52 protein-coding genes and 1 riboswitch (1 of these 53 running past the window's edge) are annotated in these 57,671 nt (G+C 58.1%); of the genes, 28 read left to right on the plus strand and 24 right to left on the minus strand.

Annotated features, from left to right (window positions below; genetic code table 11):
* Positions 1-250: 250 nt before the first annotated feature.
* Positions 251-1,102, minus strand: a complete 852-nt coding sequence (murI, locus tag ACOI7Z_RS22955; RefSeq protein ID WP_044520945.1) for a glutamate racemase — start codon at positions 1,100-1,102, stop codon at positions 251-253.
* Positions 1,047-2,885, minus strand: a complete 1,839-nt coding sequence (gene btuB / locus ACOI7Z_RS22960) for a TonB-dependent vitamin B12 receptor BtuB (protein ID WP_032454489.1) — start codon at positions 2,883-2,885, stop codon at positions 1,047-1,049. The genes murI and btuB overlap by 56 nt, the downstream gene beginning before the upstream one ends.
* A 64-nt stretch (positions 2,886-2,949) precedes the next feature.
* A riboswitch (cobalamin riboswitch) is annotated at positions 2,950-3,137 on the minus strand.
* 114 nt (positions 3,138-3,251) lie between these two features.
* On the opposite strand from btuB, the gene trmA reads away from it, so the two are divergent.
* A complete protein-coding gene (gene trmA, locus ACOI7Z_RS22965) occupies positions 3,252-4,352 on the plus strand; it encodes a tRNA (uridine(54)-C5)-methyltransferase TrmA (protein WP_087849050.1) in 1,101 nt (366 codons plus the stop codon).
* Positions 4,353-4,402: 50 nt separating this feature from the next.
* On the opposite strand, the gene ACOI7Z_RS22970 is transcribed toward trmA, so the two are convergent.
* Both ACOI7Z_RS22970 and fabR read right to left on the minus strand, forming a co-directional pair.
* On the minus strand, positions 4,403-4,762 hold the full coding sequence (locus tag ACOI7Z_RS22970; protein WP_004203691.1) for a YijD family membrane protein: 360 nt from the start codon (positions 4,760-4,762) through the stop codon (positions 4,403-4,405).
* Between the two features lie 15 nt (positions 4,763-4,777).
* Positions 4,778-5,413 carry an HTH-type transcriptional repressor FabR gene (gene fabR, locus ACOI7Z_RS22975; RefSeq protein ID WP_004151856.1) on the minus strand — a complete coding sequence of 212 codons (636 nt, stop codon included), beginning with the start codon at positions 5,411-5,413 and terminating at the stop codon, positions 4,778-4,780.
* Between the two features lie 196 nt (positions 5,414-5,609).
* On the opposite strand from fabR, the gene sthA reads away from it, so the two are divergent.
* The gene (gene sthA, locus ACOI7Z_RS22980; RefSeq protein WP_002883016.1) at positions 5,610-7,010 is read left to right on the plus strand and encodes a Si-specific NAD(P)(+) transhydrogenase; all 1,401 of its coding nucleotides are present in this window, start codon (positions 5,610-5,612) and stop codon (positions 7,008-7,010) included.
* Here sthA and oxyR read toward each other — a convergent pair.
* The 4 genes from oxyR to argC all read right to left on the minus strand — a co-directional run bounded on the left by oxyR (position 6,993) and on the right by argC (position 11,431).
* Entirely contained in the window at positions 6,993-7,910 is a 918-nt protein-coding gene (gene oxyR / locus ACOI7Z_RS22985) for a DNA-binding transcriptional regulator OxyR (RefSeq protein ID WP_002883015.1), read from the minus strand. The genes sthA and oxyR overlap by 18 nt on opposite strands.
* A gap of 259 nt (positions 7,911-8,169) precedes the next feature.
* Entirely contained in the window at positions 8,170-9,543 is a 1,374-nt protein-coding gene (argH, locus tag ACOI7Z_RS22990) for an argininosuccinate lyase (protein WP_044520936.1), read from the minus strand.
* Positions 9,544-9,643: 100 nt separating this feature from the next.
* Positions 9,644-10,420, minus strand: coding sequence for an acetylglutamate kinase (gene argB, locus ACOI7Z_RS22995; RefSeq protein WP_085955164.1), 777 nt, complete (start codon positions 10,418-10,420; stop codon positions 9,644-9,646).
* A 6-nt stretch (positions 10,421-10,426) separates the two neighbouring features.
* Positions 10,427-11,431 (minus strand): N-acetyl-gamma-glutamyl-phosphate reductase, encoded by a 1,005-nt coding sequence (argC, locus tag ACOI7Z_RS23000; protein ID WP_025710967.1) that lies wholly within the window; start codon positions 11,429-11,431, stop codon positions 10,427-10,429.
* A gap of 113 nt (positions 11,432-11,544) precedes the next feature.
* Here argC and argE point away from each other — a divergent pair, with 113 nt between their 5' ends.
* Together argE and ppc are read left to right on the plus strand one after the other, a co-directional pair.
* Positions 11,545-12,696 carry an acetylornithine deacetylase gene (gene argE / locus ACOI7Z_RS23005; protein WP_023291537.1) on the plus strand — a complete coding sequence of 384 codons (1,152 nt, stop codon included), beginning with the start codon at positions 11,545-11,547 and terminating at the stop codon, positions 12,694-12,696.
* A 258-nt stretch (positions 12,697-12,954) separates the two neighbouring features.
* A complete protein-coding gene (gene ppc / locus ACOI7Z_RS23010; protein ID WP_023291536.1) occupies positions 12,955-15,606 on the plus strand; it encodes a phosphoenolpyruvate carboxylase in 2,652 nt (883 codons plus the stop codon).
* A 47-nt stretch (positions 15,607-15,653) separates the two neighbouring features.
* On the opposite strand, the gene zinT is transcribed toward ppc, so the two are convergent.
* Positions 15,654-16,304, minus strand: coding sequence for a metal-binding protein ZinT (zinT, locus tag ACOI7Z_RS23015; RefSeq protein ID WP_023291535.1), 651 nt, complete (start codon positions 16,302-16,304; stop codon positions 15,654-15,656).
* A 69-nt stretch (positions 16,305-16,373) separates the two neighbouring features.
* Between zinT and ACOI7Z_RS23020 the strand changes: the two genes are divergently transcribed.
* From ACOI7Z_RS23020 to gldA, 3 genes are all read left to right on the plus strand, one after another.
* On the plus strand, positions 16,374-17,315 hold the full coding sequence (locus ACOI7Z_RS23020; RefSeq protein WP_224256479.1) for an AraC family transcriptional regulator: 942 nt from the start codon (positions 16,374-16,376) through the stop codon (positions 17,313-17,315).
* A gap of 205 nt (positions 17,316-17,520) precedes the next feature.
* Positions 17,521-18,183 (plus strand): fructose-6-phosphate aldolase, encoded by a 663-nt coding sequence (fsa, locus tag ACOI7Z_RS23025; protein ID WP_044520931.1) that lies wholly within the window; start codon positions 17,521-17,523, stop codon positions 18,181-18,183.
* Between the two features lie 54 nt (positions 18,184-18,237).
* A complete protein-coding gene (gene gldA, locus ACOI7Z_RS23030; RefSeq protein WP_032454483.1) occupies positions 18,238-19,341 on the plus strand; it encodes a bifunctional L-1,2-propanediol dehydrogenase/glycerol dehydrogenase in 1,104 nt (367 codons plus the stop codon).
* 94 nt (positions 19,342-19,435) lie between these two features.
* On the opposite strand, the gene metF is transcribed toward gldA, so the two are convergent.
* Together metF and ACOI7Z_RS23040 are read right to left on the minus strand one after the other, a co-directional pair.
* A complete protein-coding gene (metF, locus tag ACOI7Z_RS23035) occupies positions 19,436-20,323 on the minus strand; it encodes a methylenetetrahydrofolate reductase (RefSeq protein ID WP_023291532.1) in 888 nt (295 codons plus the stop codon).
* A 194-nt stretch (positions 20,324-20,517) separates the two neighbouring features.
* Entirely contained in the window at positions 20,518-21,459 is a 942-nt protein-coding gene (locus ACOI7Z_RS23040) for a LysR family transcriptional regulator (RefSeq protein WP_087849051.1), read from the minus strand.
* Between the two features lie 91 nt (positions 21,460-21,550).
* On the opposite strand from ACOI7Z_RS23040, the gene ACOI7Z_RS23045 reads away from it, so the two are divergent.
* Positions 21,551-21,922, plus strand: a complete 372-nt coding sequence (locus ACOI7Z_RS23045; RefSeq protein WP_023291530.1) for a carboxymuconolactone decarboxylase family protein — start codon at positions 21,551-21,553, stop codon at positions 21,920-21,922.
* Between the two features lie 38 nt (positions 21,923-21,960).
* Here the strand turns inward: ACOI7Z_RS23045 and ACOI7Z_RS23050 are convergent, their stop codons facing one another.
* A complete protein-coding gene (locus tag ACOI7Z_RS23050) occupies positions 21,961-24,393 on the minus strand; it encodes a bifunctional aspartate kinase/homoserine dehydrogenase II (protein WP_087849052.1) in 2,433 nt (810 codons plus the stop codon).
* Between the two features lie 2 nt (positions 24,394-24,395).
* Positions 24,396-25,556: a cystathionine gamma-synthase gene (metB, locus tag ACOI7Z_RS23055; protein ID WP_004203678.1), complete on the minus strand. Its 1,161-nt coding sequence runs from the start codon at positions 25,554-25,556 to the stop codon at positions 24,396-24,398.
* Between the two features lie 267 nt (positions 25,557-25,823).
* Here metB and metJ point away from each other — a divergent pair, with 267 nt between their 5' ends.
* Positions 25,824-26,141, plus strand: a complete 318-nt coding sequence (metJ, locus tag ACOI7Z_RS23060) for a met regulon transcriptional regulator MetJ (protein WP_002882924.1) — start codon at positions 25,824-25,826, stop codon at positions 26,139-26,141.
* Positions 26,142-26,242: 101 nt separating this feature from the next.
* Here the strand turns inward: metJ and rpmE are convergent, their stop codons facing one another.
* Positions 26,243-26,455, minus strand: coding sequence for a 50S ribosomal protein L31 (gene rpmE, locus ACOI7Z_RS23065; RefSeq protein ID WP_002882922.1), 213 nt, complete (start codon positions 26,453-26,455; stop codon positions 26,243-26,245).
* A 252-nt stretch (positions 26,456-26,707) separates the two neighbouring features.
* Here rpmE and priA point away from each other — a divergent pair, with 252 nt between their 5' ends.
* The 7 genes from priA to rraA all read left to right on the plus strand — a co-directional run bounded on the left by priA (position 26,708) and on the right by rraA (position 34,675).
* Entirely contained in the window at positions 26,708-28,903 is a 2,196-nt protein-coding gene (gene priA / locus ACOI7Z_RS23070) for a primosomal protein N' (protein ID WP_044520924.1), read from the plus strand.
* A 150-nt stretch (positions 28,904-29,053) separates the two neighbouring features.
* Positions 29,054-30,082, plus strand: a complete 1,029-nt coding sequence (gene cytR, locus ACOI7Z_RS23075) for a DNA-binding transcriptional regulator CytR (protein ID WP_004203676.1) — start codon at positions 29,054-29,056, stop codon at positions 30,080-30,082.
* Positions 30,083-30,175: 93 nt separating this feature from the next.
* Positions 30,176-31,141: a cell division protein FtsN gene (ftsN, locus tag ACOI7Z_RS23080; protein ID WP_072072771.1), complete on the plus strand. Its 966-nt coding sequence runs from the start codon at positions 30,176-30,178 to the stop codon at positions 31,139-31,141.
* 91 nt (positions 31,142-31,232) lie between these two features.
* A complete protein-coding gene (hslV, locus tag ACOI7Z_RS23085) occupies positions 31,233-31,763 on the plus strand; it encodes an ATP-dependent protease subunit HslV (protein ID WP_002882918.1) in 531 nt (176 codons plus the stop codon).
* A gap of 9 nt (positions 31,764-31,772) precedes the next feature.
* On the plus strand, positions 31,773-33,107 hold the full coding sequence (hslU, locus tag ACOI7Z_RS23090; RefSeq protein ID WP_002882917.1) for an HslU--HslV peptidase ATPase subunit: 1,335 nt from the start codon (positions 31,773-31,775) through the stop codon (positions 33,105-33,107).
* 69 nt (positions 33,108-33,176) lie between these two features.
* Positions 33,177-34,097 (plus strand): 1,4-dihydroxy-2-naphthoate polyprenyltransferase, encoded by a 921-nt coding sequence (menA, locus tag ACOI7Z_RS23095; protein WP_004203673.1) that lies wholly within the window; start codon positions 33,177-33,179, stop codon positions 34,095-34,097.
* Positions 34,098-34,189: 92 nt separating this feature from the next.
* A complete protein-coding gene (gene rraA / locus ACOI7Z_RS23100; protein WP_002882913.1) occupies positions 34,190-34,675 on the plus strand; it encodes a ribonuclease E activity regulator RraA in 486 nt (161 codons plus the stop codon).
* Between the two features lie 61 nt (positions 34,676-34,736).
* On the opposite strand, the gene pfkA is transcribed toward rraA, so the two are convergent.
* The 3 genes from pfkA to cpxP form a co-directional block, all read right to left on the minus strand.
* Entirely contained in the window at positions 34,737-35,699 is a 963-nt protein-coding gene (pfkA, locus tag ACOI7Z_RS23105; RefSeq protein ID WP_002882911.1) for a 6-phosphofructokinase, read from the minus strand.
* 196 nt (positions 35,700-35,895) lie between these two features.
* Positions 35,896-36,798 (minus strand): CDF family cation-efflux transporter FieF, encoded by a 903-nt coding sequence (fieF, locus tag ACOI7Z_RS23110; RefSeq protein ID WP_008807873.1) that lies wholly within the window; start codon positions 36,796-36,798, stop codon positions 35,896-35,898.
* Positions 36,799-36,956: 158 nt separating this feature from the next.
* Entirely contained in the window at positions 36,957-37,460 is a 504-nt protein-coding gene (gene cpxP / locus ACOI7Z_RS23115) for a cell-envelope stress modulator CpxP (RefSeq protein WP_049013705.1), read from the minus strand.
* Positions 37,461-37,609: 149 nt separating this feature from the next.
* Here cpxP and cpxR point away from each other — a divergent pair, with 149 nt between their 5' ends.
* Positions 37,610-38,308, plus strand: a complete 699-nt coding sequence (gene cpxR / locus ACOI7Z_RS23120) for an envelope stress response regulator transcription factor CpxR (protein WP_004203671.1) — start codon at positions 37,610-37,612, stop codon at positions 38,306-38,308.
* On the plus strand, positions 38,305-39,678 hold the full coding sequence (cpxA, locus tag ACOI7Z_RS23125) for an envelope stress sensor histidine kinase CpxA (protein WP_008807874.1): 1,374 nt from the start codon (positions 38,305-38,307) through the stop codon (positions 39,676-39,678). The genes cpxR and cpxA overlap by 4 nt, the downstream gene beginning before the upstream one ends.
* Positions 39,679-39,791: 113 nt before the next feature.
* Here cpxA and yiiM read toward each other — a convergent pair whose 3' ends face one another.
* Positions 39,792-40,466 carry a 6-hydroxyaminopurine reductase gene (yiiM, locus tag ACOI7Z_RS23130; RefSeq protein WP_044520917.1) on the minus strand — a complete coding sequence of 225 codons (675 nt, stop codon included), beginning with the start codon at positions 40,464-40,466 and terminating at the stop codon, positions 39,792-39,794.
* Between the two features lie 72 nt (positions 40,467-40,538).
* Complete coding sequence (gene sodA, locus ACOI7Z_RS23135; RefSeq protein WP_004203668.1) at positions 40,539-41,159, minus strand: superoxide dismutase [Mn]; 621 nt, start codon at positions 41,157-41,159, stop codon at positions 40,539-40,541.
* Between the two features lie 289 nt (positions 41,160-41,448).
* Here sodA and rhaT point away from each other — a divergent pair, with 289 nt between their 5' ends.
* Positions 41,449-42,483 (plus strand): L-rhamnose/proton symporter RhaT, encoded by a 1,035-nt coding sequence (gene rhaT, locus ACOI7Z_RS23140; protein WP_023291524.1) that lies wholly within the window; start codon positions 41,449-41,451, stop codon positions 42,481-42,483.
* A 32-nt stretch (positions 42,484-42,515) separates the two neighbouring features.
* On the opposite strand, the gene rhaR is transcribed toward rhaT, so the two are convergent.
* Positions 42,516-43,361 (minus strand): HTH-type transcriptional activator RhaR, encoded by an 846-nt coding sequence (gene rhaR / locus ACOI7Z_RS23145; protein ID WP_087849053.1) that lies wholly within the window; start codon positions 43,359-43,361, stop codon positions 42,516-42,518.
* 73 nt (positions 43,362-43,434) lie between these two features.
* A complete protein-coding gene (gene rhaS, locus ACOI7Z_RS23150; protein ID WP_004203665.1) occupies positions 43,435-44,271 on the minus strand; it encodes an HTH-type transcriptional activator RhaS in 837 nt (278 codons plus the stop codon).
* Positions 44,272-44,581: 310 nt separating this feature from the next.
* On the opposite strand from rhaS (ACOI7Z_RS23150), the gene rhaB reads away from it, so the two are divergent.
* The 9 genes from rhaB (at position 44,582) to rhaM (ending at position 54,636) form a co-directional block, all read left to right on the plus strand.
* A complete protein-coding gene (gene rhaB, locus ACOI7Z_RS23155; protein ID WP_087849054.1) occupies positions 44,582-46,048 on the plus strand; it encodes a rhamnulokinase in 1,467 nt (488 codons plus the stop codon).
* On the plus strand, positions 46,045-47,304 hold the full coding sequence (locus tag ACOI7Z_RS23160) for an L-rhamnose isomerase (protein ID WP_087849055.1): 1,260 nt from the start codon (positions 46,045-46,047) through the stop codon (positions 47,302-47,304). Before rhaB ends, ACOI7Z_RS23160 begins: the two co-directional genes overlap by 4 nt.
* 149 nt (positions 47,305-47,453) lie before the next feature.
* On the plus strand, positions 47,454-48,284 hold the full coding sequence (rhaD, locus tag ACOI7Z_RS23165) for a rhamnulose-1-phosphate aldolase (RefSeq protein WP_023291521.1): 831 nt from the start codon (positions 47,454-47,456) through the stop codon (positions 48,282-48,284).
* An 81-nt stretch (positions 48,285-48,365) separates the two neighbouring features.
* Positions 48,366-49,352: a rhamnose ABC transporter substrate-binding protein gene (gene rhaS / locus ACOI7Z_RS23170; RefSeq protein ID WP_087849056.1), complete on the plus strand. Its 987-nt coding sequence runs from the start codon at positions 48,366-48,368 to the stop codon at positions 49,350-49,352.
* Positions 49,353-49,498: 146 nt separating this feature from the next.
* Entirely contained in the window at positions 49,499-51,010 is a 1,512-nt protein-coding gene (locus ACOI7Z_RS23175) for a sugar ABC transporter ATP-binding protein (protein WP_087849057.1), read from the plus strand.
* Entirely contained in the window at positions 51,007-52,014 is a 1,008-nt protein-coding gene (locus tag ACOI7Z_RS23180) for an ABC transporter permease (RefSeq protein ID WP_072096694.1), read from the plus strand. Before ACOI7Z_RS23175 ends, ACOI7Z_RS23180 begins: the two co-directional genes overlap by 4 nt.
* Positions 52,011-53,015, plus strand: a complete 1,005-nt coding sequence (locus tag ACOI7Z_RS23185) for an ABC transporter permease (RefSeq protein ID WP_087849058.1) — start codon at positions 52,011-52,013, stop codon at positions 53,013-53,015. The genes ACOI7Z_RS23180 and ACOI7Z_RS23185 overlap by 4 nt, the downstream gene beginning before the upstream one ends.
* A 161-nt stretch (positions 53,016-53,176) precedes the next feature.
* Positions 53,177-54,325, plus strand: a complete 1,149-nt coding sequence (fucO, locus tag ACOI7Z_RS23190; protein ID WP_023291516.1) for a lactaldehyde reductase — start codon at positions 53,177-53,179, stop codon at positions 54,323-54,325.
* Positions 54,322-54,636: an L-rhamnose mutarotase gene (gene rhaM, locus ACOI7Z_RS23195; protein WP_025710935.1), complete on the plus strand. Its 315-nt coding sequence runs from the start codon at positions 54,322-54,324 to the stop codon at positions 54,634-54,636. The genes fucO and rhaM overlap by 4 nt, the downstream gene beginning before the upstream one ends.
* A 90-nt stretch (positions 54,637-54,726) precedes the next feature.
* Here the strand turns inward: rhaM and ACOI7Z_RS23200 are convergent, their stop codons facing one another.
* The 3 genes from ACOI7Z_RS23200 to ACOI7Z_RS23210 all read right to left on the minus strand — a co-directional run.
* Positions 54,727-56,100, minus strand: coding sequence for a NosD domain-containing protein (locus ACOI7Z_RS23200; RefSeq protein WP_137916297.1), 1,374 nt, complete (start codon positions 56,098-56,100; stop codon positions 54,727-54,729).
* A gap of 104 nt (positions 56,101-56,204) precedes the next feature.
* The gene (locus ACOI7Z_RS23205; RefSeq protein WP_087849059.1) at positions 56,205-57,593 is read right to left on the minus strand and encodes a glycoside-pentoside-hexuronide (GPH):cation symporter; all 1,389 of its coding nucleotides are present in this window, start codon (positions 57,591-57,593) and stop codon (positions 56,205-56,207) included.
* A gap of 70 nt (positions 57,594-57,663) precedes the next feature.
* Positions 57,664-57,671, minus strand: the 3' end of a protein-coding gene (locus tag ACOI7Z_RS23210; RefSeq protein ID WP_087849060.1) for a LacI family DNA-binding transcriptional regulator. It continues 1,003 nt past the right edge of the window; 8 of the gene's 1,011 nt are visible here — the last part of the coding sequence; its start codon lies beyond the right edge, outside the window — the gene reads right to left on this strand; it ends in the stop codon at positions 57,664-57,666.

A 57,671-nucleotide genomic window follows, 5' to 3' on the forward strand; every position in this document is an offset into this window, starting at 1 on the left:
TGCAACGCGACTTTCAGCTCACCGTTGCGAGGTCCCGTATAATACGTTTTCCTCATTCAGAGTCAAGCCCTTATTTTGCTTTTCTCTGTCGGTTTTCAGCGCTGAACTTCATCGCCGAAACCCTGCTGACCCGGCGGCTTGCTTGCCGTTGTTCCGTGTCAGTGGAGGCGCATTATAGGGAGTTCTGAGGCGTTGACAAGCCCTGTTTTCAAAAAATTATTCAACCGTCTCTTTTTTGTGCAAAACGCCGTTAAAGCGGTAATTTTTCCAGCGTCGAGAAGCCATAGCGATGCAAAACGGGTAAAAGTTGTTCCGTTTCTGCCGTCAACGCCATGCAGAATGCTTTATTCTCGTCGCTGGACTTCGCGTCCGGCGCTTCATGCTCTAACAGCCAGGCGGTGCGACGGGCAATCGCCGCGCCGGAATCGATCAGCCGCGTGCCCTCGGGCAGGACGCGCTGCAGCTCCTCCTGTAAAAGAGGAAAGTGGGTGCAGCCCAGCACCACCGTATCCGGCGGCTCCTGCATCCGCAGCCACGGGCGCAGGATACGGCGCAGTTCTTCTAACGGCACAGGCTCGCCGTGCAGCTTCGCTTCCGCCAGCTCCACCAGCTCCGCCGACCCCAGCATTTCAATCCGACATTCATTGGCAAAGCGGTCGATCAGCTCACGGGTATAAGGACGCTTTACGGTGCCGCGCGTCGCCAGCAGGCCGACAATGCCGTTCGCCGTTAAGCGGGCGGCGGGCTTGATCGCCGGCACCACGCCGACAACGGGGAAGGCGAACTTTTCACGCAGAGCAGGCAGGGAGACGGTACTGGCGGTATTGCAGGCGATCACCGCCAGCGCCAGGGGATAACGCTGCTGGACAGCGGTGACGATTTCCACAACGCGCTCAACGATAAACGCCTCGCTCTTCTCGCCATAGGGGAAGGCAACGTTATCGAAAGCATAGATGTAATGCAGATTCGGCAGCAGCTGCCGAATCTCATTATAAACCGACAACCCACCGACGCCGGAATCAAACACCAGCACGGTGGGACGTGGATCAGAAGGTGTAGCTGCCAGACAAGGTGTATTCCCGTCCTGCAGATTGGTAGCCATAAACTGTCTCGTAATCTTTATCGAACAGGTTGGCTATTTTACCACGAACTGTCAGGTGTGAGGTGACGGGATACGATAAACCGACATCCCAGAGGCTCAACCCACCCATATTGACGGTACGCGAGTTGTCGTAATCATAATCGTAGCGCTTGCCGATGTAGTGATACGTCACATCCCACCCCAGATCGTAGACCTGGCCGTTCAGCTCGTATTTCACCTGCTGCTTCGCCCGGCGATAGAGGATCTTGTTAGTTTCATCATCGCGAGGGTCAACATACTGCAGCGTCAGATGGTGCTCCACCGGCCCTGTGGTGACATTCCCCGTCCACTCCAGCCCCTTGATTGTCGCAGACTTGACGTTGTAATAGGCGTTGTTGTCGTAATCAATGAGGTTTTGAATCTCATAGCGATACGCGGAGAGACGCCAGTCGACCGGCCCCGTCAACCCTTCGAGGCCCGCTTCCCACTGCTTCGACTCCTCTGGCTTCAGGTTCGGGTTAGAGGCGATGCCAAAACGTTCTGCGCCGTACTGCTGTCCGAGGGAGGGGGCGAGGAATCCTGTACCGTACGAGAGCGTTGTCCGATAACCCTCGATAAATTCCCAGCCTGCCGCCGTCTGCCAGGTACCGTGCCAGCCAAACTGCTCGTCATGATCCTCACGGCCGGAAGCTTCCAGCGTCACGCTGTCAATCTGCTGCTGGCCCGTCAGATAAAGACCGGTGGTATCGCGCTTATACACGTCGGTACTGGTCGTTCCGCTGGATTTCAGCTTCTCCTGTTTCCAGTCTACGCCACCGCTCACTGCGCCATGGCCCACCACAACATTATTTCCCCATTGGATATAGCGTTGTTCCATATCATCCAGGGTGGTGCCCGCGGCATAGCGGCCAGCGTCGCTGCTGTAGTTGTAATCTTTAATACGCTGATAGTTCGCAATCAGCTGGGAGGAGTAAATTCCGGAATGGTAGTGCAGACCGGTGTCCCAGGATTGGGTATAGGACTGATCTTCATCGTTTCCACCTGCGTAGCCCCAGTTACCCTGGTCATAGTCAGCATTGGCGGAATAACCATAGCCGCGGAAGAACCCCGAGAAGTTGTCATCGAACTGATGCTGTACCCCGCCCCATAGCATTTTATTGCGGTAGCCGTCGCGATCGCTGTCGCCGCTATAAGAGGAGTTCGGCTGGACGTTAAACCCTTTGGTGGTCTGATAGGCGCCGGCAGCGGTAACCAGCGTATCGCCAAACCGCTTGTTAAAGGCGCCATCGTAGGACTGATAGCCGTTCGTTCCCGCGCCGGCGTTGATCTGCGAACGCTCAGCATCGGTCATGGTGATGATGTTCACCACCCCGCCGATCGCCCCGGAGCCGTACACCGCGGAGCGCGGGCCGCGAATGTATTCCACCCGCTGGACCAGAGAGATAGGGATCTGACTGATATCCACGCCGTTGGAGATCCCCGGACGCGCCATCGGCACGCCGTCGATCAGCACCAGCACGTGGCGAGCCTCCGTCCCCCGAACATACAGCGAAGCGCTCTGCCCCATGCCGCCGTTGCGGGCAATATCGACCCCGGGAAGACGACGCATGACATCGTTTAAATCTTTGGACTGCCAGCGGTCGATGTCATCGCGCGTCACTATATCGGTCGGCGCCAGCACGGTATTGACCGGCTGTTGAAAACGGTTTGCTGTCACCACCAACGTGTCTGAATTGCTGTCCTGCGCCCAGCCGGAAAATGCCGTGACGGATAAGGCCGTCATCAGCGAAGCTTTTTTAATCATTGTAAAAGCATCCGAAACAGAAAAAGGATGCCGCAGGTTTTATCAGTTGCTCGCGACGATAAAACCCAGTGCGACGTATTCCGGCAGGTCTTCGGGCTTGGAGGCTGTTTCAAGAAATAATGACTTCCCACGGCTAACCGCAGTGTCTGCACCGAGTGCGCTCATTTCTCACCTTCCTTACCGCTGCGCGTCAGCCCCAGATTTCCACTGGGTTCCCTTTTAACTCACAGGACCGGTAGGCGAATGCTACAATCAGAAACATATAGATGTCCAGACTGCTAATTATATTTCCCGCGGCATTCGAGGCTGGACATCCCCGGCGCTTTCCCTACAATCCCCGCGTACTTATTTTATTCAGGATACATCATGACCCCCGAACACCTTCCTACCGAACAATACGAAGCGCAGCTGGCAGAAAAAGTCGTCCGTTTGCAAACCATGATGGCGCCTTTCGCCGCGCCGGTTCCGGAAGTGTTTCGTTCGCCGGTCAGCCACTACCGTATGCGCGCCGAGTTCCGTCTGTGGCACGATGGCGACGACCTGTACCATATTATTTTCGATCAGCAGACCCGGTCGCGGATTCGCGTTGACAGCTTCCCGGCCGCCAGCGCGCTCATCAATCAGCTGATGACCGCCATGCTGGAGGGCGTGCGCAACAATCCCGTGCTGCGCCATAAGCTGTTCCAGATTGACTATCTGACCACCCTCAGCAACCAGGCGGTCGTCTCGCTGCTGTATCATAAAAAGCTCGATGATGCCTGGCGTGAGCAAGCGGAGGCGCTGCGTGATGCCCTGCGAGCCCAGGGGCTCAATGTGCATCTGATTGGTCGGGCGACCAAAACTAAAATCGAGCTCGATCAGGATTATATAGATGAACGCCTGCCGGTTGGCGGTCGGGAGATGATCTACCGTCAGGTGGAAAACAGCTTTACCCAACCGAACGCGGCCATGAACATTCAGATGCTGGAGTGGGCGCTGGATGTCACCAAAGGGGCGACCGGCGACCTGCTGGAATTGTACTGCGGCAACGGTAACTTCTCGCTGGCGCTGGCGCGTAATTTCGATCGCGTACTGGCCACCGAAATCGCCAAACCGTCGGTGGCGGCGGCGCAGTACAACATCGCCGCCAACCATATCGACAACGTGCAGATTATCCGCATGGCGGCTGAAGAGTTTACTCAGGCGATGAACGGCGTGCGTGAGTTCAACCGGCTGCAGGGTATCGATCTGCAAAGCTATCAGTGCGAGACTATTTTCGTCGATCCGCCGCGTAGCGGGCTGGACAGTGAAACGGAGAAAATGGTGCAGGCCTATCCGCGCATAATGTACATTTCGTGCAACCCGGAAACGCTGTGCCGTAATCTGGAAACGCTAAGCCAGACGCACAACGTTACCCGGCTGGCGCTGTTCGACCAGTTCCCGTATACCCATCACATGGAGTGCGGCGTTCTGCTGACCCGGAAATAGGCCAAAAAAAACCGGCAACGTCATATTGCCGGTTTTTTATCACTGGCGGCTTATTCAGCGGCGGTATTTTTGCGGTTACGCATCTTGTAGCCGATCCAGAAGACCATCGCGACGGACAGAACGGCCGGGAAGAAGTTAGAGCCGATATCCGGGTACTCCGCACGCACGACGGTGCTGTACAACAGCACCCCGAGAATAAAAAAGGCGGCGGCCAGGCCCGGTAGCCCGACGGGCATACTGCGGTTCTGATAGCGCTGATGCAGACAGTAGACCGTCAGCAGCAGGGATAAGATGGGGAAGACGGAAAACGGAACTATCGAACTGAACAGCGCCGCAAAGGCGCCATTAATAGATAACCCGGCAATCAGCGCCAGCAGCAGCGTACCTTTATCTTGAACTGAGTGTTTCATTGCTCGTCCTTCACGTTATTCGGAATGATGTGACATTTTTTCTTGTTCACGGCGATACCAGTAATACGCGCCTTTAGAGATCATTCTAAGCTGCAGTACCAACCGTTCTTCCAGCTGTCGGCGCTGTTCAGGGCCGACATCCAGCGCTTCCGCGCCAGCGCTAAAAACGATGGTGACCATAGCTTCAGCCTGCGCTTCGGTAAAGGCGCGCGGCATATGGTTTTCGAGTTCTAAATAGTCGGCGAGTTCCGCAATAAAATGCTGGATTTCGCGTGCGACGGCGGCGCGAAACGCCGCAGACGTTCCCGAGCGCTCGCGCAGCAGCAGGCGGAAAGCGTTCGGGTTGTTACCGATAAACTCCATAAAGGTCGAGACCGAGGTGCGGATCACGCTGCCGCCTTTGGCAATCCGCTGGCGCGCCTGGCGCATCAGCTGGCGCAGCATCAGTCCGCTCTCATCGACCATCGTCAGGCCTAACTCATCGACATCGCGAAAATGACGATAAAAGGACGTCGGCGCGATCCCTGCTTCCCGCGCCACTTCACGCAAGCTCAGGCTGGCGAAACTCCGCTCAGCGCTAAGTTGGCTGAATGCCGCTTCCACCAGCGAACGGCGGGTTTTTTCTTTTTGTTGTGCTCTTACGCCCATCACGATGTATGAATCCTTCCAATAGCCCTGCTGGCACTATACCAGAGATTAAAACTAATCGGTTTGCCCTGGATTGTGAATGATTGTTTACGAGCCGTTTCTGCTTTTATGCCGCAAAAAAGCACAACGATAATTGGGTTAAAGCGCAGCGAATGTTATCATCGTGTTTATTTTATGTATAAAACAGGTGAGTAATGCCATGTCACACTCTTGGGATTATGATGCAATAGTGATTGGTTCCGGTCCTGGCGGCGAAGGCGCCGCCATGGGACTGGTGAAACAGGGAGCACGCGTTGCCGTCATCGAGCGCTACCATAATGTCGGCGGCGGTTGCACCCACTGGGGCACCATCCCGTCGAAAGCCCTCCGCCATGCCGTCAGCCGTATTATCGAGTTTAACCAAAACCCCCTCTACAGCGACCACTCCCGCCTTCTTCGCTCTTCTTTCGCCGACATCCTTAACCATGCCGACAGCGTCATCAACCAGCAGACTCATATGCGCCAGGGATTCTATGAGCGCAACCACTGTGAAATTCTGCAGGGCAATGCCCACTTCGTTGATGAGCATACTCTGGCGCTGGAGTGCCATGACGGCACGGTCGAGACGGTGACCGCGGAGAAATTCGTTATCGCCTGCGGATCTCGCCCCTATCATCCGGCGGATGTCGATTTCCACCACCCGCGCATCTATGACAGCGATTCGATTCTCAGCCTGCAGCATGAGCCGCGCCATGTGATCATTTACGGCGCCGGGGTAATCGGTTGTGAATATGCGTCGATCTTCCGCGGCATGGAGGTGAAGGTCGATCTGATCAACACCCGCGATCGTCTGCTGGCCTTCCTCGATCAGGAGATGTCAGATTCGCTCTCCTATCACTTCTGGAACAGCGGCGTGGTCATTCGCCACAACGAGGAGTACGAAAAGATTGAAGGCGTTGATGACGGCGTCATCATGCATCTGAAATCCGGCAAAAAGCTCAAAGCGGACTGCCTGCTGTACGCCAACGGCCGCACCGGCAATACCGACACTCTGGCGCTGGAAAACATCGGTCTGCAGACCGACAGTCGCGGCCAGCTGAAGGTCAACAGCATGTACCAGACCGCCCTTCCGCACATCTATGCGGTTGGGGATGTCATCGGCTATCCGAGCCTCGCCTCCGCGGCGTACGATCAAGGACGCATTGCCGCCCAGGCGCTGGTGAAAGGCGAAGCCTCAGCGCATCTGATTGAAGATATCCCGACCGGGATCTACACCATTCCGGAAATCAGCTCCGTCGGGAAAACCGAGCAGCAGCTGACGGCGATGAAAGTGCCGTATGAGGTGGGTCGCGCTCAGTTTAAACACCTGGCGCGGGCGCAAATCGTTGGCATGAGCGTGGGAACCCTGAAGATCCTGTTCCACCGGGAGACCAAGGAGATCCTCGGCATTCACTGCTTTGGCGAACGCGCAGCCGAAATCATTCACATCGGCCAGGCGATCATGGAGCAGAAAGGTGGTGGTAACACCATTGAGTACTTCGTCAACACCACCTTTAACTACCCGACCATGGCGGAAGCGTACCGGGTTGCCGCGCTGAACGGCTTAAACCGCCTGTTTTAACGCCTTGTCGAAATGGCCATCCATCGTGCCGCGGATGGCCTCCGCCAGATGTTCATAGCGGCTGCGCAGCGGTGAGCCCGGACGGTAAACCAGACCGATGGTGCGTCTTGGCTCTGGCTTAATGCACGGCAGGTAGACCACGCCATCGCGTTTTCTTTCCTGCGGCACTGCCAGCGCAGGCAGCAGGGTAATACCGCTGCCTGCCGCCACCATATTGCGCAGCGTTTCCAGGCTGGTCGCGCGGAAGTGGGTATCCTCATCCGCCCCCGCTTCAAAGCAGAAGCCCATCGCCTGATCGCGCAGGCAGTGGCCATCCTCCAGCATCAGCAGCTTTTCACCGGCCAGATCCGACATCGGCACCCGGTCGCGGTTTGCCCACGGATGATCTTCATAGATAGCCAGCATCATCGGCTCATCGAACAGCGGCACCTCGATAAAGGCCTCGCTCTCTTTGACCAGCGCCAGGATGGCGCAGTCGAGCTTACCGCTGTCGAGCTGAGCCAGCAGCTGATGGGTCTGCGCTTCGTGCAGATACATTTCCAGCTTCGGGAAGGTCTGATGCAGCATCGGAATGATGTGCGGTAGCAGGTACGGGCCGATTGTCGGGATCAAGCCGATATGCAGCGGCCCGGACATGGTTTCCCCTTGTTGGCTTGCCATCTCCTTGAGCACTTTTACTTCGCGTAACACGGTACGCGCCTGATCCACCAGCAACAGCCCCGCCTGGGTAAACAGAACCTTACGGCTGGTGCGCTCCAGCAGCATGACGCCAAGCTCATCCTCCAGCTTGCGGATCTGTCCGCTGAGCGTCGGTTGGCTCACATGGCATGAGTCAGCCGCCCGCCGGAAGTGGCGGTGTTCGGCGAGCGCTACCAGGTATTCAAGATCGCGAATATTCATTATTCATCCTCCATCGCCACGATAGTCCATGGCGATAGATAGCATAGCAACGAACGATTATCCCTATCAAGTTTTCTGTTCAATAATACGCCCATAAAGACGGTGAACCTGTGAAAACCACTGACCCGTCACACTGTTTCTCTACCCGAACAACTAAAGCCAACGTGAACTTTTGCGGACCTTGCGTCCGCTTTTTTTTTGCATAAAAAACCCGGCGTCGCTGGGCTCGGCCGGGTCAGGGAAGACAGATTTCTGTGGATTAACTCAGACGGGCCTTCGCCTCGTCGATAGCCTGCGCCACCTGCTGCGGCGAGACGCCGCCTTTTGCCGCGCGTTTATCAAGGCAGGACTGCAGCGACAGGATCGGATAAACATCGTCCGCAATCACCGGGCTGAATTTCTGCAGGTCGGCCAGGGCCAGCGCTTCCAGCGGTTTCCCTTGCGCAATGGCTTCCACCACCGCTTCACCGACAATATGGTGCGCCTCGCGGAACGGTACGCCTTTCGCCACCAGATAATCCGCCAGCTCAGTGGCGTTGGCATAGCCCTGCTGCGCCGCTTCCGCACAGCGCGGACGTTTCACCTGGATGCCATCCAGCACCAGGGTCGCCATATGCAGGCAGTCGAGCCAGGTATCCAGAGCGTCGAAAAGTCCCTCTTTATCTTCCTGCATATCTTTGTTGTAGGCCAGCGGCAGCCCTTTCAGGGTCATCATCATGCCGGTCAGCGCGCCCTGCACGCGGCCGCATTTGCCACGGATAAGCTCCAGGGCGTCCGGGTTTTTCTTCTGCGGCATCAGCGAGGAGCCTGAGGTTACGCGGTCGGAAAGCTCGACGAAATTCGCTTCGCCGGAGTTAAAGAAAATCAGATCTTCCGCAAAGCGCGACAGATGGACCATGCCGATAGAGGCATCGGAAAGCAGCTCCAGAACATGGTCGCGGTCGGACACGCTGTCGAGGCTGTTGCGGGTGGCGGAGGCAAAGCCCAGCCAGCCGGCCAGCTGCTCGCGGTCGATTTCATACGCCGTCCCCGCCAGCGCGCCGCAGCCCAGCGGGCTAACGTCGAGGCGCTTCAGCGCGTCCTGCAGGCGGCTTTCATCGCGCGCCAGCATTTCGACATAGGCCAGACACCAGTGCGCGAACGTCACCGGTTGGGCGCGCTGCAGGTGGGTGTACCCCGGCATCACCGCGTCCTGGTTCTGCTGGGCCGTCTCCACCAGCGCGCTCTGCAGCTGGCGGTTCGCCGACAGCAGTTCGACAACGGTATCTTTGCACCACAGTTTAAGATCGGTAGCGACCTGGTCGTTACGGCTGCGGCCGGTATGCAGTTTCTTGCCCAACTGACCCACTTTGTCGATCAGTTTGCCTTCCACCCAGCTGTGAATATCTTCAGCATCGCTGGCGAGGATTTGCTGCGGATTGGCGCGCACTTCTTCCAGTAGCACGTTCAGCGCTTCTTCCAGCTGCTGTTGTTCATCGGCACTCAGTACGCCGACCGTTACCAGCGCTTTCGACCAGGCGACAGAGCCAACGATATCCTGCTCCGCCAGACGATAGTCGAAGCGCAACGAGTCGTTGAACTGTTTGAACCGTTGATCTGCTGCCTGTGTAAAACGCCCGCCCCAAAGTGCCATAACATGCTTCCTTTATTCGTTAGTTCCGCCGGTGGCGTTGTGCCTCCCCGGCCTACGGTCTTGTAAGCCCGGCAGACAACGCGCCGCCGGGCATGAAATCTTAAGCCAGAATACGTGTGCCGATAGGCGTGCCGTTAAACAACGCCGGCAGCTGCTCGGCGTGACGCCAGGAGGCGATATCCACCGGACGGCCCAGAGCACGCGCCGCGTCGAGGGCCGCATTCACTTTGACAATCATGCCGTCAGTGATAATCCCCTGCTCGATCAGCTGCTCCGCTTTCTCGGCGGTCATCTCGGCAATACGCTGTCCTTTACCGTCGAGGATACCGCTGACGTCAGACAGCAGGATCAGATCCGCCCCCAGGGTAGCCGCCAGCGCCGTCGCCGCCTGGTCAGCATTGACGTTCATCAGCTGGCCCTCGTCGGTCACGCCGATAGAGCTCACCACCGGCAGGTAACCGCCCGCCAGCAGGGTGTTGATCAGCGTCGGAGAGCCCGGCTGCGCCAGCCCGACATGGCCCAGCTCAGCATCCAGCTGTGTCACCTTCACGCTATCGCCATCGCCGAGGAACAGGCCGACAGAGGCCAGACCGTGCTTTTTCGCCCACGCCAGCAGCGTCTTGTTGGCGGTTCCCGCCAGCGCGCCGGTGATGATGTCGATTTGCTCAGCCGGCGTCACCCGCAGACCATTTTTCTTCTGCACCGGCAGGTTGAGCTGCTTCATCAGCTCATCCACCACGCAGCCGCCGCCATGGACGATAATCAGCGGACGCTGGTGCGCTTCACGGTAATTGACCAGCGCGGTAAACAGACGCTCCAGCGCTTCTTCGCTATCGAGTAATACGCCGCCGAGTTTGATAATTAATGGGTTCATCATCACACCTTAAATAAGAGACTGCGTCTCAGCGAAGCCGAAACGAATATTCGCGCACTGCACCGCCTGCGCTGCGGCGCCTTTCAGCAGGTTATCTTCTGCCGCGACGACGATGAGATGGTCGTCCTGCACGGCAAAACCGATATCACAGAATGGCAGACCTTCGACGCTTTTCAATGCGGGCACGCCTTTATCATATAAACGTACCAGCGGTTTATCGGCGTAAGCCTGCTGGTAAACCGCCGCGATCTGCGCATGGCCAACGCCCGGCTTCAGGCGGCAGGTAATGGTTTCCAGAATGCCGCGCTTAAAATTACCCAGATGCGGGGTAAAAATCACCTTCGCTCCGAGGTGGCTGGCAATCTCCGGCTGATGACGATGGTTAAAGATGCCGTATGGCTGCAGGCTGACTTCACAGAAGCTGTTGCCGATCGCGGCTTTGCGTCCCGCGCCGCTCACCCCGCTGGTAGCGTTGATCACTGGCCACTGGTTGAGATCCAGCAGACTGGCATCAATCAGCGGCTTCAGCGACAGCTGCGCCGCCGTCGGGTAGCAGCCAGGCACCGCGATTAACTGCGCTTCTTTAAGCGCATCCGCGCTCCACTCCGCCAGACCATACACCGCCTGTTTGAGCAGGTCGGGATGCTGATGAGTGAAACCATAATATTTTTCGTAGAACGCCCCATCGTTAACGCGGAAGGCACCGGAGAGATCGAACACCACGCAGCCGGCGGCAAGGAACTGCGGCGCCAGATCGTGACTCACTTCGTGCGCGGTGGCGAGAAACACCACGTCCACGCCAGCGCTGAATTCGCTGATATCGGACATCGGCTGCAGCGGCATATCGACAATGCCTTTGAGCTGCGGATGCAGGTCGGAAATTAATTTTCCCGCATCATTGCTTTGCGCGGAGACCGTCAAAGCGGTTATGTTCATATGCGGATGACGATTGATATAGGTCACCAGCTCTGCGCCGGCATAACCACTGGCACCCACAATCAGCGTATTTAACATTGGAAGCGCATCTCCTTACATTCGATGGGTTTTCTTACGCTCAACGATATTGTATTTTTATTCACAATAAATGCATGAATATTGATACTATCACGACCCAAGGTGTGTCAACAATGAAAAACAATTTACCGCCCTTTATCGAGATTTACCGCGCGTTGATCGCCACACCGTCCATCAGCGCGACCGAAGAGGCTCTCGATCAGAGCAATGAGTCTTTAATCAATTTGCTGGCCGGCTGGTTCCGCGATCTCGGCTTTAATGTCGAGGTACAGCCGGTGCCGGATACGCGCCATAAATTCAACCTGCTGGCCAGCACCGGACACGGCGCCGGCGGCCTGCTTCTCGCCGGGCATACCGATACCGTGCCGTTCGATGACGGCCGCTGGACGCGCGATCCGTTCACCCTTACCGAACACGATAACAAGCTCTACGGCCTCGGCACGGCCGATATGAAAGGCTTCTTCGCCTTTATTCTCGACGCCCTGCGCGATGTCGACGTCACCACGCTGAAAAAACCGCTGTATATTCTGGCCACCGCCGACGAAGAGACCAGCATGGCCGGCGCGCGCTATTTTGCCGAAACCACCCGGCTGCGCCCCGACTGCGCCATCATCGGCGAGCCCACCTCCCTGCAGCCGATCCGCGCCCATAAAGGACATATGTCCAACGCGATCCGTATTCAGGGCCAGTCCGGCCACTCCAGCGATCCGGCGCGCGGGGTCAACGCGATCGAGCTGATGCACGACGCCATCGGTCGGATTATGCAGCTGCGCGATTTGCTAAAAGAGCGCTACCACTTCGAGGCGTTCACGGTCCCTTACCCGACCCTCAACCTCGGCGCCATCCATGGCGGCGATGCCTCAAACCGTATCTGCGCCTGCTGTGAACTGCATATGGACATCCGCCCGTTGCCGGGGATGACCCTCAACGACCTCAATGGTCTGCTGGACGAGGCGCTGGCCCCGGTCAGCGAACGCTGGCCGGGCCGCCTGACGGTCTCGGAGCTGCATCCGCCGATCCCCGGCTACGAGTGCCCGCCGGACCATAAGCTGGTGCAGGTGGTTGAGAAACTGCTTGGCGCCCAGACCGACGTGGTGAACTACTGTACCGAAGCGCCGTTTATCCAGACGCTGTGCCCAACGCTGGTTCTCGGCCCGGGCTCGATCAATCAGGCCCATCAGCCTGACGAGTTTCTGGAGACGCGCTTTATCAAGCCGACGCGGGAGCTGATTAGCCAGGTGGTTCACCACTTCTGCTGGCACTAAAATCGCCCTCTTTTTCCGCCCCGCTCTCCCGGGGCGGAACGGTGACGATCGTCACATTTCCATAAGCGATGCTTATCCAGCGCCCCCTGAGTTAAATTTCGCAAATTACGGGTATTTACTCGTTTGCTGAAGCGATTTCGCAGTAATTGACGTGGGGGTATTTACGTGGCTTTATAAAAGACGGGTTGCTTATCCGTTGCTCACGTTCCAGCGCAGCGGATATAACAAAATAAAATGAGATGGGGTGTCTGGGGTAACATGAACGAACAATATTCCGCATTGCGTAGTAATGTCAGTATGCTCGGCAAGGTGCTGGGCGATACCATCAAGGATGCATTGGGAGAAAATATTCTTGATCGTGTCGAAACTATCCGTAAGTTGTCCAAATCTTCACGCGCCGGCAACGAAGCTAACCGCCAGGAGCTGCTGACCACGCTGCAGAATTTGTCTAACGACGAACTGCTGCCGGTGGCCCGTGCCTTCAGCCAGTTCCTGAATCTGGCCAACACCGCTGAGCAGTACCACAGCATTTCGCCGAATGGCGAAGCGGCCAGCAATCCGGAAGTCATTGCGCGCACCCTGAGAAAGCTCAAAGACCAACCCAATCTCAACGAAGACACCATCAAAAAAGCGGTGGAATCTCTGTCCCTGGAGCTGGTGTTAACCGCCCACCCGACCGAGATCACCCGCCGGACGCTGATCCATAAAATGGTGGAAGTGAACAACTGCCTCAAGCAGCTGGATAACAAAGATATCGCGGACTACGAGCACCACCAGCTGATGCGCCGCCTGCGCCAGCTGATCGCCCAGTCCTGGCATACCGATGAAATTCGTAAGCACCGCCCTTCCCCGGTCGATGAAGCCAAATGGGGCTTCGCGGTGGTGGAAAATAGCCTGTGGGAAGGGGTGCCTAACTACCTGCGCGAGCTGAACGAACAGCTGGAAGCCAACCTCGGCTATCAGCTGCCGGTGGACTTTGTCCCGGTGCGTTTCACTTCGTGGATGGGCGGCGACCGCGACGGCAACCCGAACGTGACCGCCGATATCACCCGCCACGTGCTGCTGCTCAGCCGCTGGAAAGCGACCGATCTGTTCCTCAAAGATGTGCAGGTGCTGATCTCCGAGCTGTCGATGGTGGAGTGTACTGACGAATTGCGCGCCCTGGCCGGCGCCGAGGGCGCTCAGGAACCGTACCGTTACCTGATGAAAAAACTGCGCACTCAGCTGATGGAAACCCAGGCCTGGCTGGAAGCGCGTCTGAAAGGTCAGAAGCTGCCGAAACCGGCGGGACTGATCACTCAGAACGAGCAGCTGTGGGAGCCGCTATACGCCTGTTATAAATCGCTGCAGGCCTGCGGCATGGGCATTATCGCCAACGGCGAGCTGCTCGACACCCTGCGCCGCGTGAAGTCCTTCGGCGTACCGCTGGTGCGTATTGATATCCGTCAGGAAAGCACCCGCCACACCGAAGCGCTGGGCGAAATGACCCGTTACCTCGGGATCGGCGATTACGAAAGCTGGTCAGAAGCCGACAAACAGGCTTTCCTGATCCGCGAACTGAATTCCAAACGTCCGCTGCTGCCGCGCCAGTGGGAGCCAAGCGAAGAGACCCGCGAAGTTCTCGACACCTGTAGAGTGATCGCCGAGGCGCCGCGCGGATCGATCGCCGCCTACGTGATCTCGATGGCCAAAACGCCGTCCGACGTGCTGGCGGTTCATCTGCTGCTGAAGGAGGCCGGGATTGGCTTTGCCCTGCCGGTGGCCCCGCTGTTCGAAACGCTGGATGACCTGAACAACGCCAACGACGTCATGACCCAGCTGCTGAATATCGACTGGTACCGCGGCTTTATCCAGGGCAAACAGATGGTCATGATCGGCTACTCTGATTCCGCGAAAGACGCAGGCGTGATGGCCGCCTCCTGGGCGCAGTACCAGGCGCAGGACGCGTTGATCAAAACCTGTGAGAAAGCCGGGATCGAACTGACGCTGTTCCACGGTCGCGGCGGCTCCATTGGCCGCGGCGGCGCGCCGGCCCACGCCGCGCTCCTCTCACAGCCGCCGGGAAGCCTGAAGGGCGGCCTGCGCGTTACCGAGCAGGGTGAGATGATCCGCTTTAAGTACGGCCTGCCGGAAGTCACCATCAGCAGCCTGTCGCTCTATACCAGCGCGATCCTCGAAGCCAACCTGCTGCCGCCGCCGGAACCAAAACCGCAGTGGCGCGACATCATGGCCGAGCTGTCCGACGTGTCGTGCAAGATGTATCGCGGCTACGTGCGTGAAAACAAAGATTTCGTGCCTTATTTCCGCTCCGCCACTCCGGAGCAGGAGCTGGGCAAACTGCCGCTGGGTTCGCGTCCGGCAAAACGTCGTCCGACCGGCGGCGTCGAGTCGCTACGCGCCATTCCGTGGATCTTCGCCTGGACCCAGAACCGCCTGATGCTTCCAGCCTGGCTGGGCGCTGGCGCTGCGCTGCAGAAAGTGGTTGAAGGCGGAAAACAGAGTGAACTGGAAGCGATGTGTCGCGACTGGCCGTTCTTCTCCACCCGTCTCGGCATGCTGGAGATGGTTTACTCGAAGGCCGACCTGTGGCTGGCGGAGTACTACGATCAGCGCCTGGTGAAACCAGAGCTGTGGGCGTTGGGTACCGAGCTGCGCAAGCTGCTGGCTGCCGATATCAACGTCGTGCTGGCCATCGCCAACGACTCTCATCTGATGGCTGACCTGCCGTGGATCGCCGAGTCTATCCAGCTGCGTAATATCTATACCGACCCGCTGAACGTCCTGCAGGCGGAACTGCTGCACCGTTCGCGCCAGGCTGAAGAAGAGGGCAAAGACCCGGATCCGCGCGTTGAACAAGCGCTGATGGTCACCATCGCCGGCGTCGCCGCCGGTATGCGTAACACCGGCTAATCGCTGTCTTTCCCCCGGCCGCCCGGCCGGGGGATTTTTCACCCGTTCTAGTGGTGCAGCATCTCATCAACGATCTGCTCTTTATGCAGCGCATACGGATAATAGGTCGGCCAGTTATCCATCTCTTTCAGCAACGCTTCCTGTGATTCATTGCCCATGAAAATATGGAAATGCTGCGATTTACGCGGGCCAATGATGTGGTCGCTGAACTGGACATATTTTGGCGCGCTGGCATCGCCCTGCTGGCACTCGAACAGATAACGTACGCCCTTCTTACCGGAGGCGTAATGCAGGATTTTGTAGCCTGAATAGCGGTATTTGCAGCTGTTGACGGTCTCGCCAATGTGGAACTCAATCACGTCATCTTCAATGCCAATCTGTTCCACATCGGTGGCGTAGCCCTTCTTATAATAGGCCCGATACTCCTCCACGCTCTTGCCGCCGGGCTTTTTCGCCTTCTGCTCCAGCACCGGATCGAGATCGCCGTTGAGCAGATACGGGTTCACCGACTGCCAGACGCCCTCCCAGTCGCTCAGCGCGCGGTCCTGCACATCTTTATCCGCAAAAATGCCTTCGCTGGCCTGACGCTCCACTTCGGTTAGCGCCGGCCCATGGCTATGGTTGCCGTGGGCGAACGCCTGGGCGCTGGCTAGCGCCATGCCGAGTCCCAAGGCCAGCAGGGGGATCTTTCTGGTCATTACTCTCTCCTGAGTTTGCTATCAATGATGACAAATTGTTACGATATAACATCTCTTAAATGAGAAGCAATAGCGACAGGCTGGCGCTTTTACCGCTGGAATAATGTCCGGTATGATGAAAAGGGTGATGCGCGGGGCGGAACAATGATGGACAACGATATCAATCAACTTATTGATGCATTGCTAAAAAAGCAGACCAGCCTCGGACGGGTTTATTTCGCCGGCGAGACGCGCTCGCCTGCTGAACCGGTGGTGCAGGTTGATTTTCCCCGTCTGAATATCCTCCTCGATGGGCAGCTGCGCGACCAGGCGCTCGGCGATAACGCCCCGCTCCTGGAGGCCCATGACGTGCTCTATATTCCTGGCGATAGCTGGAACTGCCCACAGTGGCAGGCGCCCTGCCTGCTGTTAAGCATCCTGTTCGCTAAGCAGCAGCTGGAGTGCTCGCTGCAGCGTTGGAATGGCAAGACGATCGCCGTTGTTGAAAAGCTACAGGCGCTGCGTCGCGGGCCGCGCGTCGGTTCCTTCCTGCTGCAGGCCCTCAACGAGATCCGGATGCAGCCGCAGGAGCAGCAAACCGCCCGCAGCATCGTCATCAGCCTGCTCAGCCACTGCCATGATCTTCTCGGCAGCCAGGCGCAAACCTCCTCGCGCAGCCAGGCGTTGTTCGAGGCAATCCGTCAGTACATCGAGGTCCATTACGCGGAGCCGCTGAGCCGGGAATCGGTCGCCCAGGCGTTCTATCTCTCTCCCAACTATCTTTCCCATCTGTTCCAGAAATGTGGGCCAATGGGCTTCAATGAATATCTAAACCACATTCGTCTCGAACAGGCCCGTATGCTGCTGAAGGGCCACGATATGAAAGTGAAAGACATCGCCCACGCCTGCGGCTTCGCCGACAGCAACTACTTCTGCCGCCTGTTCCGCAAAACCACGGAACGCTCGCCGTCTGAATACCGCCGCCAGTACCATAGCCAGCTGACGGAAAAATCGTCGGCGGCAAAGAACTAGATTTTTGTGTGTTAAACCTGACTTTTGTGCGCGCTATAGTTTCCTGCCATCCCAGCCAGCATCGATAAATGTGATCTAAATCATCCTTAATCGCGATGCGTACATTTATCCAGTTTTTGGCAAATTTGTCATCTGGCGATCCTTCGAACGAAAGCCGTATGCTTACCTCAACGACAGCACCGAATTAAGCATTGAGGAAAACGCTATGGAACTCTATCTGGATACCGCCAACGTCGCCGAAGTGGAACGCCTGGCCCGCATCTACCCGCTGGCCGGGGTGACCACCAACCCGAGCATTATCGCCGCCGGTAAAACCCCGGTGTGGGATGTACTGCCGCGCCTGCAAAAAGCCGTTGGCCCGGAAGGAATTCTGTTCGCGCAGACCATGAGCCGCGATGCGCAGGGCATGGTGGCAGAAGCCAAACGCCTGAGCAACGCCGTGCCGGGCATCGTGGTCAAAATCCCGGTCACCGCCGAAGGCCTCGCCGCTATCAAGATGCTGAAGAAAGAAGGCATCCCGACCCTTGGCACCGCCGTCTACAGCGCTTCACAGGGTCTGCTGGCCGCACTGGCCGGCGCAAAGTACGTCGCGCCTTACGTTAACCGCGTCGACGCTCAGGGCGGAGACGGCATCCGCATGGTGCAGGAACTGCAATCCCTGCTGGAAATGCATGCGCCCGAAAGCAAAGTGCTGGCGGCAAGCTTCAAAACGCCCCGTCAGGCACTGGATTGCCTGCTGGCTGGCTGCGAAGCAATCACCCTTCCACTAGATGTAGCGCAACAAATGCTCGGCACCCCTGCGGTAGAGTCAGCCATAGAGAAGTTTGAACAGGACTGGAATAACGCCTTTGGCACGCTGAACCTGTAACCGGACCCGCGCGCCGCCTGCGGGCGGCATCACGGTCATCGAGGAGGAATCGAAATGGATCGCATTATTCAATCACCAGGCAAATACATCCAGGGCGCAGGCGCCATCAAGCGCCTTGGCGACTACCTGAAACCGCTGGCCGAACGCTGGCTGGTCGTTGGCGATAAATTCGTGCTGGGATTCGCGGAAGAGATGCTACGCAAAAGCCTGGCTGACGCCGGCCTGGCGGCGGAAATCGCGCCGTTTGGCGGTGAATGTTCGCATAATGAAATCAATCGCCTGCGCGATATCGCCGGCAGTGCGAAATGCACCGCCGTGCTGGGGATCGGCGGTGGTAAAACCCTGGATACCGCGAAAGCGCTGGCCCATTTTATGAAGGTGCCGGTGGCGATCGCCCCCACCATCGCCTCCACCGATGCGCCGTGCAGCGCACTGTCGGTGATTTACACCGACGAAGGCGAGTTCGACAGCTATCTGATGCTGCCGCACAACCCTAACATGGTCATTGTCGATACGCAGATCGTTGCTGGCGCGCCGGCTCGCCTGCTGGCCGCCGGGATTGGCGATGCGCTGGCCACCTGGTTCGAAGCCCGCGCCTGCTCACGCAGCGGCGCCACCACCATGGCGGGCGGGAAATGCACCCAGGCGGCGCTGGCGCTGGCCGAGCTGTGCTACAACACCTTACTCGAAGAGGGTGAAAAAGCGATGCTGGCCGCCGAACAGCACGTGGTCACTCCGGCGCTGGAGCGGGTGGTGGAAGCCAACACCTATCTGAGCGGCGTCGGTTTTGAAAGCGGTGGCCTGGCGGCAGCCCACGCGATTCATAACGGCATGACGGCCATCCCTGACGCTCACCACTATTATCACGGTGAAAAAGTGGCGTTCGGCACCCTGACGCAGTTGGTGCTGGAAAACGCGCCGGTGGAAGAGATCGAGACTGTCGCCGCGCTATGTCACAGCGTTGGGCTGCCGATCACGCTGGCGCAGCTGGATATCAAAGGCGACATCCCGACCAAAATGCGCCTGGTGGCGGAAGCCGCCTGCGCTGAAGGAGAAACCATCCACAATATGCCGGGCGGCGTCGACGCCGACCAGGTCTACGCCGCGCTGCTGGTCGCCGACCAATATGGCCAGCGCTTCCTGCAGGAATGGGAATAATCCAGAGCAAAACAAAACACCCGGCGTCAGCCGGGTGTTTTTTTATGTTTATCAGCCGGACGCGTCGCCCACTGACGGCGGAAACGGCAAACACTCAGGCCGGACGCACGCCCAGCGTATGACAGATGGCGTAGCTCATTTCGGCGCGGTTAAGGGTGTAGAAGTGGAAATCTTTTACCCCTTCCCGACTTAAGATCTTCACCATGTCCATGGCGATATTCGCCCCCACCAGCTGACGGGTTTCGGCGTCATTATCCAGCCCTTCGAACATTTTCGACATCCACACCGGGATACGAACGTTGGTCATATCCGCAAACTTTTTCGCCTGTTTAAAGTTGGAAACCGGCAGGATACCCGGAATAATTTCCACGTCGATGCCCGCCGAGACGCAGCGATCGCGAAAACGCAGGTAGCTTTCCACATCGAAGAAGAACTGGGTGATCGCGCGGTTGGCGCCTGCCTCGACTTTGCGTTTCAGGTTGAGCAAATCCGCCTGCGCGCTTTTCGCTTCCGGATGCACTTCCGGATATGCGGCGACGGAGATATCAAAATCTCCCACCTCTTTCAGCAGAGTGACCAGATCGGCGGCGTACATCTCCGGTTTACCGCTGCCCGGCGGCAGGTCGCCGCGCAGAGCGACGATATGGCGGATGCCGTTGTTCCAGTAATCCTGGGCGATAGTGCGCAGCTCATCGCGAGTAGCATCGATACAGGTCAGGTGCGGCGCCGCTTCCAGACCGGTTCGCTCTTTAATACCTTTGATGATGCTGTGGGTGCGATCGCGCTCGCCGGAGTTCGCGCCATAGGTCACCGAGACAAACTTCGGTTTCAGACTGCTCAGGCGATCGATGGATTTCCACAGGGTCTGCTCCATTTCACTGGTGCGCGGCGGAAAGAATTCAAAGGACACATTAATCTGGCCCTGGACTTCCGCCAGGCTCTGATTCAGGGCTTCCCGCTGATTGGCGTGAAAAAAGCTCATACCTTACCTCATCAATCGCATGTAATGGCTGTTGTGTTGCGAACTTCTATACGTTTAGACGTCCAGATGTAAAAATGACGGAAAAGCGCCCGGGCGTCAATAGAAAAATCTGCGTAAAGAGTGAGGAAAAGGCTGCCAACATGAAAAAACTTCATCTACCGGCGCTTTGCCAGCCTAAAGAGCCCGCTCTGCGGTCAACATGGGGTAGAACGATATTCAGCATGAGACGAGCGAGTCGTCAGGTGATCATCCAGCAGTGAGAGCCATTGCTGCACGGCTCCTGCCTGGTGAGGCGCATAGATCACCCCAAGGCTTAACGGCATGCTGTCGCCTTCAGCGACAGGACAGAACACTACCCCCTGACGCTGGATCGCGGAAAAGGACGCCGGCAGGAGGATCATGCCTTCCCCACGCGCGATTCGCGCCAGCAGCACATCATGTTCGGCAGGCTCTTCCACATAAGCGGGGGTATAGCCAGCCCGGTCGAAAATGCGCCGCGTGTAGTCAAAGAAATCGGGGTTACGCTCGCGTTTAAACCAGAACAGCGGCCGATGATTGAGCGCGCTTAGCGTTAACGCTGGTATGACGGCTTCCGGCCAGGAGGCTGGCACTGCCGCGATGAGCGGCTCCTGATACGGCAATGGATGCAGGTGCAGCCCTTCAGTATTGAGCGGCAGCGCGACCAGCGCTGCATCGAGTTTGCCTTTGCGCACCTGCTGCGCCAGCGCCGGTGAGGCGTGGCGGGTGATATGCAACCCGCGGGTATGTTCGCTCAGCGCAGATTCAACAGCAGCGAAAATGCCTTGTTCGAAGGCGGTGGTCACGCCCAGACGCAGAGACGGCGGCGAGTGAACGGAGAGCTCACTCAATGCCGCCAGCGTGCGTTCCTGGAGCGCCAGCATGGGCCGAATGATCGCCAGCACCTCTCTGCCCGCGTCGGTAAGGATCAGGCCTTTGCTATGGCGCTGAAACAGCGTCACCCCCAGCTGCGCTTCCAGATAGCGCATATGGCGACTCAGCGGCGGCTGCGAGATAAATAACCGCTGCGCCGCCCGGCTGATGTTATTTTCCTCAGCTACCACGGCAAAGGCACGCAGCAGGCGGATATCGAGAGAATGTAATCGCGAAGTTGTCATACTGAAAAGGTATCACGAAAAGGGTATTACTCAAGTCCGGTAAACTTCCCTACCCTTCCTCTCAACGCATCATCACAGAGAGGAAAAAACGATGTCCAGCGAACGTTATACCACCGGTCAGGAAATGCTTCAGCGCGTGGACGGTAGCGGCGGGGAGGCCGTCGTCAACAGCCTGCGGGATATCGCCCCCGACTTCGCCCGCTATCTGATTGAGTTCCCCTTCGGCGATATTTACGCCCGGCCAGGGCTTGATTTGCGTAGCCGGGAAATCGCCACCATCGCCGCGCTCACCGCGCTGGGTAACGCCGAGCCGCAGCTGAAAGTGCATATTGCCGCGGGATTAAATGTCGGTCTGACGCAAGAGGAAATTACGGAAGTGATCATGCAGATGGCGGTCTACGCCGGATTCCCGGCGGCGCTAAACGGCCTGTTTGCCGCTAAAGCAGTTTTTGCGGCGCACTAACAAAAAAGACCAGGCCGCGCCTGGTCTTTTTCCCGGGACTACAGCAGCTGCGCCAGACGGTTAATATCCGACTGGATCGCCCCGGCGGTCACATCGCGCCCGGCGCCGGGCCCGCGGATCACCAGCGGATTATCGCGATACCAGCGGCTTTCGATAGCGAACACGTTATCGCACGGCAGCAGCGCCGCCAGCGGGTGCTCTTCGCGTACCGCCTCCACGCCGACGCGTGCTTTGCCGTTGGCATCAAAACGCGCCACGTAGCGGAGCACCAGCCCCATCTCGCGGGCCGCCTCCAGGCGCTGCAGCATCTGCTCGTTCAGCTCTTCGCCATTCTCAAAGAAGTGATCGACCGAACCCTCTTCACAGTGCGCCGGGACCAGTGATTCCACGCGCACCTGATCCGGCTCGATGTCGTAACCCGCTTCCCGCGCGAGGATCACCAGCTTGCGCATCACATCTTTACCGGACAGATCGACGCGCGGATCCGGCTCGGTCAGACCCTGCTGCCACGCCTGATCCACCAGGTCGGTGAACGGCACGGTGCCATCGAACTGCAGGAACAGCCAGGAGAGCGTTCCCGAGAAGATACCGCTCAGGCCGAGGATGGTATCGCCGCTGTCGATCAGGTCGCGCACCGTATGGTTCACCGGCAAGCCGGCGCCCACGGTGGCGTTATACAGCCAGTGGCGCCCCGTCTTCTCAAACGCGTCGTGGATCTGGCGATACTTATCGCTGCTGCTGGCCCCCGCCAGCTTGTTGGCGCTGATCACGTGGAAGCCATGGCTGGCGAAATCAAGATACTGGTCTGCCAGCTGCTCGCTGGCGGTGACGTCCAGCACCACTAAATCATCATACGGGTGCGCGCGCATCCACAGGAACAGCGACTCTTCGTCCTGCTCCACCGCTTCATCGTTGAAGAAAGCCAGCGCCCGGCTGGCGTCCAGCCCGTCGTAGTTCAGCAGACTGCGTTTACTGTCGACCACACCGGCGAGAATAAACTCAAAGCCGGTGCGCGCCGAGAGCGTGGTTTGTTCACGGGCGAACAGCTCCAGCCAGCGGGAACCGATGTTCCCTTTGCCGAACAGCATCAGGCCGATACGCTTTTCGGCACGAAACAAGGACTGGTGCAGCCCCTGGATCAGGCTTTCCGTCGGCCCGGCGCGCAGGACGGCCACCAGGCTGATCCCCTCTTCCGACTGCCAGGTGAACTCCACCGGCTGCCCTTTCAGCTGCTGCCAGAAACGGTGGCAGTGCAGTGGGTTGCGGGTGACGCCCGCGCCCACCATCGCCACCAGCGCCAGCTTCTGACGCAGTCGCAGCTCGCCCGGCAGACCTGCCTCATCGAGCAGCTTCAGCGCGCTGTCGGCCACCTCGGAGGTATAGCAGAACTGCAGCAGTTTGCGGTCGGCATGGACGCCAACGGCTAACGGGCGCAGCTGGGCGCGTTTGAGCAGGGCGTCCAGCTCTTTATGCGCCAGTTTGAAATCGTGACCGGCCGGCACCTGGAACTCCACCAGGCAGACATCGTCATGGCTGGTGACAATCCGGGCGCCAGTACCGGAGGCCAGCACGCGCTCAATGCGCGTGGAACCCTGTTCCGGCGTATAGCTGCAGCGTAACTGCAGATCGATATCGCTGGCGGAAACCGGCTGTAGCGTGCGGGCATGGAGCACCGGCGCGGCCAGACGCGCCAGCTCGCTGGCTTCGTCCAGACGCAGCAGCGGCAGCAGACAGGCGTCTTTCACCTTGCGCGGATCCGCGCTGTACACCCCGGCGACGTCGCTCCAGATAGTGACGCGGGAAGCGCCCGCCAGCGCGCCGATCTGGGTGGCAGAGTAGTCAGACCCGTTACGGCCCAGCAGGACGGTTTCACCGTCCTGGTTGCGGGAGATAAAGCCGGTCACCACCAGACGCTTGTTAGGATGCTGCGCCATCAGCTGCTGCAGCAGTGGATAGGATAATCCTTCATCCACCTGCGGCTGCGCGGCGCGTTCCGCGCGCAGGAACGCGCGCGCGTCCAGCCAGGCGGCTTCCATTCCCAGCTGGTTGAGAACCGCCGCCATCAGGCGCGCGGACCACACTTCCCCATGGCCGACCACTTCCGCATAGACCGCTTCGGAAACCCCGCCGTCCAGCAGACCAGCCAGACGCTCAAGGTCGTGGATAAAGGCGGCGATCAACGTATCCGCCGCCGCAGGCTCCACCAGACCGCTAATCAGCTCGGTGTGATAGCGGCGAAGCGACTGCTGAACCTGATGCGCAGCAAGGCGATCGCTCTGGCTAAGCTTAAGCCAGCTGATCAGCTGGTTGGTGGTGCTGCCAGCGGCGGAGACGACCATCATGTCCCCCGCCTGCGAATACTCCTTCATGATCCCCGCGACGCGCAGGTAACATTTCGCATCCGCTAAACTACTCCCACCAAATTTGTGCAGCTGACGACCCTTCGCCCCTGCCTGCGCAATCACACTCATCTTTATTCCTCGTTTGCTGCCCGGAAGCCATTTTCCAGGTCGGCAATTAAATCTTCACCATCTTCAATACCGGTCGAAATACGCAGGAGCGTTTCTGAAATTCCGGCGGCGGCACGCGCTTCAGGCGCCATGCCGGCATGCGTCATCGTTGCCGCATGGGAAATCAGGCTTTCAACGCCCCCCAGCGATTCCGCCAGTGTAAACAGCGACAGCCCGCTCAGGAAACGGCGCAGCGTCTGCTCGTCACCGTCCAGCTCGAAGCTTAACATTGCGCCAAAACCTTTTTGCTGACGCGCCGCAATTTCATGCCCCTGGTTTTCCGGCAGCGACGGATGATACAGCTTTTTCACCAGTGGCTGGGTTTTCAGATACTCGACAATCGCCAGGGCATTACGCTGCGCCACTTCCATGCGTGGAGAAAGCGTCCGCAGCCCGCGCAACAGCAGATAGCTGTCGAAGGCGCTGCCGGTGACGCCAATATTATTCGCCCACCATGCCAGTTCGGTGACAGTCGCCGGATCGTTGGCAATCACCACCCCGGCCACCACATCAGAGTGACCATTAAGGTATTTAGTACAGGAGTGCAACACCAGATCGGCGCCCAGCGCCAGCGGGTTTTGCAGCGCCGGACTCAGGAAGGTGTTATCGACCACGCTGATCGCCCCGGCTTCGCGCGCCAGACCACAGATTTTCGCAATATCCACTACCCGCAGCAATGGATTACTTGGGCTTTCGACCAGCACCAGCTTCGGTTTTTCCGCCAACGCCGCCCGCAGCGCCTGCTCATCGTTTTGATCGACGAACTGAACGCGATAGCAGCCGCGCTTCGCCAGGCTATCGAACAGACGGTAGCTGCCGCCGTAGCAGTCATGCGGCGCCACCAGCAGATCGCCAGGCTTAAGGAACACCGTCGTCACCAGCAGGATCGCCGACATACCGGTATTGGTCAGCACCGCGCCAGCGCCGCCCTCCAGCTCCGCTAAGGCACGCTGCACCACATCACGCGTCGGGTTGCCGCGGCGGGAGTAGTCGTGAGCGCGAGGTTCATTAAAGTCGGTGAAGTTATAGGTACTGGAGAGGTGGATCGGCGGGACAACGCAACCGTACTGCTCGTCGTCATTTAAACCGCTACGCACTGCGATGGTGGCCTGTTTACGCGTCATGTTGGGAAGTTCCTGGGCTGAATCGGTGAAAAGTCAGGCTCCAGAGTAATCATTGTCACAATAGACGTCAATACATCTGGACATCTAAACTTCTTTGCGTATAGATTGAGCAAAGTGCAAATAGCCGTTAAAATTATATGCATTAGCGCACGTCGGCGGCGGCTTATCTCATGTCAGAAAGCCTGCGCTTACGGTAAACTACGCGCAATTATAGCCCGGGCGGAATATTCTGGCCCTTCACTAATAAACAGAGGATTAAGGTATCTCATGGCTGAATGGAGCGGCGAATATATCAGCCCATACGCTGAGCACGGTAAGAAGAGTGAGCAAGTAAAGAAAATTACGGTTTCCATTCCTCTGAAGGTGTTAAAAATCCTCACCGATGAACGTACGCGTCGTCAGGTGAATAACCTGCGTCACGCGACCAACAGCGAGCTGCTGTGCGAAGCGTTCCTGCATGCCTTTACCGGACAACCGCTGCCTAACGATGAAGACCTGCGTAAAGAGCGCAGCGATGAGATCCCGGAAGCGGCGAAAGCGATTATGCGTGAACTGGGTATCGACCCGGATACGTGGGAATACTGAGACGATAAAAAGGGCGGAAGCACGCTTCCGCCCTTTTTCTTTCTCGCCCAGGCAGGCGAGAGACACAAAAAAGCCGCCCTGAGGCGGCTTCTTCTGGCAACTTACTTGCTGCCCGGGATGCTGAAGCGCTTGTTGAAGCGGTCAACACGGCCACCGGTAGCAACATCACGCTGTTTGCCGGTGAAGAACGGGTGGCATTTGCCGCACACGTCGAGGTTCAGGTCATGACCTACAGTGGAGCGGATTTTCATGACATTACCGCAAGAACAGGTAGCAGTAATTTCGTCGTAATTTGGGTGAATACCTTTTTTCATGGGAGAACCTCAGTTAAGGCCGCGTCGCTCTTCCAGCCCTAACGCCAGACACCACGCGATATTAGTAATTTCCCGTCGCCCTCTACGCTGTTGACAGCGTTAAGCACGCGGTAATGGTCAATCTTCAATGCGATATAAAGCGCATCAAAGGCGGCGAATCATACAGAATTTGACCAGCATATGCAAACTGATCCGCGCCGCCTTATCGTAATGTGTATACTATCCCGCCAGATTTCAAGTCAGGAAGATGACATGCCCGTCGCCCACGTTGCCCTACCCGTTCCGCTACCGCGCACTTTTGACTATCTGCTGCCTGAAGGCATGGCGGTCAAAGCGGGCTGTCGGGTGCGGGTGCCGTTCGGCAAACAGGAGCGGATCGGTATTGTCGCGGCGGTCAGCGAACGCAGCGAGCTGCCGCTGGACGAGCTAAAACCGGTCGCGGAAGCGCTGGACGACGAACCGGTCTTCTCCGGTACCGTCTGGCGGCTGCTGATGTGGGCGGCTGAGTATTACCATCATCCGATTGGCGATGTGCTGTTCCATGCGCTGCCCATTCTGCTGCGCCAGGGCAAACCCGCCAGCGCGACGCCGCTGTGGTACTGGTTCGCCACCGAGCAGGGGCAGGCCGTCGACCTTAACGGTCTGAAACGCTCGCCGAAGCAGCAGCAGGCGCTGGCGGCGCTGCGCCAGGGAAAAATCTGGCGTCATCAGGTTGGCGAACTGGAATTTAATGAAGCGGCGCTGCAGGCGCTGCGCGGCAAAGGGCTGGCGGAGCTGGCCTGCGAAGCGCCCGCCCTCATCGACTGGCGCAGCGCGTATTCGGTTGCCGGCGAACGCCTGCGTCTTAATACCGAGCAAGCCACCGCCGTCGGGGCGATCCACAGCGCCGCCGATCGCTTCTCCGCCTGGCTGCTGGCGGGTATTACCGGCTCAGGGAAAACGGAAGTCTATTTGAGCGTGCTGGAGAATGTGCTGGCGCAGGGGCGCCAGGCGCTGGTGATGGTGCCGGAGATCGGTCTTACGCCGCAGACCATCGCCCGTTTCCGCCAGCGCTTTAACGCGCCGGTGGAAGTGCTGCACTCCGGACTCAATGACAGCGAACGTCTTTCGGCCTGGCTGAAGGCGAAAAACGGCGAAGCGGCCATTGTGATCGGCACCCGCTCCTCGCTGTTTACCCCGTTTAAAGACCTCGGCGTCATCGTTATCGACGAAGAGCATGACAGCTCCTACAAGCAGCAGGAGGGCTGGCGCTACCATGCCCGCGACCTGGCGGTATGGCGCGCCCACAGCGAACAGATCCCGATTATTCTCGGCTCGGCGACGCCGGCGCTGGAGACCCTGCATAACGTCCGCCAGGGCAAATACCGCCAGTTAACCTTAAGCAAACGCGCGGGCAATGCGCGCCCTGCCCAGCAGCACGTGCTCGATCTCAAAGGGCAACCGCTGCAGGCGGGTCTGTCTCCCGCGCTGATTAACCGTATGCGCCAGCATCTGCAGGCGGATAACCAGGTGATCCTGTTTCTTAACCGCCGCGGCTTTGCGCCAGCGCTGCTGTGCCACGACTGCGGCTGGATAGCGGAATGTCCGCGCTGCGACAGCTACTACACGTTGCACCAGGCGCAGCACCATCTGCGCTGCCACCATTGCGACAGTCAGCGCCCTATCCCGCGCCAATGTCCCTCCTGCGGCTCCACGCACCTGGTGCCGGTGGGTATCGGCACCGAACAGCTGGAGCAGGCCCTGGCGCCGCTGTTCCCTGACGTGCCTATCTCGCGTATCGACCGCGATACCACCAGCCGCAAAGGGGCGCTGGAGGAGCATCTCGCCGCCGTCCATCGCGGCGGGGCGCGTATTTTAATTGGCACCCAGATGCTGGCCAAAGGCCACCACTTCCCGGACGTCACCCTCGTCTCCCTGCTGGACGTCGACGGGGCGCTGTTTTCCGCGGATTTCCGCTCCGCCGAGCGTTTCGCTCAGCTCTATACCCAGGTCTCCGGGCGAGCGGGACGGGCAGGAAAACAGGGCGAAGTGATCCTGCAAACCCACCATCCTGAACACCCTCTGCTGCAGACCCTGCTGTATAAAGGCTACGACGCCTTCGCCGAACAGGCGCTGGCAGAGCGGCAGACAATGCAGCTACCGCCGTGGACCAGCCATGTGCTGATTCGTGCGGAAGACCATAACAACCAGCAGGCGCCGCTGTTTTTACAACAGCTGCGCAATCTGCTGCAGGCCAGTCCGCTGGCCGACGACAAGCTATGGGTGCTCGGTCCGGTTCCGGCGCTGGCGCCGAAGCGCGGCGGCCGCTGGCGGTGGCAGATATTGCTGCAGCATCCTTCGCGGGTACGCCTGCAGCATATCGTCAGCGGTACGCTGGCGCTGATCAATACGCTGCCGGAGGCGAAAAAAGTAAAGTGGGTGCTGGATGTCGATCCTATTGAAGGGTAAGCCTTCTCTTGCGAGCCGGATCGAAAAATTTAACAAGCATCACGTTTTTCATGAAAATTCTGTAACTCACTGCCGCGACTATCTGATAAAAATGATGCAGCAGTTAGCGCGCAAGGGAAATGCCAGCGCCATTCAGCGAGGAGAAACCAGGTGAAGCCCAAAAAACAAGTGGTTGCCGCCACCATGAAAGACGTCGCCTTAAAGGCAAACGTTTCCACGGCAACCGTGTCCCGAGCGTTGATGAACCCTGATAAGGTGTCGCAAGCCACCCGTAACCGGGTCGAGCAGGCGGCGCTGGAAGTCGGCTATTTACCGCAGTCGCTCGGACGCAATATGAAGCGCAACGAATCGCGGACGATCCTCGTGATCGTCCCGGATATCTGCGATCCCTTTTTTAGCGAAGTGATCCGCGGTATTGAAGTCACTGCCGCCGAGCACGGATATCTGGTGTTAATCGGCGATTGCGCCCACCAGAATCAGAAAGAAAAAACCTTTATCGACCTTATCATCACCAAGCAGATTGACGGCATGGTGCTGCTCAGCTCGCGCCTGCCGTTTGACGCCAGCGTGGAAGAGCAGCGCAATTTGCCGCCGATGGTCATGTCGAACGAGTTCGCGCCGGAGCTGGAGTTGCCCACCGTCCACATCGATAACCTGACGGCGGCTTTTAACGCGGTAAACTATCTTCACGAGCTGGGACACCAGCGTATCGGCTGCATCGCCGGCCCGGAAGATATGCCGCTGTGCCATTATCGCCTGCAGGGTTACGTGCAGGCGCTGCGCCGCAGCGGTATCACCGTTGATCCGCACTATATTGCTCGCGGCAACTTTACCTTCGAAGCTGGCGCCAATGCGCTGGAGCAGCTGCTGTCGCAGCCGGTACCGCCCACCGCGGTCTTTTGCCATAGCGATGTGATGGCGCTGGGCGCCTTATCGCTGGCGAAACGCCGCGGTCTGAAAGTGCCGGACGACCTGTCGATTGTCGGCTTCGATAACATCGCGTTGTCTGAATTTTGCGATCCGCCATTGACCACCGTGTCACAGCCGCGTTTTGATATCGGCCGTGAAGGAATGCTGCTATTACTTGAGCAAATGCAGGGTCATAACGTGAACAGCGGCTCGCGCCTGCTCGATTGCGAACTGATTGTTCGCGGCAGTACGCAAAAAATCAGACGATAACCATCAGGCTTTCGGGCCTGCTCTTCTGGTCAAAGGCCCGCCGCTTAAGTAACATGGCGGGCTGACGAACGAATATAAGACAGCGAAACGATAGTGGCACAACGAGATTATGTACGCCGCAGCCAACCGGCTTCTTCGCGGCGCAAAAAGAGCACTACCCGAAGCTCAAGGAATAAGCAAAGCAGCCTCCCGGCAATTTCACCGGCTATGGTGGCGATCGCGGCGGCTGTGCTGGTGGCCTTTATCGGTGGACTCTATTTCATTACGCACCATAAGAAAGAAGAAGCGGAAGCGATGCAAAATCGCCAGGCCGCCGGCAACGGCTTGCCGCCAAAACCGGAAGAGCGCTGGCGCTATATTAAAGAGCTGGAAAGCCGCCAGCCGGGCGTTCGCGCGCCGACCGAACCGACCGCCGGCGGCGAAGTGATGAAACCGGAGCAACTGACCGACGAACAGCGTCAGCTGCTGGCCCAGATGCAGGCCGATATGCGTCAACAGCCGACTCAGCTGACCGAAGTGCCGTGGAACGAACAAACGCCGGCCCAGCGCCAGCAGACGCTGCAGCGTCAGCGTTTAGCGCAGCAACAGCAGCAGGCGCAACAGCAACAGTGGGCGCAAACTCAGCCGCAGACCGTGCAGCAGCCGCCGCGCGTTCAGCAGCCGAAGCCGGTCCAGCAGCAACAGCCGAAGCAGACCGCGTCAAACCAGCAGCCGTACCAGGATCTGCTGCAGACGCCGGCGCACACTACGACTACGCAGCCGCGCGCGCAGGCCGCCGCGCCGGTGACTCGAGTGGAGGAAGCGCCGAAAACGACCGCCGAGAAAAAAGACGATCGTAGCTGGATGATCCAGTGCGGCTCCTTTAAAGGCGCCGAGCAGGCCGAAACCGTCCGCGCTCAGCTGGCTTTCGAAGGGTTTGCTTCGCACATCACCACCAATAACGGCTGGAACCGCGTGGTCATTGGCCCGCTGAAAGGCAAAGAAAGCGCCAACGAGATGATCACCCGCCTGAAGATGGCTGGACACGCGAACTGCATTCGTCTCGCCGCCAGGGGTTGAAACCCTCAAAATCCCCCCCATCTATAATTGCATTCGGCCCCGCGGACAGCGCGGGGCCCCTGTTCCGCTTTTGCAACCAAGGGGTCTGCTCGTGACTACAATTGTAAGTGTTCGCCGTAACGGCCATGTTGTTATTGCCGGTGATGGCCAGGCCACGCTGGGCAACACCGTAATGAAGGGCAACGTGAAAAAAGTGCGTCGTCTGTACAACGACAAAGTGATTGCCGGTTTCGCTGGCGGCACCGCCGACGCCTTCACGCTGTTCGAACTGTTTGAACGCAAACTGGAAATGCACCAGGGCCATCTGGTGAAGGCCGCCGTTGAGCTGGCTAAAGACTGGCGAACCGATCGGATGTTGCGCAAGCTGGAAGCACTGCTGGCCGTCGCGGACGAAAACGCGTCGCTTATCATCACCGGTAACGGTGACGTGGTACAGCCGGAAAACGATTTGATTGCTATCGGCTCCGGCGGTCCTTACGCCCAGGCCGCGGCCCGCGCGCTGCTGGAAAACACCGATATGGGCGCGCGCGATATCGCCGAGAAAGCGTTGGATATTGCAGGTGATATCTGCATCTATACCAACCATTTCCACACCATCGAAGAATTACCTTCTAAAGCGTAAGGATCTCCCATGTCTGAAATGACCCCACGCGAAATTGTCAGCGAACTGGACAAACACATTATCGGGCAGGACGCCGCCAAGCGTTCTGTTGCTATCGCCCTGCGTAACCGCTGGCGCCGGATGCAGCTTAACGAAGAGCTGCGTCATGAAGTCACGCCGAAAAACATTCTGATGATCGGCCCAACCGGCGTCGGTAAAACCGAAATCGCTCGTCGTCTGGCGAAACTGGCCAACGCGCCGTTTATTAAAGTTGAAGCGACGAAGTTCACCGAAGTGGGCTATGTCGGTAAAGAAGTGGACTCTATCATCCGCGATCTGACCGATGCGGCGATCAAAATGGTTCGTATGCAGTCCATCGATAAGAACCGTTACCGCGCGGAAGAGCTGGCGGAAGAGCGCGTGCTTGACGTGCTGATACCGCCGGCGAAGAACAACTGGGGCCAGACTGAGCCGTCGCAGGAACCGTCTGCGGCGCGCCAGGCGTTCCGTAAGAAACTGCGTGAAGGCCAGCTGGACGATAAAGAGATTGAAATCGATCTCGCTGCGGCGCCGATGGGCGTTGAAATCATGTCCCCTCCGGGCATGGAAGAGATGACCAGCCAGCTGCAGTCCATGTTCCAGAACCTCGGCGGCCAGAAGCAGAAACCGCGTAAGCTGAAAATCAAAGACGCGATGAAGCTGCTGATTGAAGAAGAAGCGGCCAAACTGGTCAATCCGGAAGAGCTGAAGCAGGAAGCCATCGACGCTGTTGAGCAGCACGGTATCGTCTTTATCGACGAAATCGACAAAATCTGTAAGCGCGGCGGCAACACCTCCGGCCCGGACGTCTCCCGTGAAGGCGTACAGCGCGACCTGCTGCCGCTGGTGGAAGGCTGCACCGTCTCCACCAAGCACGGGATGGTCAAGACCGACCACATCCTGTTTATCGCCTCCGGCGCGTTCCAGGTGGCCAGCCCGTCCGATCTGATCCCGGAACTGCAGGGGCGTCTGCCGATCCGCGTTGAGCTGAAGGCGCTGACCACCCATGACTTCGAGCGCATCCTGACCGAACCGAACGCCTCCATCACCGTGCAGTACAAGGCGCTGATGGCGACCGAAGGGGTGAATATCGAATTCACCGAAGACGGTATCAAGCGTATCGCTCAGGCCGCATGGCAGGTAAACGAAACCACCGAGAACATCGGCGCGCGCCGTCTGCACACCGTGCTGGAGCGCCTGGTGGAAGATATCTCCTATGATGCCAGCGAGATGAACGGCCAGACCGTCACTATCGATGCCGAATATGTGAGTAAGCACCTGGATGTTCTGGTGGCAGATGAAGATCTGAGCCGTTTTATCCTATAATCCGGTGCAATGCATTTTCATCACTGTTGATGGGGGCTATCGCCCCCATTTTTATTGGCTAAAATAACTATGACTGATATCAGCCGTTCTCAGGCGTGGCTGGAAAGCCTGCGTCCTAAAACGTTACCGCTGGCGTTTGCCGCGATTATTGTTGGCACCGTCCTTGCCTGGGAGCAGGGGCATTTTGATCCCTGGGTCGCCCTGCTGGCGCTGATCACCGCCGGCTTGCTGCAAATTCTTTCCAACCTCGCCAATGACTACGGCGACGCGGTCAAGGGGAGCGATAAACCGGACCGCATCGGGCCGCTGCGCGGGATGCAGAAAGGGGTGATTACCCCCCAGCAGATGAAGCGCGCCTTGATTGTCACCGTCGCGCTGATCTGTCTGTTTGGTCTGGCGCTACTGTGCGTCGCCTGGCAGAGCGTCGGCGATTTCATCGGTTTCCTCGCGCTGGGTGGCCTGTCGATCGTGGCCGCCATCACCTACACAGTGGGCACCCGCCCGTATGGTTATATTGGCCTCGGTGATATTTCGGTACTCGTTTTCTTCGGCTGGCTGAGCGTCCTCGGCAGCTGGTATCTGCAAGCCCACAATGTGGAAGCGGCCATTTTTCTGCCGGCAACGGCCTGCGGTCTGCTGGCGACCGCCGTACTGAACATCAATAACCTGCGTGATATCGACAGCGACCGGCAGAACGGGAAGAACACCCTCGCCGTGCGCCTGGGGCCGGTCAATGCCCGCCGCTATCATGCCTGCCTGCTGCTCGGCGCCCTGCTGTGTCTGGCGCTGTTTAACCTGCTGGCGCTGCATTCTGCCTGGGGCTGGCTGTTTATTCTCGCCACGCCGCTGCTGGTCAAACAGGCGCGTTACGTCCTGCGCGAATCCGATCCGCTGGCGATGCGGCCGATGCTCGAAAAGACGGTCAAAGGGGCTTTACTGACCAACCTGCTGTTTGTTATCGGGATTATTGCCAGTAAGCTGGCGGCTTAACTGACAAATATCAATTAACAATTGATGATTTTGCCAACAATGCGATTCGCGGGATATACTAAAAACTCTCGCAGCAACTGAACGTTAAGCCTATGAAATACGATACTTCCGAGCTTTGTGACATCTACCAGGAAGATGTCAACGTCGTGGAACCGCTGTTCTCTAACTTTGGAGGACGGTCGTCGTTTGGTGGACAGATCATTACGGTAAAATGTTTCGAGGATAACGGGTTGCTCTACGATCTGCTCGAGCAGAATGGCCGTGGTCATATTCTCCTGATCGACGGCGGCGGCTCAGTACGACGCGCGTTAATTGACGCTGACCTGGCGCGTCTGGCCGTACAGAATGAATGGGAAGGGTTGGTGGTCTATGGCGCGGTGCGCCAGGTTGACGACCTTGAGGAACTGGATATCGGCATCCAGGCGCTGGCGGCCATTCCGGTCGGCGCGGCTGGCGAAGGCATCGGCGAAAGCGACGTGCGCGTCAATTTCGGCGGCGTAACCTTCTTCAGCGGCGACCATCTGTATGCCGATAACACCGGGATGATTCTGTCGGAAGACCCGCTGGATATCGAATAAATCTTGCGCCATAAAAAAGGCCTTCTCCATGAGAAGGCCTTTTGTTTATCCGGCGCGTAACTTAGTACAGTTTCTTCGCGCAATCCAGCCAGTCGTTCTTGAACGGACGCTTCATGTTCTCGATGGCATCGATGATGTCGTGGTGCACCAGCTTCTCGTTCTGGATGCCGACGCAACGGCCGCCATGGCCCTGCAGCAGCAGCTCAATCGCATAGGCGCCCATGCGGGAAGCCAGGATACGGTCGTAAGGAACCGGGGAACCGCCGCGCTGAATGTGGCCGAGGACGGTAGCACGGGTTTCACGGCCGGTCTCTTTCTCGATGTAGCTTGCCAGCTCGTCAACGTCGCACATGTGCTCGGTGATCGCCACGATAGCGTGTTTCTTCCCTTTCGCGATGCCGGCTTTGATTTCCGCTACCAGATCGTCACGGGTATATTCCACTTCCGGCACCATGATGAACTCACAGCCGCCGGCAATCGCCGCCGCCAGAGTCAGGTCGCCACAGTAACGGCCCATCACTTCCACCACGGAGATACGCTGGTGCGAAGAGGAGGTGTCGCGCAGACGGTCAATCGCTTCCACCACGGTGCTCAGAGCGGTGAAGAAGCCGATGGTGTAGTCAGTGCCTTTGATATCGTTGTCGATAGTGCCCGGCAGGCCGATGCACGGGAAGCCCATCTCGGTCAGGCGCATCGCCCCCATATAGGACCCGTCACCACCGATAACCACCAGCGCGTCCAGGCCACGCTTCTTCATGTTTTCGATAGCCACTGCGCGGATGTGTTCTTCGCGGAATTCCGGGAAGCGAGCGGAGCCCAGGAAGGTGCCGCCGCGGTTGATCATGTCGGAAACGCTGTAACGGTCGAGCTGAACCATACGGTCTTCGTACAAGCCGAGGTAACCGTCATAGATTCCAAAAACTTCCAGACCTTCCGTTAATGCCGCGCGCACAACGCCACGAATTGCTGCGTTCATGCCCGGCGCATCACCGCCACTTGTCAACACACCGATTTTCTTAATCATGACTACCTCTGAACTTAGGAAGCAAAAAATAATTCTGTTGCCTGAAGCGCTCCCTCACCAGGAGTGCACGACGCTAATGACAATAGTATATCAAACGCCTCAAGCTGAATTGATTCAGGTCAGACCAAACGGCGGTAATTTATACAAAAAATGCCGAGCTGACCCACATTTTTACATCGAGTTTACAGACTATAACCTAACGCTCAAAAAAGCCCTGCTGCGCCGCCGGCACCACAGAACTGGGATCCTGATGGATAATGACATCGGAACCCGGGAAACGGCGCAGAATCGCCTGCTCCACCTGGTCTGCAATCACGTGGGCTTGCACCAGCGGGAGGTTATCTTCCATTTCCAAATGAATCTGAATGAAGCGGGTCGGCCCTGACTGCCGCGTTCGTAGATCGTGCGCCCCGCGGATGCCGGGCCATGCGGTCACGATGGTGATAATGTCCTGACGCTCCTCGTCAGGCAAAGCGCGGTCGAGTAACGACTGAACCGCCTCATAGCCCATCCGCAGCGCGCTATATAAAATATAGATGCCAATTCCTAAGGCAAACAACGCATCGGCGCGATGCCAGCCGTACCAGGAGAGGCCCAGCGCCACCAGAATGGCGCCGTTCATCATAACATCAGACTGATAATGAAGCATATCCGCCCGCACCGCCTGGCTTTGGGTTTTTCGCACCACCCAGCGCTGGAAGGTCACCAGCGCCAGCGTGCTGAACAGGGCAATCAACGTGACGACAACCCCGACGCCGGCGGCCTGCAGCGGCTCCGGACGCACCAGGTGCTGAATACCGGTAAGAAACAGAAACAGCGCCGAGCCGGAGATAAACATGCTTTGCGCCAGCGCCGCCAGCGACTCTGCTTTGCCGTGGCCAAAGGTATGTTCTTCATCAGCAGGCTGCAGCGAATAGCGCACCACCAGCAGGTTGGTCAGCGAGGCGGCAATATCCACCAGCGAATCCACCAGCGCGGCCAGAATACTGACTGAACCGGTATACCACCACGCAAAAATTTTGATCAAAAGTAACGCGGAGGCCATCGCCGTCGCAGCGATAGCGGCGCGGCTGACCAACCGGCCATAAGATTGATTCATATAGGCTCCTTCTCCTGCACTGCGCTTAGTATAACCTGAACTGGTGACGCTCAAGGGACAGGCGAAGAAGTTGATTTGCCGAAAAAAGGACAAAAAAAACCCCCACATCATGTGGGGGAAGACAGGGATGGTGTCTATGGCAAGGAAAACAGGGTTTGTTACTGGGGTTGCAGGGTGTTGCTACTACTCGAAAGCATCATCGCTGAGCCTTTCTGCGTCCTTGCAACCTCACGCAACTGATCCATACGTTGCTGGTGCTTAGCATTTAAAACCGCTTGCTGCTCTGGCGTAAGCAGGTGGAACATCTGGTTGCGGACCTTAGCCATCTCGACCTGGCGAGCAACCTGTTCCTGCGCCATCTTTTCTGCCTGAGCGCGCACAGCGTTTTCATCAAAATTTTCTGCGGTGACAAGGCGATGCATTGTCTCCATTTCGCTAACATTAACGGGGAGCCTGTCGTGGCGTGCCCGTTGCATAAGATCCCGTAACTGCTGACGTTGCTGCTCGGTTAAACTTATGCCGTCAAACATATGGCTCTGGCTACCGCGCTGTCCCCCTTCGTCTCCGGGGAGCCAGTTAACGCTGGTAACGACTTCAGCGGCCTGGCTATATGCACTTAGCGCCAGCGTTGAGGCCATGACGGCAGCGATAACATTGCGCATCACATACTCCCAAAACGTTTGTGTCGCGATTCAACGAGAGACAGTCTACGATTCAGGCTGCAAACATGCGTCAGGGGGTGTAAAACAACGTAAAGTCATGGATTAGCGGGCCTTGATGACGTAATTTCTGCCTCGGAGGTATTTAAACAATGAATAAAATCCTGTTAGTTGATGATGACCGGGAGCTCACCTCCCTGTTAAAAGAGCTGCTCGATATGGAAGGTTTTAACGTGCTGGTGGCCCATGATGGGGAACAGGCGCTGGCCCTTCTGGACGACAGCATTGATTTATTGCTGCTCGACGTAATGATGCCGAAGAAAAACGGTATCGATACGCTTAAAGAGCTGCGTCAGACACACCAGACTCCGGTTATCATGCTAACAGCGCGCGGGAGCGAGCTGGATCGCGTTCTCGGCCTCGAGCTGGGCGCAGATGACTATTTGCCTAAGCCGTTCAACGATCGCGAACTGGTGGCGCGTATACGCGCGATTCTGCGCCGTTCCCACTGGAGCGAACAGCAGCAGACGACCGAAGCCGGCTCGCCGACCCTGGAAGTGGATGCCTTAAGCCTCAATCCAGGCCGTCAGGAAGCCAATTTCGATGGCCAGACGCTGGAGCTCACCGGCACCGAGTTCACCCTGCTCTATCTGTTAGCGCAGCATCTCGGCCAGGTGGTGTCACGCGAACATTTAAGCCAGGAAGTGTTAGGCAAGCGCCTGACGCCGTTCGACCGCGCCATCGATATGCATATTTCCAACCTGCGGCGTAAGCTGCCGGAGCGCAAAGATGGCCATCCGTGGTTTAAAACGCTGCGTGGCCGCGGGTATCTGATGGTTTCCGCTTCATGATTGGAAGTTTGACTGCACGCATCTTCGCCATCTTCTGGCTCACGCTGGCGCTGGTGTTGATGCTGGTGCTGATGCTGCCCAAACTGGACTCCCGGCAGATGACCGAGCTGCTGGAAAGCGAGCAGCGTCAAGGCATCATGATCGAGCAGCACGTCGAGGCCGAGCTGGCCAACGATCCGCCAAACGACCTGATGTGGTGGCGTCGTCTGTTTCGCGCCATCGATAAATGGGCGCCTCCGGGTCAGCGCCTGCTGCTGGTGACCAGCGAAGGCCGCGTGATCGGCGCAGAACGCAACGAGATGCAGATCATTCGCAACTTTATCGGCCAGGCCGATAACGCCGATCATCCGCAGAAAAAACGCTATGGCCGCCTGGAAATGGTGGGCCCGTTCTCCGTCAGGGATGGGGAGGATAACTATCAGCTGTATCTGATCCGTCCCGCCAGCACCTCACAATCCGACTTTATCAACCTGCTGTTTGACCGGCCGCTGCTGCTGCTGATCGTCACAATGCTGGTTAGCGCCCCGCTGCTGCTGTGGCTGGCGTGGAGCCTGGCGAAACCGGCGCGTAAGCTGAAAAATGCCGCTGACGAGGTCGCCCAGGGCAACCTGCGGCAGCATCCGGAGCTGGAAGCCGGACCGCAGGAGTTTTTAGCCGCCGGCGCCAGCTTTAACCAGATGGTGACGGCCCTGGAGCGGATGATGACCAGCCAGCAACGGCTGCTGTCCGATATCTCGCACGAGCTGCGCACACCGCTCACGCGCCTGCAGCTGGGTACCGCCCTGCTGCGCCGCCGCAGCGGTGAGAGCAAAGAGCTGGAGCGTATCGAAACCGAAGCGCACCGGCTGGACAGCATGATCAACGACCTGCTGGTGATGTCGCGCAATCAGGCGAAAAACGCCCTGGTGAGCGAGACGGTCAAAGCCAATCAGCTGTGGGGCGAAGTGCTGGACAACGCGGCGTTTGAAGCCGAGCAGATGGGTAAATCGTTCACCGTTGAGTATCCGCCGGGTCCGTGGCCGCTGTACGGTAACCCCAATGCGCTGGAAAGCGCGCTGGAGAATATCGTCCGCAACGCCCTGCGCTACTCGCACACGAAGATTTCCGTCAGCTTCTCAGTGGATAAAGACGGGATTACGGTTAACGTCGATGACGACGGCCCGGGAGTCAGCCCGGAGGATCGCGAGCAGATTTTCCGGCCATTCTACCGGACCGACGAGGCGCGCGACCGCGAGTCCGGCGGCACCGGCCTGGGGCTGGCGATTGTCGAAACCGCTATTCAGCAGCACCGTGGCTGGGTGAAGGCCGACGACAGCCCGCTGGGCGGTCTGCGCTTAACCCTCTGGCTGCCGCTGTATAAGCGGACCTGACGCTGACCCGGCCTGCGCTGCGCCGGGTTACCGCCAGGAACGGTCAGGTCGCCCGGGTAAGGCGCTTGCGCCACTGCCCGGGAGACGCTGCGGAAAGCGCCAATATGGGGGAATTATTTCCCCCACAATCGCCGTGAATTATCCTCGATCTTGCCGCTTAAACGGCGCTTCTGCATGGTTCGACTCCAGCTTACCGACAGGCCCGCGGCCGACAATAAGCGGTGGTACTGATCGTCATCAAACGGCATCTGCCAGGCAATCGCCCCGGCCTCATGGACGCTGACATCGCTCAGGCGAGAGACCAGTTCGAGCGGCGCATCGCTGGAGACTTGCCCCCCGGCGATCACCCGGTACAACCAGCCGGTCTTCCCGCTGTTTTGCATCAGCTGCGCCATATCACCGATCGCAAAATGAAAGTTGAGCTTGAAGCACGGAGAGCGCGGCTGGGTGACCTGGATCAGCGCCTCGCCCCAGCGAAAGATGTCGCCAATGTAGACGTTTTGTTCGGTGAGGCCGGTGGTGGAGAGGTTTTCGCCGAACGCCGGGGCGCAGAACCGATCGGCCTGCTGGGGGAATTCACGGATCCAGTCGGCATAGTGTTCGCGCGGATAGTGACACAGCGCGCGGTCCGGCCCGCCGTGTATTTTCTTCTCCGCCTGCTCATCCCCTTCGAGACCGAGATCGCCGAGCTGCAACTCGCCGTCAACCTGGATTTTGCCGATCGCGCTGGGACGACTGCCCGTGTAGTCCCTGATTTTGCCGACAAAGACATTCACCGGATAATGCATGTCTGCTCTCCTTGCTACCGATATAAAAAAAGCGAGCCATCAGACTCGCTTCTCTCTTAGCACATTGCAACCTTATTTTTTGGCGGCAAAACGCGCTGCAGCTTCGTCCCAGTTCACCACATCCCAGAAGGCTTTGATGTAGTCCGGGCGACGGTTCTGGAATTTCAGGTAGTAAGCGTGTTCCCACACGTCCAGACCCAGGATTGGGAAGCCGGAAGCGCCGGAAATGGCTTCGCCCATCAGCGGGGAATCCTGGTTTGCGGTGGAGACAACGGCCAGTTTGTCACCTTTCAGGACCAGCCACGCCCAGCCGGAACCGAAACGGGTCGCAGCGGCTTTTTCGAATTCCGCTTTGAAGTTGTCCACAGATCCGAAATCGCGCTCGATAGCCGCTTTCAGGTCGCCCTGCAGGGTGGTACCGGTTTTCAGGCCTTTCCAGAACAGGCTGTGGTTCGCGTGGCCGCCGGCGTTGTTACGCAGTACGGTTTTTTTGTCAGCCGGCAGCTGATCCAGCTTGGTGATCAGCTCTTCAGCGGACAGGTTAGCGAACTCCGGCAGGCTTTCCAGCGCGGCGTTAGCATTGTTCACGTAGGTCTGGTGGTGTTTGGTGTGATGGATCTCCATCGTCTGCTTGTCGAAGTGCGGTTCCAGAGCATCGTAAGCGTACGGCAGGGATGGCAGGGTATAGCTCATAATCATCTCCATTATTGTCGAGCGGCTCAAGTGTTAACGCCGCGTAAGCAGTTTGTCCATTATAGTTAATTAAATGGTATTGAAAATGCTTATCAATGCCGTATTTTTCATATGGATATAACCAGAAGAAATACCCGTCGTTTTGTGATGTAGAACAACTAATTAAGCCCATGGTTGCCAGAGTTCGCCATCCTGTGGCAACGTCCTGAAGGCGGCCAAAGCGGCTAATTTTTACACTCATCGCATCGGAAGCCGCCGTCTCCGATAAAAAAAGATGAGGATAAAATCAATGAACCACGCGATTACGATGGGTATTTTTTGGCATTTGATAGGGGCCGCCAGTGCCGCCTGTTTCTATGCCCCGTTCAAGAAAGTAAAACACTGGTCGTGGGAAACCATGTGGTCGGTCGGGGGGATCGTCTCCTGGCTGATCCTGCCCTGGGCCATCAGCGCCACCCTGTTACCCGATTTCTGGGCCTACTACCGCTCCTTTAACGCCTCCACGCTGCTGCCGGTCTTTCTGTTCGGCGCCATGTGGGGCATCGGTAATATCAACTATGGCCTGACCATGCGCTATCTCGGCATGTCGATGGGGATTGGCATCGCCATTGGCATCACGCTGATTGTCGGTACGCTGATGACGCCGATTATTAACGGTCAGTTTTCGGTGCTGATGCACACCCAGGGCGGTCAAATGACGCTGCTCGGCGTGCTGGTGGCGGTGGTTGGCGTTGGCATCGTCACCCGCGCGGGCCAGCTGAAAGAGCGCAAAATGGGCATCAAAGCCGAAGAGTTCAATCTGAAGAAAGGGCTTCTGCTGGCGGTGATGTGCGGTATCTTCTCGGCAGGGATGTCGTTCGCGATGAACGCCGCCAAACCGATGCATGATGCCGCCGCGGCGCTCGGCGTCGACCCGTTATATGCGGCGCTGCCAAGCTACGTGGTGATTATGGGCGGCGGGGCGCTGGTCAACCTTGGCTTCTGCTTTATTCGTCTGGCGAAAGTGAAGACTCTGTCAGTCAAAGCCGATTTCTCACTGGCCAAACCGCTCATCATCAGCAACCTGCTGCTTTCCGCCCTCGGCGGCCTGATGTGGTATCTCCAGTTCTTCTTCTATGCCTGGGGCCACGCCAGCATTCCGGCGCAGTATGACTATATGAGCTGGATGCTGCACATGAGTTTCTACGTACTGTGCGGCGGTCTGGTGGGTCTGGTGCTGAAAGAGTGGAACAACGCCGGTCGTCGTCCGGTGAGCGTCCTGAGCCTCGGCTGCGTGGTGATCATCATCGCCGCCAACATCGTCGGTCTGGGAATGGCCAGTTAAGCACCGGATCATCTGCCTGACAAAGACGCTCTTCAGGCGGCGGCGCGACTGCGCTGCCGCCACTGCCCCGGCGACATGCCGATTTCCCGGCTGAACACCACCGAAAAGTAGTTACTGTCCTCAAAGCCGCACTGCATGGCGATATCGCCGATTAAGCGCTCGGTATGCTGCAACAGATACTGCGCATGGCAGATCCGTAGCTGGCGTAAATAGTGATTGATGGTCATGCCGGTTTGCTGGCGAAATTGCTGCCGTAGCGCCCGCTCGCTGCCGCCCTCCTGCTCGCAGAAACGCTCCAGGACAAAGGGTCGGCTCAGGCTGGCCGCCAGCGCGGCCAGCAGTTTGTCCAACAGCGCTTCGAGCTGCGTCGCCGCCAGATTATCCGTCGCGTAGCGATGGCGCTGGAGGGTCAGCGCCAGCTGAGCAAACAGCAGCTCGGCCATCGCATTCCCCTGCGCATCGTGCCGGGAACACTCATGCTCAAGCTGGCTAATTACCTGGCGCGCCTGCGCCATACCGGTGCTGCCCATACGCCAGTGGGGCTTCCACGGCGTGCCGAAGAGGCCAGGGATCGCCCCCGCCCAGTCGAAATTGAGCTGCAGCCGCTCCGGGCAATAGATGATGTTCTGCAGAACCAGATCGTTAACGGAAGCATAGGAGTGTTTATCTTCGGCGCGAATATAGAACAGATCGCCGCGGGTAATGCGCCAGGGACGGTCGTTGAGAACGTGCAGCCCGTTGCCCCGCCACACCAGCACCAGCTCGCAGAACTCATGGGTGTGTTCAGCGAAGACGTTTTGCGGGTAGCGGTCGGCCACCGCCACCGCCTGCGCGGCGGAAGGGAAAAACTCCTCTTTACGTAGAATCAGACCGGCCACGGCTCACACTCCCAACGCGGATAACGGCGCATTATTCGCGTTTTTGGTCCGCAATACGTTGACTCCTCTCGCGTTACTGAAGAATAGCGTCGCGCCCCTGGCGGATATCGCGCGGCGACCAGGAAAACTCGCGGCGAAAAAGCGTCGAAAAGTGGTTACTGTCGCCGAACCCGCAGCGATAGGCGATATCAGTCACGCTTTCATCGCTGTGGCGCAGCAGGTGGCGGGCTTTCATCAGGCGCACCCGATTGAGATAGCGCTGCGGCGTCAGGCCGGTCTGCTGCTTCAGCTGGCGGTGTAGAGTACGCAGCGACAGCGAAAACTGCGCCGCCACCTCCTCCCAGCAGATCTCCTGCGCAAAATGGTCTTCCAGCCAGGCCAGCAGCTGATTCAGCCGCGCATCGTTGTTGGTGGCCTCTTCCGCAAGGCTGCTTTTCCGCAGCAGCACCAGCAGCTGCATAAACAGGATCTCACGGCTGGCGACGGCATGGGTATCCGTTTCGCTCCCCATGGCCTCCATCTGCGCCACGATATGCCGCACCTGCTGCAGGACCGTCTGGTTTACCCGCCAGTGCGACGGGTAGTTGCCCTCTTGCTCCTGGGGCAGCAGCTGGCTGACCCCGGCGAGAAAACGAAACGCATCCGGCGCGCGATAGAGCACGTTGGTCAGACACAGATTGTCCGTGTGCTCGTAAAGATGCCGGTCGTGATCGCGGATAAAGCAGACCGAGCCGCCGCCGATGGTATAGGGCTGGCCATTGAAGACGTGAATGCCCGTGCCCTGCTCCACGATGACAATTTCATGGAAATCATGGTGATGCTCCGGAAAGGCCGACTGAGGGAGGCGGGGTTCAATAGCCACCGTCGAGATCCCGGCCTTAAAGAAATCCGTACTGTGCAATATGGTCATGATGCCACCCTCGTAATGAGAAAAATTATCAGTCACCGGCTGATAGTAATGAAGGGTTGGCTATCCGGCCTTCAATTTTTGACCGCGAAATTCGTAAATCCTGCCGCTTTTTCAAGAATCAGCCGGAAAGATGCGGAACTGCGGACCCCATCACATCCTCCTCACCACCGCCCAAAACCGCAATTTGTGATTTTCCTCACGGTCACCTTTGCTTTCTTGCCAGCGGCCAGTTTCGGCTGTCCGTAGCGAGAAGGTGTTAGTCAGCGCCCTTTTTTAGACTGCGGACAATGATTTTAAGAAGGGTCGTTCCATGAGTATTCGTCATTGTGTCGCCGTCGATTTAGGCGCCTCCAGCGGGCGGGTCATGCTCGCCAGCTATCAGTCCGGGCCGCGCGCCCTGACGCTGCGTGAAATTCATCGCTTCACCAACAGCCTGCAGAAGGTGGATGGCTTCGACTGCTGGGATCTCGATAGCCTCGAAGGCGAGATCCGCTGCGGGCTGGAGAAAGTGTGTGAGCAGGGCATCCTGATCGACAGCATCGGCATCGATACCTGGGGCGTGGATTATGTCCTGCTGGATAAGCAGGGTCAGCGCGTCGGGCTGCCGGTCTCCTATCGTGACGACCGCACCCAGGGCCTGCTACGTCACGCTGAAGAACAGCTGGGCCGGGCGGAGATCTATCGCCGCAGCGGCATTCAGTTTCTGCCGTTTAACACCCTTTATCAGCTGCGCGCCCTGGTGGAGCAGCAGCCGGAGCTGGTCAGTCAGGCCGCCCATGCCGTGCTGATCCCCGACTATTTCAGCTTCCGCCTGACCGGCAATCTGAACTGGGAATATACCAACGCCACCACCACCCAGCTGGTCAACATCCACAGCGATAGCTGGGATGAGACGCTGCTGAACTGGACCGGCGCGCCGCGCGAATGGTTCGGTGCGCCGACGCATCCCGGCAACGTTATCGGCCACTGGATTTGTCCGCAGGGCAATAACATCCCGGTGGTCGCCGTCGCCAGTCACGACACCGCCAGCGCAGTGATCGCCTCCCCGCTGGCCGACCGCCACGCCGCCTATCTCTCCTCCGGGACCTGGTCGCTGATGGGGTTTGAAAGCCTGACCCCGTACACCTGCGACGCGGCGCTGCAGGCCAATATCACCAACGAAGGCGGGGCCGAAGGCCGCTATCGGGTGCTGAAAAATATTATGGGCCTGTGGCTGCTGCAGCGGGTGCTGAAAGAGCAAAACGTCAGCGACCTGCAGGGGCTAATCGCCCGCACCGCCGCGCTGCCGGCGTGCCGCTTCATCATTGACTGCAATGACGACCGCTTTATCAACCCGGCCAGTATGAGCGCCGAGATCCAGGCCGCCTGCCGCGGATCCGGTCAGCCGGTTCCGGACAGCGACGCCGAACTGGCGCGCTGCATTTTCGACAGCCTGGCGCTGCTCTACGCCCGGGTGCTTAACGAGCTGGCGGCGCTGCGCGGCCAGCCCTTCAGCCAGCTGCATATCGTCGGCGGCGGCTGCCAGAACGAACTGCTCAACCAGCTGTGCGCCGACGCCTGCGGGATCGTCGTCGTGGCCGGCCCGACAGAGGCCTCCACCCTCGGCAATATCGGCATCCAGCTAATGACCCTCGACGAGCTGGCCAGTGTCGATGAGTTTCGTCAGGTGGTGCGCGGCAACGCGTCCCTCACCACCTTTACCCCCAATCCTGATAGTGAAATTGCCCGTTTCGTGGCGCAGTTTCAGCCACAACAGACCAAGGAGCTTTGCGCATGACCACTCAACTTGAACAAGCCTGGGAAATTGCTAAGCAGCGCTACGCCGCCGTCGGCGTGGATGTCGAGGAGGCCCTGCGCCAGCTGGACCGTCTGCCCGTATCCATGCACTGCTGGCAGGGTGACGACGTCGCCGGGTTCGAAAATCCGGCGGGAAGTCTGACCGGCGGCATCCAGGCCACCGGCAACTACCCGGGCAAAGCGCGCAATGCTCAGGAGCTGCGCGCCGACCTTGAGCAGGCGCTGAGCCTGATCCCGGGGCCAAAGCGTCTCAACCTGCACGCTATTTATCTGGAATCCGACGCGCCGGTGGCGCGCAATGAGATTAAGCCGGAGCACTTTAAAAACTGGGTTGAGTGGGCGAAAACCAACAAACTGGGGCTGGATTTCAACCCCTCCTGCTTCTCGCATCCGCTGAGCGCCGACGGCTTTACCCTGTCGCATGCCAACGATGAGATCCGCCAGTTCTGGATCGACCACTGCAAAGCCAGCCGCCGCGTATCCGCTTATTTTGGCGAACAGCTGGGCACCCCGTCGGTGATGAATATCTGGGTGCCGGACGGCATGAAGGACATTACCGTTGACCGCTTCGCGCCGCGCCAGCGGCTGCTGAACGCGCTGGATGAAGTCATCAGCGAAAAATTCGACCCGGCGCATCACATTGACGCTGTGGAGAGCAAGCTGTTCGGTATCGGCGCCGAAAGCTACACCGTCGGCTCCAACGAGTTCTATATGGGCTACGCCACCAGCCGCCAGACGGCGCTGTGCCTGGATGCCGGCCACTTCCACCCGACGGAGGTCATCTCCGACAAGATCTCCGCCGCCATGCTCTACATCCCGCGTCTGCTGCTGCACGTCAGCCGCCCGGTGCGCTGGGACAGCGACCACGTGGTGCTGCTGGATGATGAGACCCAGGCCATCGCCAGCGAAATCATTCGCCATAACCTGTTTGACCGCGTGCACATCGGCCTCGACTTCTTCGATGCCTCCATCAACCGCATCGCGGCCTGGGTGATTGGTACCCGCAATATGAAAAAAGCGCTGCTGCGCGCCCTGCTGGAACCGACCGATCAGCTGCGCCAGCTGGAGAACGACGGCGATTACACCGCCCGCCTGGCGCTGCTCGAAGAGCAAAAATCCCTGCCGTGGCAGGCCATCTGGGAGATGTACTGCCAGCGTCACGACACGCCGGCGGGCAGCCAGTGGCTGGACAACGTGCGGGCTTATGAGAATGCGGTTCTGAGCCAGCGCGGGTAATGCACGGGCTTCCCCGGGTCGCGGCTGACGCCTTACCCGGGCTACGAACCGGTAGCCCGGATAAGCCGTTTACGGCGCAATCCGGGGGCACGCACATATTTAGGGTGAGGGGGTCAACCCCTCACCGAATCAACAGGAAAGACAAGACTATGCAGAACATTATCGACGCCTGGTTCGTCCAGGGCATGATCAAAGCCACCTCCGACGCCTGGCTGAAGGGCTGGGACGAGCGCAACGGCGGCAACCTGACGCTGCGTCTGGATGAGGCGGATATCGAACCTTACGTGGCGGATTTCCACGCTAAACCGCGCTATATCGCCCTCAGCCAGCCGATGCCAACCCTGGCTAACCAGCCGTTTATCGTCACCGGCTCCGGCAAATTCTTCCGTAATGTCCAGCTCGACCCGGCCGCTAACCTTGGCGTGGTGAAAGTCGACAGCGACGGCGCGGGATACCATATCCTGTGGGGCCTGACGGAGGATGCGGTGCCGACCTCCGAGCTGCCGGCACACTTCCTGTCGCACAGCGAGCGCATCAAACTGACCGACGGCAAGGACCGGGTGATCATGCACTGTCATGCCACCAACCTGATCGCCCTGACCTACGTCCTGGAGAACCACAGCGATCTGTTCACCCGCAAGCTGTGGGAAGGCAGCACCGAATGTCTGGTGGTCTTCCCGGACGGCGTCGGCATTCTGCCGTGGATGGTGCCAGGCACCGATGAAATCGGCCAGGCCACTGCGGAAACCATGCAAAAACACTCGCTGGTGCTGTGGCCGTTCCACGGCGTCTTCGGCAGCGGCCCAACCCTGGATGAGACCTTCGGCCTGATCGACACCGCCGAGAAGTCCGCCGAAGTGCTGGTGAAAGTCTTGTCCATGGGCGGTATGAAGCAGACCATCACTCGCGAAGAGCTTATCGCCCTTGGCAAACGCTTCAACGTGCAGCCGCTGCAGTCCGCGTTAGATCTTTATCCATAACAACATCGCGCCCCGCTCACCGAGACGGGGCGAAGCCTCACCTGCAAACCCTACAAAACTGACTCATGTGGAGTAAAAGCAATGAAAACAAAGACAAGCTTGATCCTCACCGTTGCCGCCCTGGCGTTGTCCGGTTCCGCCTTAGCAGAAGTCAAAATCGCCCTCGTGGCGAAATCGCTGGGAAATGGCTTCTTCGAAGCCGCCAACGTTGGCGCCCAACAGGCAGCCAAAGAGTTAGGTGATGTCAAAGTGATCTACACCGGCCCGACCACCACTACCGCCGAAGCTCAGATCGACGTGCTGAACGGGTTGATCGCCCAGGGGGTGGATGCGATCGCCATTTCCGCTAACGATCCGGACGCGGTGGTGCCGGTGCTGAAAAAAGCGATGCAGCGCGGCATCAAGGTGGTCTCGTGGGACTCCGGCGTGGCGCCGGCAGGCCGCCAAATCCATCTTAATCCCTCCAATAACGCCTTAATTGGCGAGACCAACGTCAAACTCGCCGCCGATGCGCTGAAGGCGCTGAACGTGGAGAAGGGGGATGTGGCAGTGTTAAGCGCCACTCCGACCTCCACTAACCAGAATATCTGGATTGAGGAGATGAAAAAGGTGCTGCCGCAGTATCCGTCCGTACAGCTGGTCACCGTCGCCTACGGGGACGATCTGTCGGATAAAAGCTACCGCGAAGCGGTGGGCCTGCTGAAATCATATCCGGACCTGAAAGTCATTGTTTCGCCGTCGTCGGTGGGCATTGTTGCCGCCGCGCAGGCGGTGAAGGATCAGGGCAAAATCGGCAAAGTCTATGTCACCGGGCTGGGGCTGCCGTCGGAAATGGCCGGCGCGATCAAGTCTGGCGCCAGCAAAAGCTTCGCCATCTGGAACCCGATTGACCTGGGCTACGCCGCCACCTATCTGGCCGACGATTTAGTCAAAGGCACCGCGACCAAAACCGAAGCCAGTATGGGCAAGCTGGGCAAAGTGAAGCTGGATGCTGAGGGGAATGGCGCGATGGCCGAGCCGTTCGTCTACGATGCGAGCAACATCGATAAGTTCTCGAAAATTTTCTAACCCTTGTTCCCTCACCCCGGCCCTCTCCCGGAGGGAGAGGGGGAAAGGCTGGTCCTCTGCACGATGTGGCCAGCGGACGCCGGACCGTTCCCACGCCCCTTTGGGGAGAGGGTTAGGGTGAGGGGTGTATTTTGTGGAGAACTATCATGTCAGCATCAACGCCACTGCTGTCGCTGAAGGGGATCACCAAGATTTTTCCCGGTGTGCGCGCCCTTGAGAACGTGCAGCTTGATCTCTGGCCCGGCAAAGTGACCGCCCTCATCGGCGAAAACGGCGCGGGGAAATCCACGCTGGTCAAAGTCATGACCGGTATTTATCAGCCCGAAGAGGGGGAGATCCTCTATAAAGCGATCCCCATTCATCTGCCGACGCCGGAATCGGCGCACAAGGTGGGGATCACCGCCATTCACCAGGAAACCGTGCTGTTTGACGAACTCTCGGTCAGCGAAAACATTTTCGTCGGCCAGTATCTGTATAAGGGGCTGTTCAAAACGCTCGACTGGCCCGCGATGCATCGCCGGGCTGGCGAGATCCTCGCCCGGCTTGAAGTTCTGATCGACCCGCGCGCCACGCTGAAAACGCTCAGCATCGCCCAACGGCACATGGTGGCGATTGCCCGGGCGCTGGCTTTCGACGCCCAGGTGGTGATCCTGGATGAGCCGACCGCCGCGCTCTCGCAACATGAAATTCTGGAGTTTTATCAGATCGTTGAGCGTCTGAAGCAGGACGGCAAAGCGATCCTGTTTATCTCGCATAAGTTCGATGAAATTTTCGAGCTGGCCGACTATTACACTATCCTGCGCGATGGCGTGTACGTGAGCTCCGGGGCGATGAGCGATATCACCGAAGAGCGGATGGTGTCGATGATGGTGGGCCGGGCGATCGACCAAACCTACCCGAAAGTCGACTGCACGCCCGGAGAAACTGTGCTGGAGGTAAACGATCTTTGTCATCCTACCGAGTTTGCCAACATCAGCTTCAGCCTGCGCAAGGGAGAAATTCTCGGCTTTTACGGCCTGGTGGGCGCCGGACGCACCGAGCTGATGCAGGCGCTCTCCGGCGTAACGCATCCCTCCTCCGGCGAGATCCGGCTGAACGGCAGCCCCATGCGCTTTCGCCAGCCCGCCGACGCCATCCGCGCGGGCATCGTCTGCGTACCGGAAGAGCGGCAGAAACAGGGGGCGATCATCGCTCTGCCCATCGCCCAAAACATCAGTCTGCCGCAGCTCAGTAAGCTCAACCCTAACGGCGTCCTGAACGACGCCCGGGAATGGCGGCTGGCGGACGAGTACGCCTCGCGCCTGCAGGTTAAAGCCTTCAGCTGGCGGCAGCCGGTGGAGACCCTCTCCGGCGGCAACCAGCAGAAAGTGGTGATCGGCAAATGGCTGGCGACCCATCCCGAGGTGATTATCCTCGACGAGCCGACCAAAGGCATCGATATCGGCTCTAAAGCCGCCGTGCATCAGTTTATGTCCGAGCTGGTCAGCCAGGGGCTGGCGGTGATTATGGTCTCGTCAGAGTTGCCGGAAGTGATGGGCATGGCCGACCGGATTATCGTGATGCACGAAGGGCTGATGGTCGCCGAGTACCGGGCCGGGGAAGCGACGGCGGAAACCATCGTTAGCGCCGCCAGCGGCATTGGCCAGGAGGCAGCATGATGGGACACGCATGGCTGAAGCATCGCGAAGCGCTGCTGGCGGTGGTCATCATTTTGATGATCGGCGCCATTGGCAGCCGGGCGCCATCGTTTGTTTCACCGGGCAATCTGGTGGAGATGTTTAACGATACCGCCATCCTTATCATCCTCGCCCTCGGGCAGATGATGGTGCTGCTCACCAAAGGCATCGATCTGTCGATGGCCGCCAACCTGGCGCTGACCGGGATGATCGTCGCCCTGCTTAACGCCCACTATCCGGGTATTCCGGTGGTGGCGCTGCTGGCGCTGGCAACCCTGCTGGGCCTGCTGATGGGGGTGATTAACGGCCTGCTGGTCTGGCGCCTCGGCATTCCCGCCATCGTGGTGACCCTGGGCACCATGAGCATTTATCGCGGCATTATCTTTCTGCTGACCGACGGCGGCTGGGTTAACTCACATCAGATGAGCGCTGATTTCCTCAGTCTGCCGCGCAGCGCCCTCCTGGGATTGCCGCTGCTGAGCTGGTGCGCCATCGCCGCGCTGCTGCTGGTGGGTTATTTCCTGCGCTACAGCCGCACCGGCCGGGCCTTATACACCGCAGGCGGCAACGCGACGGCGGCGTACTACACCGGTATTAACGCCGGGAAAATGCAGTTCGTCAGCTTCTGTCTCTCCGGCGCGCTGGCCGGCTTCTGCGGCTATCTGTGGATCTCGCGCTTCGCCGTCGCCTATGTCGACGTGGCGAACGGCTTTGAGCTGCAGGTGGTCGCCGCCTGCGTGATCGGCGGTATCAGCACCATGGGCGGAAGCGGACGGGTGCTGGGCTGCCTGTGCGGCGCGCTGTTCCTCGGCGTCATCAATAATGCCCTGCCGGTGATCGGCATCTCGCCGTTCTGGCAAATGGCGATTTCCGGGGCGGTGATCGTCATGGCGGTGCTGCTTAACGAGCGCGGCAATCGCGGTCACGGGCGGTTAATCCTGCGTAACGCGGCGCTAGCCCGGCAGAAACAGGGGGTGAAATCATGAGCAAGATGATGGTATCTGAAGAGATGAAAAACGCCCCGGCCGCGCCGTCGCCGCTGCGCCGCCTGCTGTGCTGGGAAGGGTTTTTACTGGCGGTCACCCTGGCGGTATTTATCGGCAACGCCCTGGCTTCCCCTTATTTCCTTAATATCTGGAACCTGTCGGACGCCACCTTCACCTTTACCGAGAAAGCGATCGTCGTCCTGCCGATGGCGATGCTGATTATCGCCCGGGAAATCGATCTGTCGGTAGCCTCGACGATGGCGCTCAGCTCAACGGTGATGGGCTTCTGCGCGGCGGCGGGGATGGATACGCCGCTGCTGGTATTGGTCGGGCTGGGCGTGGGTCTGCTGTGCGGCCTGTTCAACGGTATCCTGGTGACGCGTTTTAACCTGTCGTCGATCGTGATCACCATCGGCACCATGAGCCTGTATCGCGGCATCACCTATATCCTGCTGGGCGATCAGGCGCTCAACCACTACCCGGAGAGCTTTGCCTGGTTCGGCCAGGGGTACGTGTGGGGCGCGCTCTCTTTTGAGTTTGCGCTGTTTATCCTCCTCGCGGCCGCCTTCACCTTCCTGCTGCATAAAACCAACTTTGGTCGCCGGACCTACGCCATCGGCAATAACCCGACCGGCGCCTGGTACTCCGGGATCAACGTGAAGCGCCATAACCTGGCGCTGTTCGCGCTGGTCGGGCTGATGGCCGGACTGGCGGCGGTCCTGCTGACCTCACGGCTCGGCAGTACCCGCCCTACCCTGGCGATGGGCTGGGAGCTGGCGGTTGTCACCATGGCGGTGCTCGGCGGCGTCAATATTCTCGGCGGCTCCGGCAGCATGCCCGGGGTGATCATCGCCGCCTTTCTGATGGGGCTGGTGACCTTCGGCCTGAGCCTGCTCAACGTCCCCGGCATCGTGATGTCGGTGATTATCGGCGCGATGCTGATCGTGGTTATCTCCCTGCCGATTATGACCCGGCGGATGCTGCAGCGAAGACGAATTTAATTTCCCTTTCACCCTAAATCCCGGAGGCGGTGCTACGCACCTGTCCTGGCTACCGGCCTGCAGACGCCAGTGAACCTGTAGCCCGGGTAAGGCGCCAGCCGCGACCCGGGAGCGGGTGAAGGGAAACGGATTTCCCAAAATCAACATTAAGGAGAATTATCATGAGTTTTATGTTGGCACTACCTAAAATCAGCCTCCACGGCGCAGGCGCTATCGGCGATATGGTCAAGCTGGTAGCGGGCAAACAGTGGGGCAAGGCGCTGATCGTCACCGACGGGCAGCTGGTGACGCTGGGCCTGCTGGACAGTCTGTTTTCCGCGCTGGATGAACAGCAGATGGCATATCAGCTGTTTGACGACGTGTTCCCCAACCCTACCGAAGCGCTGGTGCAGCAAGGCTATGCGGCGTACCAGGCGGCCCGCTGCGATTACCTGATCGCCTTCGGCGGCGGCAGCCCGATTGATACCGCCAAGGCGATAAAAATCCTCACCGCCAACCCTGGCCCCTCCACAGCCTATTCCGGCGTCGGCAAAGTGAAAAACGCTGGCGTGCCGCTGGTGGCCATCAACACCACTGCCGGCACGGCGGCGGAGATGACCAGCAACGCAGTGATTATCGATAGCGAGCGTCAGGTAAAAGAGGTGATTATCGACCCGAACCTGATCCCGGATATCGCCGTCGACGACGCCAGCGTGATGCTCGACATCCCGCCAGCCGTTACCGCCGCCACCGGCATGGACGCCCTGACCCACGCCATCGAGGCCTTTGTCTCCGTTGGCGCCCATCCCCTGACCGACGCCAACGCCCTCGAGGCCATCCGCCTGATCAACCTGTGGCTGCCGAAAGCGGTAGACGATGGACACGATCTGCAGGCCCGCGAGCAGATGGCGTTTGGCCAGTATCTGGCGGGCATGGCGTTTAACAGCGCCGGCCTCGGGCTGGTACACGCCCTGGCCCATCAGCCTGGCGCCACCCACAACCTGCCGCACGGGGTGTGCAACGCCATCCTGCTGCCGATCATCGAAAACTTTAACCGCCCGAACGCCGTGGCGCGCTTCGCCCGCGTGGCGCAGGCGATGGGTGTCGATACCCGCGGCATGAGCGATGAAGCCGCCAGCATGGAGGCCATCAACGCCATTCGCGCGCTGAGCAAACGCGTGGGGATCCCCCAGGGCTTCAGCCAGCTTGGCGTCAGCAAAGCCGATATCGAAGGCTGGCTGGACAAAGCGCTGGCCGACCCGTGCGCGCCATGTAACCCGCGCCCCGCCAGCCGCGATGAGGTCCGCGAGCTCTATCTGGAGGCATTATGATCCGTAAAGCCTTTGTCATGCAGGTGAACCCCGACGCGCACGAGGAGTACCAGCGCCGTCATAACCCCATCTGGCCGGAGCTGGAGGCTACGCTGAAAGCCCACGGCGCGCACCACTACGCCATCTATCTCGATAAAGAACGCCACCTGCTGTTCGCCACGGTGGAGATTGAGTCTGAAGCCCGCTGGGAGGCCGTCGCCAGCACGGAAGTGTGCCAGCGCTGGTGGAAATACATGCGTGAGGTGATGCCCAGCAACCCGGACAACAGCCCGCTGAGCGCGGAGCTCAAAGAAGTGTTTTATCTGGCGTGAAACCACGGTTGCCCCGCTGTGCTGAGCGGGGCAACTGTTTGCGACGCAGGGAAGGACGACTAACCGTGCGCTGTCGCGTCTCCTGCCGGTTTATTCCATCTCTATATTGCCGGGAGCTGGCGTAGCCCTGAAGGCATTCGTCGCTCTGTCCATCATCACCTGTCGACTATTGCCGCAATCAAGTATCGTGTTTAGAGACGACGCTTTTTCTACCAGCACCGCGACCGCATCAAGGGCTTTTAATCTATCCGTCATCAGCAAAGCGCTGACCTGAGCCGCAAAGCAAGCGTCCTCTTCAGAGGATTGCGCCTGCTGTGCTGACGCTTCCGTGGTCGCAACAATATGATTATTCGCAAGGTAGTTCCCTTTACCGGAAACCAGTCGGATGATGACCGGCTTTGTTCCCTGCGGCCGAAGGTACTGGATATCAATCGTTTCGGAAATATGATTGGCAATCACCGAATTATGACTACCATTGATATGCAGCAGACCATAGGCATCATCCAGGCCATTGTCATAGGCCTGCATCGGCGGCCAGGGTTCGCGATCGCGGAAAAAATGATTTGCCGCGATGAGATTCTCCGCACAGTTATTCTCCAGAACCAACATTCCTGGATAAAATGAGTGCAACCGATTACCGGTCACAGTGGAACGAACAACGCCAGATAAATGAACGCTGCTGGCGCCACGCGGAAAGATATTGTTGCCGGAAATTAATAACCCACCGAAGTTTTGGGCATAAATCGAATAGCCTTTATAGCCTGCGCCAATCAGGTTATCGGTTATTTTAGAAGCCTGGCCGGCGCCACGAAGCTCGATGCAGTTACCGCATTCGGCGATAAAGTTATTATGGATCGCCATAGCATCACTATTATATGTCGTGAGACCATGCTCAAGGTAGATAAATCCCATGCCTGTAATCCGAAAAGCATCCTGAGCGCTGGCGATATAAATCCCAGTTTTGCCGTTTGTATAGCTATTTTCCGGATCGTTTTTTCCCAGCCCATCATCAATAAAGTGCAGGCCATCAATACAGAAGTTTTCAAACGCTACAGAACTAATTCGCGGCGCTCCGCTGCGTTTCACGTAAAATGCAGCACCAGCGTGTTCTTCATCACGGGGGTGCGCACAAATATCGACCAGAATACGGCTGCCACCCGGCCAAATATCATGCAAATTCGCCCAGTCATCAGCTGGCGTATTGAAGCGAATACTTGAGGAGACAAAACCGTGTCCGGCACCCATTATTTTTAAATAACTGATATCGATCAAAACCTGCGTCTTCAGATGATAGTCGCCTGGTGGGATATAGATGATGGCACCGGGTTTTCCGCCATTATTAATATCGGTTGCAGTTTGCCGTTTTTTAATATCGAGGATAATACTGTTGATAACTTCGCCGATATCCTTGTTAGGATTACCGATATGCCACTGCGTCACGTCATAATAATTATCATGCGTCATGAAGAACCTCCTCTGCTATGAACAGAAAATCAATTAAAAAATTCTGATTTGATTAATACTGATATTTAATGATAAATAGTACGGATAGCCTGATCCGCTGGCGATTAATCGCGACCTTTTTCCAGCTCACGTTTTGCAAGATCCGTTTTGATTTTCTCAAGGAACGCGTTATTCAGCTTGAAGTAGCGCACCAGATACGCGCTGATGAAATAACTCACCATCGGCAACAGTGAGAACATCATAATAATCCCTTGAATAGTCTGAGAATTCTGCTGCGGCTCATTCGCGACATAGCCGGTAAACGCCAGAATCCAGGCGACGATTGCGCCAGCGACCGCCAGCCCCATTTTGAGCATAAACAGGTTTCCCGCAAAGGAGATGCCGGTCAGGCGTTTACCAAATTTCCAGTCGCCGTAGTCATCGACATCGGACATCATCGCCCACAGAATGGGGCCAGACTGAATTAAATGCAGAACGTTAATAATGATGAATAGCGTCATCAGCGGGGTCAGCGATTGCGGATCAACAAACCACAGCGCAAATGAGAGAATGCCGAGAATAATATTAATAATGCGGAACAGCGCCAGCTTATCAAAGCGATCGGTAAGCGGTTTGGCAAGCACGCTGCCCAGCATATTACAGGCCACGCCCAGCGCCATAAAGAAGGTAATAAATCCGACAGACGCCTTCATGACATAAGTCGCATAATAAATAGTGACGCCACCGCGGATAAATGCCGGAAAAACGTTCAGGAAAGTAATAGAGATCATTAAGAGCCACTGATCGTTTTTGATAATGTCCCGCAGGTCTTTTTTCAACGACTCGTTTTGCTTAACCGATACCACCCGCTCTTTAATGCTGGAAAAGCAGAACAGGAACATCAGCGTTGCCGCACCACCCATAATGACCATGGTCAGCTGGAAACCGGAGGCGCGGTCGCCATTACCCAGCCAGTCCGTTAACGGCAGAATAGAGGAGGAGATAATTAATGTTGCCAGGCCATTCAGGAAAAAGCGCCATGACAGACAGCCCATACGCTCTTTCTGATTGAGGGTAATAACGCCGCCGACCGAGCAATAGGGAATATTAATCGCGGTATAAATCAGCGACATAACAAGATAGGTAACCCAGGCATAAATAATCTTGCCGTTCATGCTGAGCTCTGGGGTCGTGAACATCAGTACCGCCCCCAAACCAAACGGAAAGGCCATCCATAATAGCCATGGACGGAATTTTCCCCAGCGCGACACGGTGCGGTCGCAGATGGCCCCCATCAGCGGATCGCTAAACGCGTCAAAGATACGAATAACCAGGAATAATGTGCCCACCACTCCGGCATTGAGGCCATAGACATCGGTATAGAACCACGTCAGATAGAGCGCCAGTACGCTCCATATCATTCCTGAACCGGCGTCACCCATGCCGTAGCCGATCTTCTCCCTCAGCCCCAGTTTTTCATAAGCGCTTGGCTTTTCCATTGCGGTAGCAGACATAAATACACCTATTTTTTGTTAAAAGGAGCCCATGGCGCCAAATGTCGCGCCATTTCTAAACATAAATCCCTTACAGGG

The organism is Klebsiella sp. C283 (assembly GCF_048822555.1).
In the GTDB taxonomy this organism is placed as follows: Bacteria; Pseudomonadota; Gammaproteobacteria; order Enterobacterales; family Enterobacteriaceae; genus Klebsiella; species Klebsiella quasipneumoniae.

Bases quoted from the DNA above. Each gene is read 5' to 3' on its own strand.
- murI (WP_044520945.1), bottom strand. From the start codon at position 1,102: ATGGCTACCAATCTGCAGGACGGGAATACACCTTGTCTGGCAGCTACA.
- btuB (WP_032454489.1), bottom strand. From the start codon at position 2,885: ATGATTAAAAAAGCTTCGCTGATGACGGCCTTATCCGTCACGGCATTT.
- trmA (WP_087849050.1), top strand. From the start codon at position 3,252: ATGACCCCCGAACACCTTCCTACCGAACAATACGAAGCGCAGCTGGCA.
- ACOI7Z_RS22970 (WP_004203691.1), bottom strand. From the start codon at position 4,762: ATGAAACACTCAGTTCAAGATAAAGGTACGCTGCTGCTGGCGCTGATT.
- sthA (WP_002883016.1), top strand. From the start codon at position 5,610: ATGTCACACTCTTGGGATTATGATGCAATAGTGATTGGTTCCGGTCCT.
- oxyR (WP_002883015.1), bottom strand. From the start codon at position 7,910: ATGAATATTCGCGATCTTGAATACCTGGTAGCGCTCGCCGAACACCGC.
- argH (WP_044520936.1), bottom strand. From the start codon at position 9,543: ATGGCACTTTGGGGCGGGCGTTTTACACAGGCAGCAGATCAACGGTTC.
- argB (WP_085955164.1), bottom strand. From the start codon at position 10,420: ATGATGAACCCATTAATTATCAAACTCGGCGGCGTATTACTCGATAGC.
- argC (WP_025710967.1), bottom strand. From the start codon at position 11,431: ATGTTAAATACGCTGATTGTGGGTGCCAGTGGTTATGCCGGCGCAGAG.
- argE (WP_023291537.1), top strand. From the start codon at position 11,545: ATGAAAAACAATTTACCGCCCTTTATCGAGATTTACCGCGCGTTGATC.
- ppc (WP_023291536.1), top strand. From the start codon at position 12,955: ATGAACGAACAATATTCCGCATTGCGTAGTAATGTCAGTATGCTCGGC.
- zinT (WP_023291535.1), bottom strand. From the start codon at position 16,304: ATGACCAGAAAGATCCCCCTGCTGGCCTTGGGACTCGGCATGGCGCTA.
- fsa (WP_044520931.1), top strand. From the start codon at position 17,521: ATGGAACTCTATCTGGATACCGCCAACGTCGCCGAAGTGGAACGCCTG.
- gldA (WP_032454483.1), top strand. From the start codon at position 18,238: ATGGATCGCATTATTCAATCACCAGGCAAATACATCCAGGGCGCAGGC.
- metF (WP_023291532.1), bottom strand. From the start codon at position 20,323: ATGAGCTTTTTTCACGCCAATCAGCGGGAAGCCCTGAATCAGAGCCTG.
- ACOI7Z_RS23040 (WP_087849051.1), bottom strand. From the start codon at position 21,459: ATGACAACTTCGCGATTACATTCTCTCGATATCCGCCTGCTGCGTGCC.
- ACOI7Z_RS23045 (WP_023291530.1), top strand. From the start codon at position 21,551: ATGTCCAGCGAACGTTATACCACCGGTCAGGAAATGCTTCAGCGCGTG.
- ACOI7Z_RS23050 (WP_087849052.1), bottom strand. From the start codon at position 24,393: ATGAGTGTGATTGCGCAGGCAGGGGCGAAGGGTCGTCAGCTGCACAAA.
- metB (WP_004203678.1), bottom strand. From the start codon at position 25,556: ATGACGCGTAAACAGGCCACCATCGCAGTGCGTAGCGGTTTAAATGAC.
- metJ (WP_002882924.1), top strand. From the start codon at position 25,824: ATGGCTGAATGGAGCGGCGAATATATCAGCCCATACGCTGAGCACGGT.
- rpmE (WP_002882922.1), bottom strand. From the start codon at position 26,455: ATGAAAAAAGGTATTCACCCAAATTACGACGAAATTACTGCTACCTGT.
- priA (WP_044520924.1), top strand. From the start codon at position 26,708: ATGCCCGTCGCCCACGTTGCCCTACCCGTTCCGCTACCGCGCACTTTT.
- hslU (WP_002882917.1), top strand. From the start codon at position 31,773: ATGTCTGAAATGACCCCACGCGAAATTGTCAGCGAACTGGACAAACAC.
- menA (WP_004203673.1), top strand. From the start codon at position 33,177: ATGACTGATATCAGCCGTTCTCAGGCGTGGCTGGAAAGCCTGCGTCCT.
- rraA (WP_002882913.1), top strand. From the start codon at position 34,190: ATGAAATACGATACTTCCGAGCTTTGTGACATCTACCAGGAAGATGTC.
- pfkA (WP_002882911.1), bottom strand. From the start codon at position 35,699: ATGATTAAGAAAATCGGTGTGTTGACAAGTGGCGGTGATGCGCCGGGC.
- fieF (WP_008807873.1), bottom strand. From the start codon at position 36,798: ATGAATCAATCTTATGGCCGGTTGGTCAGCCGCGCCGCTATCGCTGCG.
- cpxP (WP_049013705.1), bottom strand. From the start codon at position 37,460: ATGCGCAATGTTATCGCTGCCGTCATGGCCTCAACGCTGGCGCTAAGT.
- cpxR (WP_004203671.1), top strand. From the start codon at position 37,610: ATGAATAAAATCCTGTTAGTTGATGATGACCGGGAGCTCACCTCCCTG.
- cpxA (WP_008807874.1), top strand. From the start codon at position 38,305: ATGATTGGAAGTTTGACTGCACGCATCTTCGCCATCTTCTGGCTCACG.
- yiiM (WP_044520917.1), bottom strand. From the start codon at position 40,466: ATGCATTATCCGGTGAATGTCTTTGTCGGCAAAATCAGGGACTACACG.
- sodA (WP_004203668.1), bottom strand. From the start codon at position 41,159: ATGAGCTATACCCTGCCATCCCTGCCGTACGCTTACGATGCTCTGGAA.
- rhaT (WP_023291524.1), top strand. From the start codon at position 41,449: ATGAACCACGCGATTACGATGGGTATTTTTTGGCATTTGATAGGGGCC.
- rhaS (WP_004203665.1), bottom strand. From the start codon at position 44,271: ATGACCATATTGCACAGTACGGATTTCTTTAAGGCCGGGATCTCGACG.
- rhaB (WP_087849054.1), top strand. From the start codon at position 44,582: ATGAGTATTCGTCATTGTGTCGCCGTCGATTTAGGCGCCTCCAGCGGG.
- ACOI7Z_RS23160 (WP_087849055.1), top strand. From the start codon at position 46,045: ATGACCACTCAACTTGAACAAGCCTGGGAAATTGCTAAGCAGCGCTAC.
- rhaD (WP_023291521.1), top strand. From the start codon at position 47,454: ATGCAGAACATTATCGACGCCTGGTTCGTCCAGGGCATGATCAAAGCC.
- rhaS (WP_087849056.1), top strand. From the start codon at position 48,366: ATGAAAACAAAGACAAGCTTGATCCTCACCGTTGCCGCCCTGGCGTTG.
- ACOI7Z_RS23175 (WP_087849057.1), top strand. From the start codon at position 49,499: ATGTCAGCATCAACGCCACTGCTGTCGCTGAAGGGGATCACCAAGATT.
- ACOI7Z_RS23180 (WP_072096694.1), top strand. From the start codon at position 51,007: ATGATGGGACACGCATGGCTGAAGCATCGCGAAGCGCTGCTGGCGGTG.
- ACOI7Z_RS23185 (WP_087849058.1), top strand. From the start codon at position 52,011: ATGAGCAAGATGATGGTATCTGAAGAGATGAAAAACGCCCCGGCCGCG.
- fucO (WP_023291516.1), top strand. From the start codon at position 53,177: ATGAGTTTTATGTTGGCACTACCTAAAATCAGCCTCCACGGCGCAGGC.
- rhaM (WP_025710935.1), top strand. From the start codon at position 54,322: ATGATCCGTAAAGCCTTTGTCATGCAGGTGAACCCCGACGCGCACGAG.
- ACOI7Z_RS23200 (WP_137916297.1), bottom strand. From the start codon at position 56,100: ATGACGCATGATAATTATTATGACGTGACGCAGTGGCATATCGGTAAT.
- ACOI7Z_RS23205 (WP_087849059.1), bottom strand. From the start codon at position 57,593: ATGTCTGCTACCGCAATGGAAAAGCCAAGCGCTTATGAAAAACTGGGG.